The 44810-nt window shown below is 69.6% G+C and carries 35 protein-coding genes, 2 tRNA genes and 1 pseudogene; 12 read left to right on the top strand and 26 right to left on the bottom strand.

Annotation, left to right across the window (positions count from 1 at the left end; translation table 11 throughout):
- From ACFZCP_RS32135 to ACFZCP_RS32125, 3 genes and pseudogenes are all read left to right on the top strand, one after another.
- Positions 1-153: pseudogene (locus ACFZCP_RS32135) on the top strand (DNA-directed RNA polymerase subunit alpha); the annotation flags it as partial.
- Between the two features lie 929 nt (positions 154-1082).
- Positions 1083-1256 carry a hypothetical protein gene (locus tag ACFZCP_RS32130; RefSeq protein ID WP_362700442.1) on the top strand — a complete coding sequence of 58 codons (174 nt, stop codon included), beginning with the start codon at positions 1083-1085 and terminating at the stop codon, positions 1254-1256.
- 500 nt (positions 1257-1756) lie between these two features.
- Complete coding sequence (locus tag ACFZCP_RS32125) at positions 1757-2719, top strand: alpha/beta hydrolase fold domain-containing protein (RefSeq protein WP_391433965.1); 963 nt, start codon at positions 1757-1759, stop codon at positions 2717-2719.
- 515 nt (positions 2720-3234) lie between these two features.
- Here the strand turns inward: ACFZCP_RS32125 and ACFZCP_RS32120 are convergent.
- Positions 3235-3714 (bottom strand): ArsI/CadI family heavy metal resistance metalloenzyme, encoded by a 480-nt coding sequence (locus ACFZCP_RS32120; protein ID WP_391433959.1) that lies wholly within the window; start codon positions 3712-3714, stop codon positions 3235-3237.
- Between the two features lie 80 nt (positions 3715-3794).
- Here ACFZCP_RS32120 and ACFZCP_RS32115 point away from each other — a divergent pair, with 80 nt between their 5' ends.
- Genes ACFZCP_RS32115 through ACFZCP_RS32105 form a run of 3 tightly spaced genes read left to right on the top strand, consistent with a single transcriptional unit; the run spans position 3795 to position 5365 of the window.
- A complete protein-coding gene (locus ACFZCP_RS32115; RefSeq protein WP_391433956.1) occupies positions 3795-4175 on the top strand; it encodes a metalloregulator ArsR/SmtB family transcription factor in 381 nt (126 codons plus the stop codon).
- Positions 4172-4915 carry an aquaporin gene (locus ACFZCP_RS32110; protein ID WP_391433954.1) on the top strand — a complete coding sequence of 248 codons (744 nt, stop codon included), beginning with the start codon at positions 4172-4174 and terminating at the stop codon, positions 4913-4915. Before ACFZCP_RS32115 ends, ACFZCP_RS32110 begins: the two co-directional genes overlap by 4 nt.
- 27 nt (positions 4916-4942) lie before the next feature.
- The gene (locus ACFZCP_RS32105) at positions 4943-5365 is read left to right on the top strand and encodes an arsenate reductase ArsC (RefSeq protein WP_391433951.1); all 423 of its coding nucleotides are present in this window, start codon (positions 4943-4945) and stop codon (positions 5363-5365) included.
- Between the two features lie 161 nt (positions 5366-5526).
- Here ACFZCP_RS32105 and ACFZCP_RS32100 read toward each other — a convergent pair whose 3' ends face one another.
- The 12 genes from ACFZCP_RS32100 to ACFZCP_RS32045 all read right to left on the bottom strand — a co-directional run bounded on the left by ACFZCP_RS32100 (position 5527) and on the right by ACFZCP_RS32045 (position 22021).
- Positions 5527-5958 (bottom strand): hypothetical protein, encoded by a 432-nt coding sequence (locus ACFZCP_RS32100; protein WP_391433946.1) that lies wholly within the window; start codon positions 5956-5958, stop codon positions 5527-5529.
- A gap of 472 nt (positions 5959-6430) precedes the next feature.
- Positions 6431-8392 carry a TIGR03960 family B12-binding radical SAM protein gene (locus tag ACFZCP_RS32095; protein WP_391433943.1) on the bottom strand — a complete coding sequence of 654 codons (1962 nt, stop codon included), beginning with the start codon at positions 8390-8392 and terminating at the stop codon, positions 6431-6433.
- 70 nt (positions 8393-8462) lie between these two features.
- Positions 8463-9962 carry a CHAD domain-containing protein gene (locus tag ACFZCP_RS32090; protein WP_391433940.1) on the bottom strand — a complete coding sequence of 500 codons (1500 nt, stop codon included), beginning with the start codon at positions 9960-9962 and terminating at the stop codon, positions 8463-8465.
- Positions 9963-10052: 90 nt separating this feature from the next.
- Positions 10053-11249, bottom strand: a complete 1197-nt coding sequence (gene rodA / locus ACFZCP_RS32085; protein ID WP_362700418.1) for a rod shape-determining protein RodA — start codon at positions 11247-11249, stop codon at positions 10053-10055.
- The gene (mrdA, locus tag ACFZCP_RS32080) at positions 11246-13495 is read right to left on the bottom strand and encodes a penicillin-binding protein 2 (protein WP_391433935.1); all 2250 of its coding nucleotides are present in this window, start codon (positions 13493-13495) and stop codon (positions 11246-11248) included. Before mrdA ends, rodA begins: the two co-directional genes overlap by 4 nt.
- 116 nt (positions 13496-13611) lie before the next feature.
- A complete protein-coding gene (gene mreD / locus ACFZCP_RS32075) occupies positions 13612-14289 on the bottom strand; it encodes a rod shape-determining protein MreD (protein WP_391433932.1) in 678 nt (225 codons plus the stop codon).
- 14 nt (positions 14290-14303) lie between these two features.
- Entirely contained in the window at positions 14304-15254 is a 951-nt protein-coding gene (mreC, locus tag ACFZCP_RS32070; protein ID WP_391433929.1) for a rod shape-determining protein MreC, read from the bottom strand.
- Between the two features lie 164 nt (positions 15255-15418).
- Positions 15419-16438, bottom strand: a complete 1020-nt coding sequence (locus ACFZCP_RS32065; protein WP_116151120.1) for a rod shape-determining protein — start codon at positions 16436-16438, stop codon at positions 15419-15421.
- Between the two features lie 321 nt (positions 16439-16759).
- Complete coding sequence (ndk, locus tag ACFZCP_RS32060; RefSeq protein WP_391433925.1) at positions 16760-17173, bottom strand: nucleoside-diphosphate kinase; 414 nt, start codon at positions 17171-17173, stop codon at positions 16760-16762.
- 63 nt (positions 17174-17236) lie between these two features.
- Entirely contained in the window at positions 17237-17599 is a 363-nt protein-coding gene (locus ACFZCP_RS32055; protein ID WP_362700408.1) for a DUF4233 domain-containing protein, read from the bottom strand.
- A gap of 9 nt (positions 17600-17608) precedes the next feature.
- Positions 17609-19123 (bottom strand): glutamate ligase domain-containing protein, encoded by a 1515-nt coding sequence (locus ACFZCP_RS32050; protein WP_391433922.1) that lies wholly within the window; start codon positions 19121-19123, stop codon positions 17609-17611.
- Positions 19124-19396: 273 nt separating this feature from the next.
- The gene (locus tag ACFZCP_RS32045) at positions 19397-22021 is read right to left on the bottom strand and encodes a valine--tRNA ligase (RefSeq protein ID WP_391433918.1); all 2625 of its coding nucleotides are present in this window, start codon (positions 22019-22021) and stop codon (positions 19397-19399) included.
- A 137-nt stretch (positions 22022-22158) separates the two neighbouring features.
- On the opposite strand from ACFZCP_RS32045, the gene ACFZCP_RS32040 reads away from it, so the two are divergent.
- Complete coding sequence (locus ACFZCP_RS32040; protein ID WP_391433914.1) at positions 22159-23142, top strand: hypothetical protein; 984 nt, start codon at positions 22159-22161, stop codon at positions 23140-23142.
- Between the two features lie 768 nt (positions 23143-23910).
- Here ACFZCP_RS32040 and clpX read toward each other — a convergent pair.
- From clpX to ACFZCP_RS32015, 5 genes are all read right to left on the bottom strand, one after another.
- A complete protein-coding gene (gene clpX, locus ACFZCP_RS32035; RefSeq protein WP_391433910.1) occupies positions 23911-25197 on the bottom strand; it encodes an ATP-dependent Clp protease ATP-binding subunit ClpX in 1287 nt (428 codons plus the stop codon).
- Between the two features lie 170 nt (positions 25198-25367).
- Entirely contained in the window at positions 25368-26033 is a 666-nt protein-coding gene (locus ACFZCP_RS32030; protein WP_362700447.1) for an ATP-dependent Clp protease proteolytic subunit, read from the bottom strand.
- A gap of 70 nt (positions 26034-26103) precedes the next feature.
- Positions 26104-26709: an ATP-dependent Clp protease proteolytic subunit gene (locus ACFZCP_RS32025; RefSeq protein ID WP_362700445.1), complete on the bottom strand. Its 606-nt coding sequence runs from the start codon at positions 26707-26709 to the stop codon at positions 26104-26106.
- Between the two features lie 386 nt (positions 26710-27095).
- The gene (gene tig / locus ACFZCP_RS32020; protein WP_362700397.1) at positions 27096-28490 is read right to left on the bottom strand and encodes a trigger factor; all 1395 of its coding nucleotides are present in this window, start codon (positions 28488-28490) and stop codon (positions 27096-27098) included.
- 179 nt (positions 28491-28669) lie between these two features.
- Positions 28670-28746 (bottom strand) — tRNA-Pro (locus tag ACFZCP_RS32015).
- A 160-nt stretch (positions 28747-28906) separates the two neighbouring features.
- On the opposite strand from ACFZCP_RS32015, the gene ACFZCP_RS32010 reads away from it, so the two are divergent.
- Positions 28907-28977, top strand: a tRNA-Gly gene (locus tag ACFZCP_RS32010).
- Between the two features lie 215 nt (positions 28978-29192).
- Here ACFZCP_RS32010 and ACFZCP_RS32005 read toward each other — a convergent pair.
- Together ACFZCP_RS32005 and ACFZCP_RS32000 are read right to left on the bottom strand one after the other, a co-directional pair.
- Positions 29193-31367 (bottom strand): protein kinase, encoded by a 2175-nt coding sequence (locus ACFZCP_RS32005; protein ID WP_391433906.1) that lies wholly within the window; start codon positions 31365-31367, stop codon positions 29193-29195.
- Between the two features lie 57 nt (positions 31368-31424).
- A complete protein-coding gene (locus ACFZCP_RS32000; protein ID WP_362700393.1) occupies positions 31425-31619 on the bottom strand; it encodes a hypothetical protein in 195 nt (64 codons plus the stop codon).
- A gap of 533 nt (positions 31620-32152) precedes the next feature.
- Between ACFZCP_RS32000 and ACFZCP_RS31995 the strand changes: the two genes are divergently transcribed.
- Positions 32153-33247, top strand: coding sequence for an acyltransferase family protein (locus ACFZCP_RS31995; RefSeq protein WP_391433901.1), 1095 nt, complete (start codon positions 32153-32155; stop codon positions 33245-33247).
- Between the two features lie 6 nt (positions 33248-33253).
- On the opposite strand, the gene ACFZCP_RS31990 is transcribed toward ACFZCP_RS31995, so the two are convergent.
- Complete coding sequence (locus ACFZCP_RS31990; RefSeq protein ID WP_391433897.1) at positions 33254-33745, bottom strand: HD domain-containing protein; 492 nt, start codon at positions 33743-33745, stop codon at positions 33254-33256.
- Positions 33746-34064: 319 nt separating this feature from the next.
- Positions 34065-35237, bottom strand: a complete 1173-nt coding sequence (locus ACFZCP_RS31985) for a SpoIIE family protein phosphatase (RefSeq protein ID WP_391433894.1) — start codon at positions 35235-35237, stop codon at positions 34065-34067.
- A 174-nt stretch (positions 35238-35411) separates the two neighbouring features.
- On the opposite strand from ACFZCP_RS31985, the gene ACFZCP_RS31980 reads away from it, so the two are divergent.
- Positions 35412-36668, top strand: coding sequence for a GNAT family N-acetyltransferase (locus ACFZCP_RS31980; RefSeq protein ID WP_391433891.1), 1257 nt, complete (start codon positions 35412-35414; stop codon positions 36666-36668).
- Positions 36669-36837: 169 nt separating this feature from the next.
- Here ACFZCP_RS31980 and ACFZCP_RS31975 read toward each other — a convergent pair whose 3' ends face one another.
- A complete protein-coding gene (locus ACFZCP_RS31975; protein ID WP_391433888.1) occupies positions 36838-37647 on the bottom strand; it encodes a DNA-formamidopyrimidine glycosylase family protein in 810 nt (269 codons plus the stop codon).
- Positions 37648-38362: 715 nt separating this feature from the next.
- Positions 38363-38848 (bottom strand): ribose-5-phosphate isomerase, encoded by a 486-nt coding sequence (locus ACFZCP_RS31970; protein WP_391433885.1) that lies wholly within the window; start codon positions 38846-38848, stop codon positions 38363-38365.
- Between the two features lie 247 nt (positions 38849-39095).
- Here ACFZCP_RS31970 and ACFZCP_RS31965 point away from each other — a divergent pair, with 247 nt between their 5' ends.
- The gene (locus ACFZCP_RS31965; protein WP_391433881.1) at positions 39096-40523 is read left to right on the top strand and encodes an amino acid permease; all 1428 of its coding nucleotides are present in this window, start codon (positions 39096-39098) and stop codon (positions 40521-40523) included.
- A 65-nt stretch (positions 40524-40588) separates the two neighbouring features.
- On the opposite strand, the gene ACFZCP_RS31960 is transcribed toward ACFZCP_RS31965, so the two are convergent.
- Positions 40589-42586, bottom strand: a complete 1998-nt coding sequence (locus ACFZCP_RS31960; RefSeq protein ID WP_391433878.1) for a protein kinase — start codon at positions 42584-42586, stop codon at positions 40589-40591.
- A 159-nt stretch (positions 42587-42745) separates the two neighbouring features.
- Between ACFZCP_RS31960 and ACFZCP_RS31955 the strand changes: the two genes are divergently transcribed.
- Positions 42746-43465 carry an LPXTG cell wall anchor domain-containing protein gene (locus ACFZCP_RS31955; RefSeq protein ID WP_391433875.1) on the top strand — a complete coding sequence of 240 codons (720 nt, stop codon included), beginning with the start codon at positions 42746-42748 and terminating at the stop codon, positions 43463-43465.
- A gap of 133 nt (positions 43466-43598) precedes the next feature.
- On the opposite strand, the gene ACFZCP_RS31950 is transcribed toward ACFZCP_RS31955, so the two are convergent.
- The gene (locus ACFZCP_RS31950) at positions 43599-44180 is read right to left on the bottom strand and encodes a biotin transporter BioY (protein WP_362691778.1); all 582 of its coding nucleotides are present in this window, start codon (positions 44178-44180) and stop codon (positions 43599-43601) included.
- Positions 44181-44810 lie beyond the last annotated feature (630 nt).

Raw genomic sequence — 44810 nt, 5'->3', positions numbered from 1 at the left:
TTCGGTGCGAAGTCGATCGACGAGGTCAAGGCGAAGCTGGCCGGCATGGGCCTGGCCCTCAAGGACAGCCCGCCCGGATTCGACCCCACCGCCGCCGCCTTCGACGCGGACGACAACGGGGGTACGGGTTTCATGGAGACCGAGCAGTACTGATCGTCGCCCGGGTCGGCCCCGGTACGGCCGGGAACCCCGCCTCACACACCGTCTTCGTCGGTGCCGTGAGGCACCAGGAACGGCCCCCTCGGAGATCACTCCGAGGGGGCCGTTCGGTTACCTGTTGCCTGGCACTGCCTGGTCACACATGGCGCCCCGGGAAGAACGCGCGACTGCTGGCGCCAGCGCCGAGCGAAGTGCTTGGCGAACGCCTGATAGCGACAGCTACGCCCCAGGCCCTCCAGCCGGCCATCCGAAACACGATGAGGATGACCACGGCGACCACCGGCCGAGTTGCCTGGCGCAAAATTCCTGACACGGTATCGCCATTGATCGCGCAGCCCAGAACGGGATCCCGAGGTGACGCCATACGCTCTCGATGGTTCACACAGTGGGGTGCCCGATTTTCTTGACAGGTAAGCGGGCACCCGAGTCGCTCTTATGCGGCAGCAACGTTGGCGTACGGCGTCAACGGCCGTGATGTGCACGGGAGTTGCCCGAGCAGCACGGCAGGCTGTCACTCGCGTCGCTTCACCACTGTCCACAGCGCCGCAACTCTTCCTGGGGAAAGCGTCGCGCCAGCCGAAGAACGGTTCGACAGCCCCGAGCAATGTCGTGGTCCCCTGCCATTCCGGCGTCGGCCGATCCCCCGCGGGTGCATGGTTCTGACCGTGGCTTTGCCCGTCCAGGTCTCACATCAGGCGCCGGGGCAGAGGCCGGTCCATCGGCGCGCGCTCGGTTCACTCCCCCCCCAGCCACTCACAGCTGTTCGACGCTACGGATGGCCACCTGAGAGACGATCCACGAGCCGTTTCCCCGCCTCCAGAGCCGCGGGCCTCGGCCATCCACGCTTGGCGCATCCCACAGCGTGTGGTTTTGCCACCTGCTGCAAGGGCACACGGCTGGTGAGATTCCGCGGAGGTGCTGAGATGAGTGCCGGAGAACGGGCCAAGGCAAAGGCCGAACAGGTCGTCGGAAAGACCGTACGAAAGGCGGCCCACGCGATGCACAAAGAAACTCTCGCAGCAAAAGGCGCCGCTCTCGAAGCACGGGGCATGATGCGCGGCGCGAAGGAACAGACCAAGGGCTCCTTCAAGCGCTGACAGGTCTCGCCTTTGATGCACCGTGGCCGTGTTGCGATGAGAACCGGCCGCTTCGGGCCACCGCATGGTCAAGGCCCTCGTACGCGCTGACCTGTGCGAACCCAGCCACACCGGCCCGGAGCGGCTTGCGGCTCCTCCACCCACCTGTACCGACGACGGAACCCGGCACTCGTGGGCTACGGCTTCTCAGAGGCGTTCCGGCCCAGGCCACTTGACATACTTATTCGTCGCCTGCCGAACCTGATGCCGACATCTGAGTCTTCAAGAAGCCCCACCGACACGACGACGGTAGCGTCGGCCGGCATTCCGAGCTTCGCCGGCCGACGTCCCAAGTCGAGGGTGTCAGGGCGCGCGACTACGATGGCGGTACTGCGCCATCCAGAGCCTGATCATGAGATCGGCCCAGAGTCCAGGCGTGCGGCAGCGCCGACGCCCCCAAGGCGGGATCACTCGCCCGCCTTTCCTCAGCATGCTTCTCAGCCCTGCCAGGGAGCATTGTCATGGCCGCTCAATTTCCCTCACTCATCCTGGAGCGCCCGGCACAGGAACTGGCCGACGCGACCTCGAACCCACCGTTCCTGTACGAGCTGAAGCCGACCGAAGCGCGCAAGGTCCTCGACGATCTCCAGGCCGCACCGATCGACAAGCTGCCCATCTCCGAGGAGTGGATCACCGTACGGGCCGCCGTGGGCGATGTGCGGGTGCGCCTGGTCAAACCGAAGGGCGCCACCGGAGAACTGCCCGTCATCCTGTACATGCACGGCGGCGGCTGGGTGCTGGGCAACGCCGACACCCATGACCGCCTGGTGCGGGAGTTGGCGGTCGGAGTGCAGGCGGCGGTGGCCTTCGTCGAATACACACCCTCACCGGAGGCCCACTACCCCGTGGCCATCGAGCAGGGCTACGCCACGGCGCAGTGGATCACGCGCGAGGGAGCGTCCAAGGGCCTGGACGCCCGGCGCATGGCGGTGGCCGGCGACTCGGTCGGCGGGAACATGACCGCCGCACTCGCCCTGCTGGCCAAAGAACGCGGTGACGTCACCTTCGTGCAGCAGTCGATGTACTACCCGGTCACGGACGCGAACATGGACACCAAGTCCTACGACCAGTTCGACACCGGCTACTACCTCAGCCGCAAGGCGATGGAGTGGTTCTGGGACTCCTACACCACCGACCCGAAGCAGCGCGCGGAGATCACCGCCTCTCCCAACCACGCCACCACCGAGCAGCTCACCGACCTGCCACCGGCCCTGCTGATCGTCGACGAGGCCGACGTGCTGCGCGACGAGGGCGAGGCGTACGCCGCCAAGCTACGGGCGGCCGACGTCCCGGTCACCACGGTGCGCTACGACGGCATCGTGCACGACTTCATGATGATCAACTCGCTCCGCCAGTCCAAGGCCACCCGTGCAGCCGTCGACCAGGCCATCTCGGTCCTGCGTGACGCCCTCGGAACCGGCTAGCGCCACGTCCGGCCGACAACGAGCAGAGCAACAGCAACTGTCCGAAGTCCTCTTCGGGTCAGCCTTCAGGAGCCTCCGGGACGTCCGGTGAGGCGGCTTCTCGTCTCATGCGAACCACGACGCGGGGCCGAAGGGTTCGTCGGTCCCGTCATCCGCGTCGGTCCCGCCATCGGCCGGGTGGCCCAGCAACCGCCGGGCATCTCAGGGGAGTCGAGCACTCCCCAACCTTCCTCGTCGCGCCGCCCACGAACAGTCGCAGGCACCCTGCGAGGAACCTTACGGATTCCGTCTGCGCCGGCCGCATCGAGAACCTCAGCCTGGGAAGCAAAGGCCATCCACGGCTCGTCACGGGGCTCGGGAGGCTGTCGACGCCTGGTGGCGGGTCCATTGATTCCCCGGTGTTCCCCGTGTTCCCGGTGGTTCCCCGCACGATCTGGCACGCGTGTGGCGCGACCGCGTTGTCCCGAAGTACTGGCCTGCAAGGCCATTGCGGTCGACGGCGCCGGCTGTGCCACTCATGGGACGTCGTGAGCGCCGAGGGCCGGCGCGGAGGCCGTTTCGGCGGTCCGGGTAGTGCTGCAGCAGCCGTCGCCGGCGGTGTTGGGAGCGGCGCTCTTGCCGAGGGTGTCGGCGGCGGCCTTCACGACGTACACCTCCCACGGCTCCTTGCCGGGACCGTGCACCCAGACCTTGTCCTGGAGGGCGTAGCAGCAGGAGGTGTCGTTCTCCTCGAAGGTGGCCAGGCCGGCCTCCTTCAGCCGGCTGGTGGCGGCGTCGACCTGGTCGGTGGACTCGACCTCGACGCCGAGGTGGTCCAGACGGGTTTCCTCGCCGGGCTCGCCCTCGATGAGGACGAGCTTGAGCGGGGGCTCGGTGATGGCGAAGTTGGCGTAGCCCTCACGCCGCTTGGCCGGTTCGGTGCCGAACAGCTTCGAGTAGAAGGTGATCGACGCTTCGAGGTCGCTGACGCGCAGGGCGAGCTGGGCGCGGGACATGACGTGACTCCCATCTGCTTGCATTGACGCATGTCGATACAGAGCTTGCGACTTGGATTGACAATCGTCAACATAGAAGTATGTCGAAGCAAGAACTTGTGGTGCTCGGGCAGGACGATCGGTCCGCCGGCTGCTGCCCGGGACTGCTGGCCGCCCCTCTGGACGAGGACCAGGCGGCCGAGCTGGCGAAGATGTTCAAGGCGCTGGGTGACCCGGTCCGGCTGCGCCTGCTGTCCATGATCGCTTCGCGGGCGGGTGGCGAGGTCTGCGTGTGCGACCTGACCCCGGCCTTCGACTTGTCCCAGCCGACGATCTCGCACCACCTCAAGCTGCTCCGGCAGGCCGGCCTGATCGACTGCGAGCGCAGGGGCACGTGGGTCTACTACTGGGTGCTGCCCGGCACTCTCGGCCGGCTGTCCGGGTTCCTGTCGACCGCACAGAAGACGGAGACAACGGCGTGAGCGCGTCGCTCGGGCGACGTGCCCTCGCGGAAGCCGTGGGGTCGGCCGCCCTGGTCGCCGTGGTGGTCGGTTCCGGCATCCAGGCCACCGAACTGAGCCATGACGTCGGCGTGCAACTGCTGGCCAACTCGCTGGCCACCGTGTTCGGCCTGGGAGTGCTCATCGCGCTGCTCGGACCGGTCTCCGGCGCGCACTTCAACCCCGTCGTCACGCTTGCGGCCTGGTTCACCGACCGACGTACACCAGGCGGGCTGCCCCTTCGGGACGTGGCCGCCTATGTCCCCGCGCAGACGGCCGGAGCGATCGGCGGCGCCGTCCTCGCCGATGCCATGTTCGCCAAGCCCTTGGTGCAGTGGTCCACCCATGACCGCTCCGCCGGTCACCTGTGGCTCGGCGAACTGGTCGCGACCGCAGGACTCGTCCTGCTGATCTTCGGGCTGGGACGCACCGCCCGCGCCCACCTCGCGCCGGTGGCCGTGGCGTCCTACATCGGTGCCGCGTACTGGTTCACGTCCTCCACGTCGTTCGCCAACCCGGCCGTCACCATCGGCCGCGCCTTCACCGACACGTTCGCCGGCATCGCGCCCGCCTCGGTCGGCCCGTTCATCGTGGCGCAGATCGCCGGTGCCGCACTCGGCCTCGGCCTGGTGGCCGCCGTCTTCGCCCACCCCGCGCCGGCACGGACCGGCACCGTCCCCGCGCAGAGCGAACCCGAACTCGCCACCCCCTCCGCCTCCTGACCCGCCACGCCCGGAAAGACACCCGCCATGAGCACTCCCCCCGAGCACCCGTCCGTCCTGTTCGTCTGCGTCCACAACGCCGGACGCTCACAGATGGCCGCCGCCTTCCTCACCCACCTGGCAGGCGACCGCGTCCAGGTGCGCTCCGCCGGCTCCGCCCCGGCCGACAGCGTGAACTCCGCTGTCGTCGAAGCCATGGCAGAGACAGGCATCGACATCTCGGCCGAGGTGCCCAAGGTGCTCACCGTCGAAGCCGTCCAGGCCTCGGACATCGTCATCACCATGGGCTGCGGCGACACCTGCCCCGTCTTCCCCGGCAAGCGCTACCTCGACTGGGAGCTCGCCGACCCGGCCGGACAGGGCATCGACGCTGTCCGCCCCATCCGTGACGAGATCGAGAAGCGCATCCGCGGCCTGCTCGACGAGATCGCACCGGCGGCACGCCGATAGGCGTCGGCGCGCGTGACCGCTCGCAGCCGGTGTCGGAGGTGCGTTCTTGACCGTCAGAGGCAGCAACTTCTTGCCCGTCGGGCCGATCTGGATGTGGGTGTCCCTCTGCGGACGAAAGGCTCAACGCGCTCGTTCGCGGTCCCCTCGATGCCATATCCGTTCTACAAGGCAGGTAGGACCTGGGGGAGCGCCTTGGAAAACATCTCGTACGCACCCAACAGCCCTCGTCGCTGATCATGCCAACGCTGAGTCAAGGGCGATTCGGGAATCGTGATCTGGGCAGGGTTCCTCCGGAGGGCGTCTGCGGCAAAAAGAGCCTGTTCAAGCCATCGAAGGGCTGTGCCTGATATGCGCTCAAGCTCTGCTACTTCGCACACCACCACAAGATCGTAGTGTCCTCGAAGTACCGCCCCCTCCGCTGTACGCAACTTGCCGCGTGCCTCGCTCAGAGGCTCTCCATCTCGAAGGACGTACATCAGCTCATCAAGCGCATCTACCGCCTCCCCAAGCTTCGTTTGGAAGGCGAGGCAGTTTTCACGGCGCCAGTCGTGATGTAGACGACGGCGCTCTTCCTTCTTGTTCTGCTTGTCCAACTCGCTCGCGTGGAGCGCTTGGACACGAGCTCCACGAGCGGCTACCCCTGCTCCCACTGCCGCCCCTGCCGCACTCGCAAACCCTGCTAAGCCAGCAGCCCAGACCGCAGCGACCCCCTGATCCATATACGAGATTTTGCCGTGTCCATTGCAGACTGGGTAGAGCGGCGCATCAGGACCGTCCTGCTCTCTGCCCCATCACACGCCAATGAGCCCCCGCCCAAGTGGGGCAGGGGGCTCAACCGACATCGATGGGTTACATGCCAGTTCGTAACTGGCACTCAGACCCACTCCACCTCGGACACAATCTGCGAGGTCTCGCTAGGGCCCGGCAAAGGCGTCCTCCGGGAAGTGCCCGACGGCGCCAGCGAGCGACCACGTGAAGTGCCGGCCGCCGCAAGCACAGCGGGCCACCTCCTCCTCGCTCACTCCCGCCAGCGCCTCAACCACCCGATCGAGCGCCTCGCCCACCTCAGTGCGCGTGACCGCTCGAAGCCGGCGTCGGACCTGCGTTCTTGACCGTCAGAGGAAGCAACTTCTTGCCGGTCGGGCCGATCTGGATGTGGGTGTCCATCTGCGGACACACGCCGCAGTCGAAGCACGGGGTCCAGCGGCAGTCCTCGACCTCCGTCTCGTCGAGGGCGTCCTGCCAGTCCTCCCAGAGCCAGTCCTTGTCGAGGCCGGAGTCCAGGTGGTCCCAGGGCAGGACTTCCTCGTACGTGCGCTCGCGCGTCGTGTACCAGTCGACGTCCACGCCGAACGCGGCCAGCGCCTTGTCGGCGCACTGCATCCAGCGGTCGTAGGAGAAGTGCTCGCGCCAGCCGTCGAAGCGGCCGCCGTCGTCGTAGACCGCGCGGATGACGGCGCCGATGCGGCGGTCGCCGCGGGACAGCAGGCCCTCGACGATGCCGGGCTTGCCGTCGTGGTAGCGGAAACCGATCGAGCGGCCGTACTTCTTGTCGCCGCGGATCTTGTCGCGGAGCTTCTCGAGGCGGGCGTCCGTCTCCTCGGCCGAGAGCTGCGGGGCCCACTGGAAGGGGGTGTGGGGCTTCGGGACGAAGCCGCCGATGGAGACCGTGCAGCGGATGTCGTTGGACTTCGACACCTCGCGGCCCTTCTGGATGACGTGCGTCGCCATGTCGGCGATCTGGAGGACGTCCTCGTCCGTCTCCGTCGGGAGGCCGCACATGAAGTACAGCTTCACCTGGCGCCAGCCGTTGCCGTAGGCCGTGGACACCGTACGGATGAGGTCTTCCTCCGAGACCATCTTGTTGATGACCTTGCGGATGCGTTCGGAGCCGCCCTCCGGGGCGAAGGTCAGGCCCGAGCGCCGGCCGTTGCGTGTCAGTTCGTTCGCCAGGTCGATGTTGAACGCGTCCACGCGGGTGGAGGGGAGGGAGAGGCCGATCTTGTCCTCCGCGTAGCGGTCGGCCAGGCCCTTGGCGACGTCGCCGATCTCCGAGTGGTCCGCGGAGGAGAGGGAGAGCAGGCCGACCTCCTCGAAGCCGGTCGCCTTGAGGCCCTTGTCGACCATGTCGCCGATGCCCGTGATCGAGCGCTCGCGCACCGGGCGGGTGATCATGCCCGCCTGGCAGAAGCGGCAGCCGCGGGTGCAGCCGCGGAAGATCTCCACCGACATGCGCTCATGGACCGTCTCGGCCAGGGGGACGAGCGGCTGCTTGGGGTAGGGCCACTCGTCCAGGTCCATCACCGTGTGCTTGGAGACGCGCCACGGGACGCCGGACCGGTTGGGGACGACGCGGGCGATACGGCCGTCGGGGAGGTACTCGACGTCGTAGAACGCCGGGATGTACACCCCGCCGGTCTTGGCCAGGCGGAGGAGGACCTCCTCGCGGCCGCCGGGGCAGCCCTCCGCCTTCCAGGCGCGGATGATCTTCGTCATGTCGAGGACGGCCTGCTCGCCGTCGCCGACGATCGCCGCGTCGATGAAGTCCGCGACCGGCTCGGGGTTGAAGGCCGCGTGGCCGCCCGCCAGCACGATCGGGTCGTCGACGGTGCGGTCCTTGGACTCCAGCGGGATACCCGCCAGGTCCAGGGCCGTCAGCATGTTGGTGTAGCCCAGCTCCGTGGAGAAGGACAGGCCGAACACGTCGAAGGCCTTCACCGGGCGGTGGCTGTCCACCGTGAACTGCGGGACGGCGTGCTCGCGCATCAGCGCCTCGAGGTCCGGCCACACGCTGTAGGTGCGCTCGGCGAGGACGCCCTCCTGCTCGTTGAGGACCTCGTAGAGGATCATGACGCCCTGGTTGGGCAGACCGACCTCGTACGCGTCCGGGTACATGAGCGCCCAGCGGACGTCGCACTCGTCCCAGTTCTTGACGGTGGAGTTGAGTTCACCGCCGACGTACTGGATCGGCTTCTGCACGTGCGGGAGCAGAGCTTCGAGCTGCGGAAAAACCGACTCGACAGGCATCTCGCGAACCTTCATGAGCTGACAGGGGTGACCATCAAGCGTAACCCGGCCCGAGGACTGTCTCGTACGCTCAGACGGACGCCCCGGACGTGACCTCCTTCCACAGCCCGGGCAGCTCCTCCTCCACGGACGCCGCCCGCTGCTCCTCGCGGCCGTACAGCAGCCCGTAGGTGAAGGCGTTCTCCCCTTCCCCGTGGGCCGCCTCGGACAGATCGTGCAGGGTGCGGCGGGCCATGACGCTGTCCTGGTGGTCGCCGAGCAGGCTGGTCAGGGACTTCATGGCCTTGGCCAGGGAGCGTGCGGGGCCGCCGAGGGCGGGTACGGCCGCCTCGCCCGCGTACCGGGTCCGCTTGGCCTTCTTGCGGGCCTCGTGCACGGCGACGTCGCGTTCCCCGCCGGGCGGCAGGCCGAGCGCCTCGGTGATCAGGCGGGAGACCTTCGCGAAATCCTTCCGTACGGCTTTGGCGAGCGCCTTCTCCGGTTTTCCGGCGGCCTTCTTCAGCAGCGGCGGGTCGGCGAGGACGGCGTCCAGGGTGTCGAGCAGCGCCAGGTAGCGGGCGGAGTCCAGGACGGCGATGAGCTGGTCGCGGGCGCTGCCGTGCCCGGCGTTCGACCAGGTGGTGAGCCGTTCGCGGACGGGGCCGAGGACCAGGTCGGGCGGGAGGCCGTCCAGGGCGGTCGTCAGGCGCTCGGCGAGGACCTCCTGGTCGCGGTCCACGCCCAGCTCGCCCGCCAGCCATTTCAGCTCGGCGGCGATCGGGTCGGTGACGGCGGGGTCGAGGACGGCGCCGAAGGTGCGGAAGGTGCTGCGCATGCGGCGGGTGGCCACCCGCATCTGGTGGACGGAGTCCGGTACGTCCCGGCGTACGCCCGGGTCGTACGCGAGGATCGCCTCGCGCTGCTCGCGGAGGTAGGCGAGGACGTGGTCGCCGGCGGTCACGGGCTTGGCGCGCCGCCCGGCGCCGGGCCGCCGGCCTCCGGTCTGCTCCAGTGCCCGAGCCAGTTTGGACGGCGACTTCGACGGGCGTACGCCCGCCTTGCGCAGGCGTTTGTCCACCTTGTCGAGGACGGCCGGATCCGCGTCGTCCGCCAGCTCCACCTCGATCTCGGTCCACTGGGTGCTGCCGCCCTTGCCGACGAGCCGTTCGGCGGTCACGGCGTCCACGCTCGCCTCGGCCAGCAGCGTGCCCTCCGCGTCCACGAGGTGGCGTACGTCGCGCCCGGAGCGGAGCCGGACGACGGGGACCAGTTCGGCGCAGCGGACCCGGGAGCGGACCAGTGCGGCGATCTCGTCGGGGACGGTCTCCGACAGGGGCGCTCTGATCTCGTCGCGGACCCCTGGGGCGACCGGGAACTTCAGGTGCCAGCCGGCGTCCGAGCCTCCGGTGCGGCGGCGCAGGGTGAGACCGGCGGCGGCCAGGCGCTGGTCGACGGTGTCGTAGTAGGTGGCGTCCAGCTCGACCAGGCCTTTGTCGAGGACGTCCGCCACTCCGCCGACGCCCGTGAGGTCGGGCAGCCCACTGTCGTCGGATTCGTACTTGCGCTCGATCTCGCGCTTCGTATCCGCCATGAACCGAATCTAGTGGCAGACCGGCGCGGAGGGCAGGGGCCACCTCGGGTGAATGGCGGGAAAACACCCGCCGTTCACCCGGTGAACACGTCACGCGGACATCGGTCGCTGGACCTTGATCGACTGGAGCAGCCCCACCGCGACCCACACCGCGAACATCGACGAGCCGCCGTACGACACGAACGGCAGCGGCAGGCCGGTGACCGGCATGATGCCGAGGGTCATGCCGATGTTCTCGAACGCCTGGAAGGCGAACCAGGCGACGATCCCGGCGGCGACGATCGTGCCGTACAGCTCGGTCGACTCGCGGGCGATGCGGCAGGCCCTCCACAGAACCACGCCCAGCAGGAAGATGATCAGGCCCGCGCCGAGGAAGCCCAGCTCCTCCCCCGCGACCGTGAACACGAAGTCCGTCTGCTGCTCGGGGACGAACTGGCCGGTGGTCTGCGAGCCGTGGAACAGGCCCGCGCCGGTCAGGCCGCCGGAGCCGATGGCGATACGGGCCTGGTTGGTGTTGTAGCCGACGCCCGCGGGGTCGAGGTCCGGGTTGGCGAAGGCGGCGAAGCGGTTGATCTGGTAGGTGTCCAGGATGTGCAGCTGCCAGACGGCGATCGCGCCGATGGCGCCCGCGGCGATCAGCCCGAAGACCCAGCGGTTGGAGGCCCCGGAGGCGAGCAGCACGCCCAGGATGATGACCACCATGACCATGACCGATCCGAGGTCGGGCATGAGCAGCACGATCAGGATGGGCAGGGAGGCCAGCGCCAGGGCCTGCACCACGGTGCGGTGGTCGGGGTGCTTCTTGTCGCCGGCGTCGACCCGGGTCGCGAGCAGTATCGCCATGCCCAGGATGATCGTGATCTTCACGAATTCGGAGGGCTGCAGCGAGAAGCCGCCGCCGAGCACGATCCAGGAGTGGGCGCCGTTGACGGTGGAGCCGAGCGGGGTGAGCACGGCGAGGATGCCGAAGACCGACAGGCCGTAGAGGATCGGCACCGCGTTGCGCAGGGCGCGGTGGCCGAGCCAGAGCGTGGCGATCATGAGGGCGAGCCCGATGCCGGTGTTCATGATGTGGCGGATCAGGAAGTAGTACGGGTCGCCCTGGTTGATCTCGGTGCGGTTGCGGGTCGCCGAGTACACCAGCAGGGAGCCGATCAGCGACAGCGCGATCGCCGCGAACAGCATCGGCCAGTCGAGCCGGCGGGCCAGGGAGTCACGGGCGAAGACCCTGGTCCAGCCGGCCCGCTCGGGGCCGTACCCGGAGACGGAGAAGCTGTTGCCGGTCATGTGAGCATCCTCCGGCTCCCCCTCCGGCGCGGCCGCCTGCGGGTGTTGCTGTTGCCCGTTCTGGGCGAGGGGCTGGTGGCGGGCTGCTGGTCGTCCCCGTTGGTCGGGTTGTCCTGCTGGGAGGCCTCGGCGTCCTTGCCCGGGTCACCGGTGATCTTCGGGGCGTCGATCGTGCCGTCCGTGCGGACCTTCGGCAGGCTCTTCTGCGGCTCGGGCAGAAGCGCCTTCTTGTCGTTGACGGAGCCGTCGCCCTGCACGCCGTAGAGCGCGCTGTAGATGTTGCGCACGGCTTCACCGGAGGCTCCGGAACCCGTACCGGCCTGGGCGATCGTCATGATCACCGTGTAGTCCTTGGAGTAGGTGGCCAGCCAGGAGGTGGTCTGCTTGCCGTAGACCTCGGCGGTACCGGTCTTGGCGTGCAGCGGGATCTTGTCCTGGGGCCAGCCGCCGAACTTCCAGGCGGCGGTACCGCGGGTGATGACGCCCGCGAAGGCGTCGTTCATGCCCTTGAGGGTGGCCTGGCTGACCGGCAGCCTGCCGGTCCTCGTCGGCTTGATCTCCCGCACGGTCCTGCCGTCCGCGCTGATGACCGCCTTGCCGATGGTCGGCCGGTACACGGTGCCGCCGTTGGCGACGGCTCCGTAGATCATGGCCTCCTGGATCGGGGTGACGAGGGTGTCGCCCTGCCCGATGGAGTAGTTGATCTCGTCACCCTCGCGCATCTTGTTGCCTTCGAGGCAGTTCTCGTACGCGATCTTCTCGACGTAGCTGCCGTCCTTCTTGCCGGACTTGCACCACGCGTCCTTGTTGGCCTTCCAGTAGTCCAGCTTCCACTGGCGGTCGGGGACCCGGCCGGTGACCTCGTTGGGCAGGTCGATGCCGGTCTCCTTGCCGAGGCCGAACTGGTGGGCGGTCTTGAAGAAGTAGTCCTTGGGTCGGCCCTTCTTGGGGTTGATCCCGCCGTCCTTCTTCCACTCCCTGTCGGCAAGGCCGTAGAAGACCGTGTCGCAGGAGACCTCCAGGGCGCGGCCGAGGGAGATCGGGCCGAAGTTCTCGCCCTCGAAGTTCTTGAAGACCTGGCCGCCCACCGAGTACGAGCTGGTGCACGGGTAGCCGCCGTCCCAGACGTAGCCGGCCTGGACCGCGGCGGCCGTGGAGACCACCTTGAAGGTCGAGCCGGGCGCCGCCTGACCCTGTGTGGCCCGGTTGAGCAGCGGGTAGTCGGAGTTCTTGCCGGTGAGGGCCTTGTAGTCCTTGGCGGAGATGCCGCCGACCCAGACGTTGGGGTCGTAGGTCGGTGCGGAGGCCATGGCGACGATCCGGCCGGTCTTGGCCTCCATCACGACGACGGCACCGGAGTCCGCCTTGTAGTTCTCACCGGTGATCTTGTCGAACTGCTCGCGGGCCTTCTTCATGGCCTTGTTCAGCTCGAACTCGGCGACGCGCTGCACCCGGGAGTCGATGCTGGTGACCAGGTTGGAGCCGGATTCGGCGGCGTCCGACTTGGCCTTGCCGATGACCCGGCCGAGGTTGTCCACCTCGTAGCGGGTCACGCCGGCCTTGCCGCGCAGCACCTTGTCGTACTGGCGCTCCAGGCCGGAGCGGCCGACCATGTCGGAGCGCAGGTAGGGCGAGTCGGTGTCCTTGGCCTTCTGGATCTCGTCGTCGGTGACGGGTGAGAGATAGCCCAGGACCTGGGCGGTGTTGGACTTGCCCGGGCCCGCGTAGCGGCGCACGGCCTCCGGCTCGGCGGTGATGCCGGGGAAGTCCTCGGAGCGCTCGCGGATCTGCAGGGCCTGCTTGGGGGTCGCCTCGTCGGTGATGGGGATCGGCTGGTACGGCGAGCCGTTCCAGCAGGGCTGGGGGGTCTTGGCGTCGCACAGCCGGACCTTCTGCCTGACGTCGTCGGGCTTCATGCCGAGGACGCCGGCCAGCTTGGTCAGGACGGCCTTGCCGTCGTCCTTCTGCTTGAGCAGGTCGGTGCGGGACGCGGAGACCACCAGGCGGGTCTCGTTGTCCGCGAGCGGCACACCCCGGGCGTCCAGGATGTCGCCGCGCACGGCCGGGTCCACGACCTGCTGGACGTGGTTGCCGGAGGCCTCCTTCTGGTACTCGGCTCCCTGGCGGATCTGGAGGTACCACAGGCGGCCGCCGAGCGTGCCGAGCAGGGAGAGGACGAGGATCTGGATCACGACGAGCCGAATCTGGACCCGTGGGGTCCGTCCGGTCTCGGGAATGTTGGTCACTGCGGCTGTCTCCCCCTCTCAGTGCGCGGATGCGTGTGCGCGTACGAATGATGAACGACCAGCCTGTGAGGCCTCGTTCCGCCGGGGCTTCCCCGTTCGGGTGAACTTGCCCGCGCTCACAGCCGCTTGACCCCCTTGATGCGGCCGACCCGGGCCGAGCGGGTGCGGGCCTTGGCCTTCAGGGCGCCGAGGCCGCCGCGCTGGCTGCCGATCCGCAGGCCGGTGCCCGAGGAGAGCCAGCCGGAGGAGATGTCGCCGGCCTTGGTGGCGGGGCCGGCATCGGCGAGCGGGTCGTTGTCGGAGCGGCGGGCCAGCCACATGATCCCCGGGACCACGAACGGCGCCAGCAGCAGGTCGTACAGGGCCGCCGAGAACAGCAGGCCGGTCAGGCCGACGTGGCGGGCTGCCGTGTCGCCGACCAGGGCGCCGACACCGGCGTACAGCAGGGTGGAGCCGACGGCGGCGGCGACCACGACGGCCATCGGGCCGGTCGCCGACTTCAGGCGGCCGTTCTCCGGCTTGATGAGTCCGGCGAAGTAGCCGGTGACGCACAGGACGAGGGCATAGCGGCCGGCCGCGTGGTCGGCGGGCGGGGCGAGGTCGGCGAGCAGGCCGGCGCCGAAGCCGACGAGTGCTCCGCCCACATGGCCGTACACCATGGCGAGGCCGAGGACGGTGAGCAGCATCAGGTCGGGGACGGCGCCCGGCAGGTGCAGCCGGGCGAGGGCGCTGACCTGGATGACCAGGGCGACGACGACCAGCGCGCTGGAGAGCAGGATCCGGTTGACACGCATGGGGAAGTCAGCTCCTACTGCTGCTGTTGCTGCTGCTGGCCGTCTGTGGACGCGTTGGCCGAGGGCGTGACCGTCACGGTCACCGTTGGCGTCGGCACCGGCTTGGGCTTGGTCGGCAGGACCTCGTCGCGCGGGTCCTTCTTCGGGGCCTCGACGACCACGCCGACGACGTCGAGCTTGGTGAAGCCGACGTACGGCGTGACGTACAGCGTGCGGGTGAGGCCGCCGCCGGAGGGGTCGACGCGGGAGACGACCCCGACCGGCACACCGGGCACGAACGGCTTGTCCGCCTGGGACCCGAAGGTGACGAGCCGGTCGCCCTTCTTCACCTCGGCCTTGCCGTTGAGGAGTTCCACGCGCAGCGGGCGGTCGCCCTGCCCGGAGGCGAAGCCGAGTTCGTCGCTGCCCTCCATGCGGGTGCCGACGGTGAAGTCGGGGTCGTTGGCGAGGAGGACCGTGGAGGTGTCCGGGCCGACCGTGGTGATCCGGCCGACCAGGCCGTCGCCGTTCAGCACGGTCATGTCCCGCTTGATGCCGTCGTTCGCGCCGGCGTCGATGGTGATGGTCCAGGAGAAGCCCTGCGCCGACCCTATGGCGATGACCTGGGCTCCCTTGATGCCGTACTGGCCCTCGCCGGCGATCTTCAGCATCTTGTCGAGCTGGGCCAGTCTGCTGCGGTTGCGGTCGTCGCTGCCGAGCTTGGCCTTGAGGGCCGCGTTCTCCTTCTCCAGCGTGGCGAGCCGGTCGTGGCGGCTGCCGGAGTCACGGATGGCGGAGACGGCGTTGCCGACCGGGTCGACCGCCGAGGACATCCCGTTCTCGATCGGGCCGAACACCGCTGCCGCGGCTTGTCGGGCGCCCTCGACCGGCGAGTTCCGGCCCCCGCGGATGTCCACCGTGATCAGCGCGAACGCGATGGCGATCAGCAGGACCAGGAGCAGCCGGCTCTCTTTCGTGTCCCTCACGTGCGGCGGCCGTGCCCTTCCTCAAGTAGGAATTCGGGGACCCCTCAAGGCACCACTCGCGAGACGCAAGTCCTGGGGGCCCGTTTGCGGGAGCTTATGCCTCTATATCAACGATCCGCCGTACGAGAGGAGATCATCCCGTACGGCGGAACCGAAGAGTTGTGTCATCTGCGCGGCTGGGCGTCCAGCACCTGCTGGAGTGCCTCGAACTCCTCGACGCACTTGCCGGAGCCGAGCGCCACGCTGTCCAGCGGGTCCTCGGCGATGTGGATCGGCATGCCGGTCTCCCGGCGCAGCCGCTCGTCCAGACCGCGCAGCAGTGCTCCGCCGCCGGTCAGAACGATTCCCCTGTCCATGATGTCGCCGGACAGCTCCGGCGGGCATTTGTCGAGGGTCGTCTTGACCGCGTCGACGATCGCGTTGACCGGCTCCTCGATCGCCTTGCGGACCTCGGCGGCCGAGATGACGACGGTCTTCGGCAGGCCGGAGACCAGGTCCCGGCCACGGACCTCGGTGTGCTCGTCGGCGTCGAGTTCGTAGGCGGAACCGATGGTGATCTTGATCTGTTCGGCGGTTCGCTCACCCAGCAGAAGGCTGTATTCCTTCTTGATGTACTGGATGATCGCGTTGTCCAGTTCGTCGCCCGCGACGCGGATGGACTGGGCGGTGACGATGCCGCCGAGCGAGATGACCGCGACCTCCGTGGTGCCGCCGCCGATGTCCACCACCATGTTGCCGGTGGCCTCGTGGACCGGCAGGCCGGAGCCGATGGCCGCGGCCATGGGCTCCTCGATGATGTGCACCTGGCGGGCGCCGGCCTGGGAGGACGCCTCGATGACCGCGCGGCGCTCGACGCCCGTGATGCCCGAGGGCACACAGACGACGACCCGCGGCCGGGCGAGGTACCGCCGCTTGTGGATCTTCAGGATGAAGTAGCGGAGCATCCGCTCGGTGATCTCGAAGTCGGCGATCACGCCGTCCTTCAGCGGACGCACCGCGACGATGTTGCCCGGCGTCCGGCCGATCATCTTCTTCGCCTCGGCACCGACCGCGAGGATGCCACCGGTGTTGGTGTTGATCGCGACGACGGAGGGCTCGTTGAGAACGATTCCGCGACCCCTGACGTACACCAGCGTGTTGGCGGTCCCGAGGTCGACAGCCATGTCACGGCCGATGAACGACATTGAGTTCCCCATCCGGATTCATCTGGCCTTCCCGAACGTTTGAGGGCATGTCAGGACGGCGAGGCGGGTGCTGTGACGTGAAGGCTTCCATCGTAAACGCGCCTGCACGAACACTGCGCGAGGGTCTTCGCCATTGTCATCAGATGGCGCGCCGCCTCGCTTCTGGAGACGGCCCATCGGGGGCACACGTTCCCCCGATCGGCAACGCATATGCCAAAGGACGGCCGAAAACGTACGGCCGTCCCAGGTCAGGGTCGCTCAGGGGGCCCGAGCAGGGTTGACGACCCGTCAGAAAATTTAGCGAAAATCTGTCCGCCGGACTCAGTCGCGACCCGGGAAGAAGATCTTCACCTCGCGCTCGGCGGACTCCTCCGAGTCGGACGCGTGGATCAGGTTCTCGCGGACGATCACGCCGAAGTCACCGCGGATGGAACCGGGGGCGGCCGCGATCGGGTCGGTCGGGCCGGCCAGGGCGCGCACGCCCTCGATGACCCGCTCGCCCTCGGCGATCAGGACGACCACCGGGCCCGAGGCCATGAACTCCACCAGCGGCTCGTAGAACGGCTTGCCGACGTGCTCGGCGTAGTGCTGCTCCAGCGTCCCCCGGTCCAGGCTGCGCAGCTCCAGCGCGGTGATCCGCCAGTCGGCCTTGCGCTCGATCCGGCTGATGATCTCGCCTGTCAGGCCACGACGGACGGCGTCGGGCTTGAGAATGACGAGGGTGCGCTGAGTCACGGGTGGCTCCTTACGACTGACGTGTGCGGTGGGACGAGGCTACAGGGCGGGTCCGTGCCCCTGTCACACAGCGTCAGGTGTGGTGGTGGGGGACTCCGCCTGGGCCGCGAACCGGGCCTTCGCCTCGTCCACCTTTCTCCCGAAGTGCACCGATGCCCACCACAGGGCCGCGAAGACCGCGCCCATGAAGTACATGGTCGGGACGAAGACGCCGGAGGCGATCAGGGCGAGCTGCAGGGCCCAGCCGAGGGCGACGCCGCCCGGCCGGGTCACCATGCCGCACAGCAGCAGGCACAGGACCATGGCGATGCCGCTGACCAGCCACACAGTCGACGTGGACAGATCCGGGTCCTTCATGGCCACGAGCCCGGCGAACCCGATGATGCAGAACTCACCGATCAGCGTCGATGAACAGAGCGTACGCACGACGGAATCTCAGCCCTTCCCCAGCAGCAGGCGGGCCTCGCCCACCGTGATGACCGAACCCGTGACCAGCACGCCGCCGCCCGCGTACTCGCCCTCCTCCTCGGCCAGCGTGATCGCGGCCTCCAGAGCGTCGGGCAGCCGCGGCTCGACCTGGACCCGGTCCTCACCGAACACCTCGACGGCGATGGCGGCCAGCTCGTCCGCGTCCATCGCCCGGTGCGAGGAGTTCTGCGTGACGACGACCTCGGCGAAGATCGGCTCGAAAGCCTCCAGCAGCCCCCGCACGTTCTTGTCGGCGCTCGCCCCGACCACACCGATCAGCCGGCTGAAGTCGAACGCCTCGCGCACGGCCTCGGCGGTGGCCTCGGCGCCCGCCGGGTTGTGCGCGGCGTCCAGGACGACCGTGGGAGACCGCCGTACGACCTCCAGCCGGCCCGGCGAGGACACGGCCGCGAAGGCCCTGCGCACGGCCTCGACGTCCAGCGGGTCCGCGCGCTGTGCGCCGACCCCGAAGAACGCCTCGACGGCGGCGAGCGCCACGGCCGCGTTGTGCGCCTGGTACGCGCCGTGCAGCGGCAGGTACACCTCGGGGTACTCGCCGCCCAGACCGCGCAGGGTGACCAGCTGCCCGCCGACCGCGACCTGCCGGGCCACGACGCCGAACTCCAGCCCCTCCCGGGCCACGGTCGCGTCCACCTCGACGGCCTTCTTCAGCAGCACCTGCGCCGCGTCCACCGGCTGCTGCGCCAGGATCACGGTCGCGTCCTGCTTGATGATGCCGCCCTTCTCGCCGGCGATCTCCCCCGTCGTCTCCCCCAGCCGGTCGGTGTGATCGAGACCGATGGGGGTGATCACGGCGACATCGCCGTCGATCACGTTCGTCGCGTCCCAGCTGCCGCCCATGCCGACCTCGACCACGGCGACGTCCACCGGCGCGTCCGCGAAGGCTGCGTACGCCATGCCGGTGAGCACCTCGAAGAAGGACAGCCGGTACTCCTGCTGCGCGTCGACCATCTCGATGTACGGCTTGATGTCGCCGTAGGTCTCGATGAACCGCTCGGCGGAGATCGGGGCGCCGTCCAGGCTGATCCGCTCGGTGACCGACTGCACGTGCGGGCTGGTGTACCGGCCGGTGCGCAGCTCGAAGGCGCCGAGCAGGGCCTCGATCATGCGGGCGGTGGAGGTCTTGCCGTTCGTCCCCGTGATGTGGATCGAGGGGTACGAGCGCTGCGGCTCGCCCAGCACGTCCATGAGCGCGCTGATCCGGCTGACGGAGGGCTCCAGCTTGGTCTCGCCCCAGCGGGTGGCCAGCTCCGTCTCGACCTCGCGCAGGGCCTTGTCGACCTCCGGGTCCTCCGGGCGCGCGGGTACGTCGGCCTGCCGCGGCCCTCCCTGCGTGCGCAGGGTGCGGCTGCCGGCCTCGATCACCGCGAGGTCGGGGTCGCGGTCGGTCTCTTCGGCGACGAGTTCGTCGAAGGCGTCGAGGGGGTCGGGAGTGTCACTGGTGCCGGGCGCTTCGCTCACGGGCTCAGTCTACGGAGCCGCAGTGACAAAAGGTGCGGTGGCCTGTCGGGCAGTGCGCTCAGGAGGTGGGGCGGCACGTGTTCGCGCGCGGGTGCGGGTCGTCCGTGGCCGACGGCGCCGTTCCCCGCGCCCCTGAGGGTCCGTGGCTGACCGCGCAGTCCCCCACTCCCCTGAGGGTCCGTGGCTGACCGCGCAGTCCCCCGCGCCCCTGAGGGTCGGCGAAGGCCCCCGGTGCCAGGTCGGCACGGGGGGCCTTCGTCTCCGTACGAGCGGCTACGCCTGCGGCAGCCGGTCCAGCTGGGCCTGGAGGCGGGCGATGTCCTCGTCGGCCTTGGACAGGCGCGTGCGGATCTTGTCCACCACGTTCTCCGGGGCCTTCGCCAGGAAGGCCTCGTTGCCGAGCTTGGCCGTGGCCTGGGCCTTTTCCTTCTCGGCGGCGGCCAGGTCCTTCGCGAGGCGCTTGCGCTCGGCCGCCACGTCGATCGTGCCGGAGAGGTCGAGGGCGACCGTGGCACCGGCCACCGGCAGGGTGGCGGTGGGGCTGAAGCCCTCCTCCTCAGGCTGCAGGCGCAGCAGCTGGCGGATGGCGCCCTCGTGGGCAGCCAGCTGCGTACCCGCCAGATCCAGGCGGGCCGGGACCTTCTGGCCCGGCTGCAGGCCCTGGTCGGCGCGGAAGCGGCGGACCTCGGTGACGACCCGCTGGAGGTTCTCGATCTCGGCCTCGGCGGCCTCGTCTCGGAAGCCCGAGTCCTTCGGCCAGTCGGCGACCACGATCGACTCGCGGCCGGTGAGGGTGGTCCACAGGGTCTCGGTGACGAACGGGACGACCGGGTGCAGCAGGCGCATCAGGACGTCCAGGACCTCGCCGAGGACGCGGCCGGAGGCCTCGGCCGCCGCGCCGCCCGCGAAGAACGTCGTCTTCGACAGCTCGACGTACCAGTCGAAGACCTCGTCCCACGCGAAGTGGTAGAGGGCCTCGCTGAGCTTGGCGAACTGGAAGTCCTCGTAGTACGCGTCGACCTGAGCGACCGTCTTGTTCAGGCGGGAGAGGATCCAGCGGTCGGTGGCCGAGAGCTGCTCGGCCGGCGGCAGCTCGCCCTCGATCGTGGCGCCGTTCATGAGCGCGAAGCGCGTGGCGTTCCAGATCTTGTTGGCGAAGTTCCGGGAGGCCTGGACCCAGTCCTCGCCGATCGGGACGTCGGTGCCGGGGTTGGCGCCCTTGGCCAGGGTGAAGCGGACGGCGTCGGAGCCGTACTTGTCCATCCAGTCCAGCGGGTCGACGACGTTGCCGAAGGACTTCGACATCTTCTTGCCGCGCTCGTCGCGGACCAGGCCGGTCAGGGCGATGGTCTTGAACGGGACCTCGCCGTCCATCGCGTACAGGCCGAACATCATCATCCGGGCGACCCAGAAGAAGATGATGTCGTGGCCGGTGAGCAGGACGTCGGTGGAGTAGAACTTCGCCAGGTCCGGGGTCTTCTCCGGCCAGCCGAGGGTGGAGAAGGGCCACAGGCCGGACGAGAACCAGGTGTCGAGGACGTCGGTGTCCTGGGTCCAGCCCTCGCCCGTCGGCGGCTGCTCGTCGGGGCCGACGCAGACGATCTCACCGTCCGGGCCGTACCAGATCGGGATCCGGTGGCCCCACCACAGCTGGCGCGAGATGCACCAGTCGTTCATGTTGTCGACCCAGTCGAAGTAGCGCTTCGACATGTCCGCGGGATGGATCGCGACGCGGCCGTCGCGGACCGCGTCGCCGGCGGCCTTGGCCAGCGGCTTGACGTTGACCCACCACTGCATCGACAGGCGCGGCTCGACGGTGGTCTTGCAGCGCGAGCAGTGGCCGACGGAGTGCATGTACGGGCGCTTCTCGGCGACGATCCGGCCCTGCTCGCGCAGGGCGCCGACGACCGCGGAGCGGGCCTCGAAGCGGTCCAGGCCGAGGAACGGGCCGTGGACGGTGATCACGCCGTGCTCGTCCATGATCGTCATGGCGGGCAGGTCGTGGCGCTGGCCGATGGCGAAGTCGTTCGGGTCGTGGGCCGGGGTGACCTTGACGGCGCCGGTGCCGAACTCCGGGTCGACGTGCGTGTCGGCGACGACCGGGATGGTCCGGTCGGTCAGCGGCAGCTTGATGTGCCGCCCGATGAGGTGCTGGTAGCGCTCGTCGTCCGGGTGGACGGCGACCGCCGTGTCACCGAGCATCGTCTCGGCGCGGGTGGTGGCGACGACCAGGGAGTCCTCGCCCTCGCCGTACCTGATCGAGACGAGTTCGCCCGCGTCGTCCTGGTACTCCACCTCGATGTCGGAGATGGCCGTCAGACAGCGCGGACACCAGTTGATGATGCGCTCGGCGCGGTAGATCAGCTCGTCGTCGTAGAGCTTCTTGAAGATGGTCTGGACGGCCTTGGACAGACCCTCGTCCATGGTGAAGCGCTCACGCGACCAGTCGACTCCGTCGCCGAGGCGGCGCATCTGGCCGAGGATCTTGCCGCCGTACTCTTCCTTCCACTGCCAGACCCGCTCGACGAACTCCTCGCGGCCCAGGTCGTGGCGGGACTTGCCCTCCTCGGCGAGCTGCTGCTCGACCTTGTTCTGGGTGGCGATACCGGCGTGGTCCATGCCCGGCAGCCACAGCGACTCGAAGCCCTGCATGCGCTTGCGGCGCGTGAGGGCGTCCATCAGCGTGTGCTGGAAGGCGTGGCCGAGGTGCAGCGAACCGGTGACGTTCGGCGGCGGGATGACGATCGTGTACGGGGGCTTCTCGCTCTTCGCATCCGCCTCGAAGTAACCACGCTCTACCCAGCGCTCGTACAGCGGGCCCTCTACATCGGCCGGCGCGTACTGGGTCGGCAGTTCGGAGTCGGGCGCTGATGGCTGCTGATGAGCGTTCTCGGTCACGGGGGTCAGTTTAGAGGTGTCACGGGGTGGTCCCGAAACGCGTTTGTTCTGTAACGGTGCCGCCCCCGGTGCCGCGTGGTTTCCGGCCCTGGTCCAGGATGTCAGGGACACATAAGCGTCCAAGGGGGAACCCCGAAATGAGCAACAACCAGCCGGGCCCGTACGGCCAGCAGCCGCCCTACGGTCAGCCGGGGCAGCCGGGCCCGTACGGTCAGCCGGGGCCCTACGGTCAGCCGCCGCAGGCACCCCAGCCCGGCTACGGCTACCCCCAGCAGGCTCCCCCGGCCCCGCCGCAGCCCGGCTACGGCTACCCCCAGCAGGGCGCCCCGCAGCAGCCGAACCCGTACGGCCAGCAGCAGGCCCCCTACGGCCAGCCCGCCCCCTACGGCCAGCAGCCCTACGGAGCGCCGCAGCCGCCGCAGCCGGGCGGCGGCAACAAGAAGACGGGCCTGATCATCGGTGCCGTGGCCGTGGTGGCGGCCGTGGCGGTGGCCGTGTACTTCGTGGTCAGCGGAGGCAGCAGCGGCTCCGACGTCGCGGACGACGGCCCGCACAAGCTTTCGACTCCGGCGGCCGTGATCAACGGGACGTACACGAAGCAGCCGGACTCCGATTCCGCGGACCCCAGCGACGCCGACAAGTCGGACTACGCGAAGTGGGGGGTGAAGAACCCCACCGAGGTGAACGCCAAGTACCAGAGCGGCAAGGCCCTGACCATGAAGGGTCTCGCCTTCAGCGGCGTGTACGGAACGATCGACGACCCGGAGGCGGTCGTCGACGCCTTGTTCGCCAAGGCCAAGACGGAGTCCGAGAAGGACCAGAGCGGTTCCGACACCAAGGGCAAGCTGGTCGGCAGCCCCGAGGCCGTCCACCCGGCGGGCTTCTCCAACGGCATCATGAAGTGCCAGATGGCCCAGATCGACACCAGCGGCTCATCGTCCTCGGAGTCGGGGGTGCCGAAGACCATGCAGGTCCCGATCTGCGTCTGGGGCGACCACAGCACCGTCGCCATCGTCACGTCGTTCAGCGTCGCCTCCATCGCCTCCGGCCAGGGCGGCTCGATCGACGACGCCGCTGAGCTCACGGCCAAGCTGCGCAACGACGTGCGCGTCAAGGCCTGAACCCGTCAGGAGCTTCAGGAGAGGGCCCCGGTCGAACGACCGGGGCCCTCTCTCGCGTCTCGCCCACGCCACGCGGTCGCAGGCATCACCAGAAGGCAGCACGAGGAAGGACGCGTCGCACGACGGCCTCACACGGCAAGGAAAGTCGGCCATGTTGGCGCACCCGGAGCAAGCGCTCACCCTGCGCGCCCGACGGTCCGCGAGAGCGCTCTGGGCAGCGGATGCCGGCTCACCGGGTTTCCGCCTGCCTTGATGAACACACGTCGCACGGCGGAACATTCCAGCCAAGCACCGACCATTTCACTCGCACGCGTGATCGATTCGTGTGTGCCTTGTCCGCCTTGCACGAGGCTCCGCGAAAGAGAGGACTTGAGATGAGATCACTGCGGGTCGGCCAGACGCTGGCAGCGGCGGGCATCACGGCGGCCGCCATCCTCACACCGATCGCAACGGCTACGCCGGCGGCAGCAGCCGGCTACTACTCCGGCTGCACCAACTTCGTCCGGGCTCACGGCTATGTCGTGGGCCCCAAGGTGAAGGCCGCCTGTTCCAACAAGGCGCTTCATGTGGTGGGCTGGTCCCCGAACCCCTTCTGCTGGAAGGGGCTCGTCGAGATCGGGGTCGAGAACGGGGTCGCCCAGGGAGCCTGCATCGCACTGAGCCCTGTGCCACCGAACGGGCCCGCGCAGACCAGGAACGACGCAGGGATGACCGCCACTTCTCACGAGGTGGCGGTCTTGCCGTGTCAGGAGGCGATACCCCTGGCCCTTACGCCGTCTTCTGCTCGCCCGAGCCCCGCCCCCGCGCGTCCCGCGGGATCAGGGTCGGGTTGACGTTGGAGTGGACGACGTCCGCCGTGATGACGACCCGGGCCACGTCCTTGCGGGACGGGACCTCGTACATCACGGACATGAGGACTTCCTCCATGATGGCGCGCAGGCCGCGGGCGCCGGTCTGGCGGAGGATGGCCTGGTCGGCGATGGCCTCCAGGGCCTCGCGTTCGAAGTCCAGCTCCACGCCGTCGAGTTCGAAGAGGCGCTGGTACTGCTTGACGAGCGCGTTGCGGGGCTCGACGAGGATCTGGAGCAGGGCCTCGCGGTCCAGGTTGTGGACGCTCGTGATCACGGGCAGGCGGCCGATGAACTCCGGGATCATGCCGAACTTGACCAGGTCCTCCGGCATGACGTCCTCGAAGACGTCCTTGGACTGCAGCTCGCGCTTGGAGCGGATGGTGGCGCCGAAGCCGATGCCCTTCGCACCCGCCCGAGCCTCGATGATCTTCTCCAGGCCCGAGAAGGCGCCGCCCACGATGAACAGCACGTTCGTCGTGTCGATCTGGATGAACTCCTGGTGGGGGTGCTTGCGGCCGCCCTGGGGCGGCACGGAGGCCGTGGTGCCCTCCAGGATCTTCAGCAGGGCCTGCTGGACGCCCTCGCCCGAGACGTCCCGGGTGATGGAAGGGTTTTCACTCTTCCTCGCGACCTTGTCGATCTCGTCGATGTAGATGATCCCGGTCTCGGCCTTCTTGACGTCGTAGTCGGCCGCCTGGATCAGCTTCAGCAGGATGTTCTCGACGTCCTCGCCCACGTAGCCCGCCTCCGTCAGCGCGGTGGCGTCGGCGATCGCGAAGGGGACGTTCAGCATGCGGGCCAGGGTCTGCGCGAGCAGGGTCTTGCCGGAGCCCGTGGGGCCGAGGAGCAGGATGTTGGACTTCGCCAACTCGATGGCGTCGTCGCGGCCTTGGGCCCCGCCGTTCTCGCCTGCCTGGACCCGCTTGTAGTGGTTGTACACCGCCACCGAGAGGGCCTTCTTGGCGGCCTCCTGGCCGACCACGTAGCCCTCCAGGAACTCGTAGATCTCGCGGGGTTTCGGGAGCTCCTCCCAACGCACCTCGCTCGTCTCGGCGAGTTCCTCCTCGATGATCTCGTTGCAGAGATCGATGCACTCGTCGCAGATGTACACACCGGGCCCTGCGATGAGCTTCTTGACCTGCTTCTGGCTCTTGCCGCAGAACGAGCACTTGAGCAGATCGCCGCCGTCACCGATGCGTGCCACGGTGTGCTTCCCCTTCGCCTGGGAGACGCCCGGACGCTTTCGAGTCCAGCCGCTCCTGGTGCTGCCTTATGTCCGACGGTACCTTGCCGGGCCCCGTGTTCGGGTCCCCCTTGGCAGGGTTCACTTTGACGTGCACCCTGCCAAGGGGTCCCGAGAGATGCCGCTCGGAGTCAGCGGACGGATTCGTTGTTCATCTTCCGGGTGGAGATGATCTGATCGACGATGCCGTACTCGAGCGCTTCCTCGGCCGTGAGGATCTTGTCGCGCTCGATGTCCTCGCGGACCTTCTCGATCGGCCGGTTGGAGTGCTTGGCCAGCATGTTCTCCAGCTGCTCACGCATCCGGGTGAACTCGTTGGCGATGATCTCCAGGTCGGAGAGCTGACCGCGGCCGGTGGAGCCGGCCGGCTGGTGGATGAGCACGCGCGAGTTCGGCAGCGCCATGCGCTTGCCCGGGGTGCCGGCGGCGAGCAGGATGGCCGCGGCGGAGGCCGCCTGGCCCATGCACACCGTCTGGATGTCGGGCTTCACGAACTGCATCGTGTCGTAGATCGCCGTGAGGGCGGTCATGTCGCCGCCGGGGCTGTTGATGTAGATCGAGATGTCCCGGTCGGGGTCCATCGACTCCAGGCACAGCAGCTGTGCCATGACGTCGTTGGCCGAGGCGTCGTCGATCTGGACGCCCAGGAAGATCACGCGCTCCTCGAAGAGCTTGGCGTACGGGTCGTACTCGCGGATGCCCTGGGAGGTGCGCTCGACGAAGCGCGGGATGACGTAACGGCTGTCGGGCCGGGGCCCTTCGTACATGCCGCTGGCGGCGCCGTGGAAGTTGCTCATGAGGGTGTTCACCGTCCTGGTGGCGTTCTGGGGGCTGGGGTCGTGGCGGTGCATGGCGTGGCCGGGCCGGTCAGGCACCGGTGCCGCCGCCTCCCGGAACACCCGAGGCGTGCGTGATGATCTCGTCAATGAGACCGTACTCCTTGGCCTCTTCCGGGGTGAACCAGCGGTCGCGGTCGCCGTCGCGGATGATCGTCTCGACGGTCTGGCCGGAGTGCAGCGCGGTCAGCTCGGACATGGTCTTCTTGGTGCGCAGCAGGTACTGGGCCTGGATCTTGATGTCCGAGACCGTACCGCCCAGGCCCGCGGAGCCCTGGTGCATCATGATGTCCGTGTGCGGCAGGGCGAAGCGCTTGCCGGTGGTACCACCGGTGAGCAGGAACTGGCCCATCGAGGCCGCCATGCCCATGCCGATCGTGACCACGTCGTTCGGGATGTACTGCATGGTGTCGTAGATCGCCATGCCGGCCGTCACCGAGCCGCCGGGGCTGTTGATGTAGAGGTAGATGTCCTTGTCCGGGTCGGCGGCAAGGAGCAGCAGCTGGGCGGTGATCTTGTTGGCGATGTCGTCGTCAACCTGCTGGCCGAGGAAGATGATCCGCTCGTTGAGCAGCCGGTTGTAGACCTGGTCGCCGAGGCCACCACCGATGGAAGGCTCGCCGGCGGCGGAGGGCATCAGATTCGTCACGTATCCACCTGCTCGTCTTGCGACGGCGCCGGGCCGTCTCACGTGTTCCCCGCGGGGTCCTGCGTGTTCCCCGCGAGGTCCTGCCGGGGGGCTTCAGGAGACTCCCCTGCCCCCGTATTCATGGACCCTAACGCGCGGGTCCCTTCGGGGAATCCCGGAGAAGCGGGTGTTCGCCGGGGGCGTAGAGGCTCCGCCCCCGGGACCGGGCCGGTTCCGTCGAGGGGTGGTGCGGCTGTCTGCGGGCTGCGGGTACGTGGGGGGCTTGTCGCGCAGTTCCCCGCGCCCCTTCAGGTTGGCCGATCCGGGCCGGTACGACAAACGGGCCCCGGGGAAGTCCCCGGGGCCCGTCCAGGTCGTCAGAGACGCCGCAGGGCTCAGCCCTCGGCCTTCTCCTCGTCGGAGCCCTCGGTGGCGCCCTCGGCGGCCTCGACCGTCTCGATGGCGGCCTCGGTCTCGTCCTCGTCCTCCAGGTCGACGACCTCGCCGTTGGTGTCCTTCACCGTGGCGGCCTCGACCACGACGGCCAGGGCCTTGCCGCGGGCGACCTCGCCGACCAGGAGCGGGACCTGGCCCTGCTCCACGACGGCCTGGGCGAACTGGTCGGGGGACATGCCGGAGGAGGCCGCACGACGCATGAGGTGCTCGGTGAGCTCCTCCTGGCTGACGTTGAGGTTCTCCTTCTTGACCAGCTCGTCGAGGACGAACTGGGTCTTGATGCCCTTGACCGCGGCGTCGCGGGTCTCGGTGTCGAACTCCTCGGCGGTCTTGCCCTGGATCTCCAGGTACTTGTCGAGGTCCAGACCCATCTGGCCGAGCTGGTGGTGCTCCAGGTTGTGCTTGCGGGTGTTGATCTCGTCCTCGAGCAGCTTCTCGGGGACCGGGACCTCGACCAGCTCGAGGAGCTTCTCCAGGACGCGCTCCTGGGCCTGGGTGGCCTGGTCGTACTGCTTCATGTTGGCCAGGCGCTTGCGGCTGTCGGCCTTCAGCTCGTCCAGGGTGTCGAACTCGGAGGCGAGCTGCGCGAACTCGTCGTCCAGCTCGGGCAGTTCGCGGGCGGCGACCTGGGTGACCTTGACGGAGACCTCGGCCTCCTTGCCCGCGGCGGAGCCGCCCTTCAGCTCGGAGGTGAAGGTGGCCTCGCCACCGGCCTCCAGACCCTTCACGGCGTCGTCGATGCCGTCCAGCAGCTCGCCGGAGCCGATGGTGTACGAGACACCGTTGGCGATGCCGTCCTCGAGGACCTCGCCGTCGACCTTGGCCTCCAGGTCGACGGTGACCACGTCGCCGTCCTCGGCGGCACGCTCGACCGGGGAGGTGGAGGCGAAGCGCTCACGGAGCTGCTCGACCGACTTCTCGATGTCCTCGTCGGTGACCTCGACGGCGTCGACCTCGACCTCGATGCCGGAGTAGTCCGGGATCTCGAGGGCGGGGCGGACGTCGACCTCGGCGGTGAAGTTCAGCGTCTCGCCGTCCTTCAGCTCCGTGATGTCGACGTCGGGCTGGCCCAGCGGGCTCAGCTCGGCCTCGTTGACCGCCTCGGTGTAGAACTTCGGCAGCGCGTCGTTGACGGCCTCCTCCAGCACCGCACCGCGGCCGAACCGCTGGTCGATGACGCGGGCCGGGATCTTGCCCTTGCGGAAGCCCTTCACCGTGACCTGCTGGTTGATCTTCTTGTACGCCGCGTCGAGGCTGTCCTTGAGCTCCTCGAAGGGCACCTCGACAGTGAGCCGAACCCGGGTCGGGTTCAGGGTCTCCACGGCGCTCTTCACGGTTCGGTCTCCTTGTGGCTGACTTCTTGGTTTCTGCCGGAGCCAGACTGGTCCGGCGGATTTCGCCGCCCGGAGGAGTTCGTAGGCCGAGTGGGCCGGGACACACGGGCGCGCAGCTTGCATAGTAGCCGCAGCCACTCAGCGCCCCAAAAGGCGATCATCACGGTGACGTGAGCCGGTGGTCGGGGTGGCGGGATTTGAACCCACGGCCTTCCGCTCCCAAAGCGGACGCGCTACCAAGCTGCGCCACACCCCGTCTGGTGCGAGACGTAGGGTACATGCCCGGGCCGGATCCGTCGGCCGCTTTGTTCACCGCCGCGCGCGACATCGCCGCAGTCCCACACGTTGGCCTCAGCGGCGGACGACCCGCTACGATGCTGTGCAGTGCCGCGGTCACCGACCTGCGGCGCGCTGTTGCGGGCGTAGCTCAATGGTAGAGCCCTAGTCTTCCAAACTAGCTACGCGGGTTCGATTCCCGTCGCCCGCTCTGCGGCCCAGGGGCCCGGGTTTCCGCTTCGGCGGAACCGGGCCCCTGGCTGTTTTCCGGGGCCCACGGAACCCGGGAACCCTCGCGCCCCGTGAGCCTTCGTGGGCCATGCGGCCTTGCGCCGCCAGGAGCCCCTCGCGAGCCATGAACCTTTGCGCCCCCATGCGCCCATGTGGGTGCAATCGACCCTCGCGCCCCCAGGAGTCTCGTGGATCTCACAGGTCCCGGGTGTTGACCGTGAACACGGAGCGGAGGCCGTAGGGCACGTAGAGGGCGTCGCCGACGCGGACCAGGGCGGCGCCGGCCGGGCCGGTCGAGTCGGCGGTGCCGCCGTCGTCACGGCCGGGGAGGGTGGCCAGGACCTTGCCCGTGGCGGCGTCGAGGGCTGCCAGACGGCCGGTCGGGGAGGCCAGGTAGAGGCGGGTGGACGTGGCCGTCGGCGGGCCGGGCTGCTCGACGGTGGAATTGCTCCGCCACAGCAGCCGGCCGGTGCGCGGCGAGAACGCGTGGACGCTGCCGCTGGTGAAGGTGAGGTAGACCGTCCCGCTCGCGAGGTAGACGCCGCTCATGGCGGACTCGGCGTGGGACAGCTTCACGGCCGTCAGGATGTGCGAGGAGACGTCGAGCAGGGTCAGGGTGCGCAGCGTGTCGGCGGCGTCGGTCAGCACGAGGTGGCCGTCGCTCTCGCCCAGGACGCTGAGGGCGCCCTTGGCCGTCACCGTCCACCGGGGCCGGCCGGTGGCCGGGTCGAGCTGGGCGATGCTCGTGCGGACGACGTGGTAGCCCTTGCCGAAGGATCCGCACAGGACGTAGACGCGCCCGGCGGCGCCGCTCAGCTGGCAGGCGCCCCTGTCGTCCGCGCCCGAGTACCGCAGGGGGTGCTTCCAGCGGACCTTGCCGTCGAGGGCGTCGAGCAGGGCGTACGACTCGCCCCGGTCGCCGAGGACCGTGACGACTCCCCGGGCCGTGGCCACGGCGTAGCTCCCGTCGCCGCCGTCGGCCTTGTCACCGTCGCCGGTCACCGTCCGCCACAACACCTTGCCGGTGTCCGCCCGGACCGCCTGGATCGAGTAGCGGGTCAGGGAGGTGCCCGCGTCGTTCTTGGGCGTGTGGTCGTCGGCGCCCCAGACGTAGGCGACGCCGCCGTGGGTGCCGATGACCGTGCCGCCGAAGCCGCCGCCGTTGTCGGACGGTGTGGGGTCGAGCGGGTAGGTCCAGGTGTTGCGGCCGTCGGCCAGGGCGAAACGGGTCGCCATGAGGGTGTCCCCGGCGCACACCAGGGAGGCGCCGGCGGCGGCGCAGCGGTTGAAGGCGCTGCCGCCGGTCCCGCTGTCGGAGTCGCCGGCGGTCGGGTCCTTCGACTGCCGGTGCCAGGCGTGCCACCCGGCCGGCAGGTTGCCGGGGGCGCCGTCGCCGCCGCGCGTGACGGCGACCGTCGTACCGGCGAGCGCGGCCAGGACGGCGGTGACGGCCCCGGCCAGGAGCCACCCCCTGCGGCCGCGCCGGCGCGGCCGGACCTGCGCGGTGGCGTCCGGCGACGCGGAGCCGGGCGACGCGGGGTCCGGCCTCGGCCCGGGCAGCCGTCCCTCGCGGAGCAGGGTCAGGAGCTCGTCGGGGGATGGGCGGGACTTCGGGTGCTTTTCCAGGCAGAGGCGGACGAAAGGGAGGAGGTCGTCGGGAAGGCCGTCGAGTTCGGGGGCGCCTTCGACGACCTTCGTCGCCGTCTCCCAGGGGTTCGCGCTGTCGAACGGACCGCGCCGGGTGGCCGCGTACACCAGGACGGCGCCCAGGGAGAAGATGTCGGTCGCGGGGCCGACCTCGTTCGGCGAGGTGAACTGCTCGGGGGACATGAAGGGCGGGGTGCCCATCACGCGGCCGGTCTGGGTGAGGGCGTCGGCGGGGGCGAGGTCGGCGGCGCGGGAGACGCCGAAGTCGATGACCCGGGGGCCGTCCTCGGCGAGCATCACGTTGGCCGGCTTCAGGTCCCGGTGGACCACGCCGGCGCGGTGGATGTCGCGCAGGGCCTCGGCGAGACCGGCGGCGAGTTCACGCAGGGGGTGGGGTGACAGCGGGCCGTGGCGGCGGACATGCGTGCCGAGGTCCTCGCCGGGGATGTAGAGCGTGGCCATCCAGGGGTGGGGCGCGTCGGCGTCGGCGTCCACCACGGGCGCGGTGAAGGCGCCGCTGACCTGGCGGGCGGCGGACACCTCGCGGCTGAAGCGGGCGCGGAACTCGTCGTCGTCGGCGTACTGGGCGTGGACGACCTTCAGGGCGAGCCGACGGCCGGACGCCGAGCGGGCGAGATAGACCACGCCCATGCCGCCGGTGCCGAGGCGGTCCTCGATCCGGTAGCCGCCCACGTCCGCCGGGTCCGAGTCGCGCAGCGCCATCCCGGTACGTCACCCCGCAGTTTCAGTTGTCCAACTCCGCCGGTCCGCCCCACCGGGTCAGAAGTTGATCTGGTTGATGGTCTCCGCTATCGAGTTCATGAACCGGGTGATGGACGGCGCCATGCCGGTCGAGGCGAGGAAGAACCCGAAGAGCACGGCGACGATGGCCGGGCCCGTCTTGATGTTTCCCCCTCGGATCAACACCACAAGGATGATCGCCAACAGCAGCACCACAGACAGTGAAATGGCCACAACTGATCACACCCTCGGTCGGTCCGCTCTCCCGGCCCGGAGGTACCCCGCGCACCCCCGCCGTGAACCATGGTGCCACCAACCCGACCGCCCCATGCGGCTCGTGACACAACGTTGAACAACGTCCCGGGGACGGACGAGAGGCCGCACAGTAATTGGACGGGGCACCTGCGCATCGCACCACGGGCAATTGCGCGAGTTCGTTGCCGTGTCCACACATCTTGTGCGCAGGTAATTCGAATTGATGACACAGAGGCGTCGTATGCCCCATTTAGTCGGGATGAATTGGGACATCACGGCTGAACGGTGGGGTTCGCTGTGCCCACCATCACGTGGACAGGGGTGGCAAGTTATGTAAATCAGCGGGTATCCGGAGGCGATAACCAGGAAGGACCACGGGTGTTTTACGAAATCCCACAGTCGACGCTAGGGTGCCTGAGATGTTTGACGCCGCCTCGTCCCCCGGCCAGAACCGCAGTCCTCTCCCCCCGGCACAGTCGCCGGCGGACGGAGTGCCCAGTCCGCGCACCCCGATGAGTACGCAGGGGCGGCAGCCGGCGACGGACAGACCGGGCAAACAGCGCGACTCGTTCTTCGACAACGCCAAGTACCTGGCGATCGTGCTCGTCGCGATGGGCCACGTCTGGGAGCCGTTGAAGGGGGACAGCCGGATCCTGGAGGGCGTGTACACCGTCGTGTACACCTTCCACATGCCGGCGTTCATCATCATCTCCGGCTTCTTCTCCCGCAGTTTCGACATGCGCCCGGACCGGCTGAAGCGGCTGATCACCGGCGTCGCCGTGCCGTACGTCCTCTTCGAGACGGCCTACCCGCTCTTCAAGAACGCCGTCGTGGGCTCCCACGAGGAGATCAGCCTCCTCGATCCCTGGTACCTGACCTGGTTCCTGGTGGCCCTGCTGGTCTGGCGGCTCACCACCCCCATCTGGAAACTGGTGCGCTGGCCGCTCCCGGTCGCCCTCGGCGTGGCCATGCTGGCCACCGTCACCCCGAGCATCGGTGACGACCTCGACCTCCAGCGGGTCCTGCAGTTCCTGCCCTACTTCGTGCTGGGCCTGACCATGAAGCCCGAGCACTTCCAGCTGGTGCGCCGCCGCTGGGTGCGGATCGCCTCGGTGCCGGTGTTCGCCGCCGCCCTCGCGGTCGGCTGGTGGGCGGTGCCGCGCATGAACACCGCGTGGTTCTACCACCGCGACTCCGCGCAGGAACTGGGCGCCCCGTGGTGGTGCGGCCCGGTGATGGTCCTCGCGATGATGGGCTGCTCGCTGGTGCTGACGGCCTGCTTCTTCGCCTGGGTGCCGCGCCGCAGGATGTGGTTCACGGCGCTGGGCGCGGGCACCCTGTACGGCTATCTGCTGCACGGTTTCCTGGTGAAGTTCGGCGACTACCGCGGCTGGTTCGACCACGCCTGGCTGCACCGTCCGCTCGGCGAGATCCTGGTGACCGTCCTCGCGGCCGGGGCCGTCACACTGCTGTGCACCCGGCCGGTGCAGCGGGTGTTCCGCTTCGCGATGGAGCCGAAGATGGAGTGGGCCTTCCGGCAGGACGCGGCCGAACTGGCCCGCGAGCGCCAGAGGACGGAGCGCGAGCGGCAGAAGGTCGCCGTCTAGCCCCGTCTAGCCCGCGTCCGGCCCAAGCCCGTCCCGGGCCGGCCGAGGAAGCTCAAGACCGAGAAGTGCGCGCATCCGTCCGTACTTCTCGGTCAGTCGTTTCCGGGTCGGCCCGTCGAGGACGGCAAGGCGGTCCGGGTCGGCGTTGTGCGCCAGGTCCGCCTCCTTCACCAGCAGCGCGCCCGGGGTGGCGAGGATCCGCCGCGCGTACGCCTCCGGCTGTTCCCCGGGCCTCTTGGTGAGGGCCCGTACGACGGCCTTGGTGCGCGGGGACAGCGCGGCCGCCGTCAGCCATTCCTCGGACAGCGCCTCGTCCTCGACGGCGTCGTGGAGCCAGGCCGCCGCGATCTGCTCGGCGTCCCCGCCGCCGGCCCGTACGCCCTCGGCGACGGCCGCGAGGTGCTCGGCGTACGGCCGTCCTGCCTTGTCGGTCTGGCCCGCGTGGGCCGTGCGGGCGAGGTGCTCGACCTCTGCCAGGGTGAGGTGGGTCTCGGTCATCCCTCGAGTGTCTCCCGGCGCCCATCCGCGGATCCGGGCGGGGGGAGACCCCGACCGCGACAGCTCCGCCGGGCGGCCGGTCCGGGCGGGGCGGCGGGGTGGCCGGGCCTGGCGGGGTGGCCGGGTCCGCCGGAGTGGCCGAGCCCGCCGGAGTGGAAGAGCCCGCCGGGAGAGAAGGACCCGCCGGGGTGGTCAGGTCCGCCGGGATGGCAGAGTCCGCCGGAGTGGAAGAGCCCGCCGGGAGAGAAGGACCCGCCGGGGTGGTCAGGTCCGCCGGGATGGCAGAGTCCGCCGGGGTGGCCGGGTCCGCCGCGCCGGGTCAGCGGGCGGGCGCCGACGCCTCGCGGCAGATCAGCAGCAGTGCGCGATCGTCGTTGACGTCCTTCGCGACCGCCTCGATGAGATGCCAGGCGGCGCCGTGGAAGCCGCCGGCGACGTAGCGGTCGGCCTCGCCGGTGAGCCGGTCGATGCCCTCGACGATGTCCCGGTCGGAGGTCTCCACCAGACCGTCCGTGAACAGCATCAGCACGTCCCCGGGCCGCAGCGAGCCCTTCACGGAGTCGAACTGGGCGAGGTCGTACACGCCCAGCAGCGGACCGTCGGCGGCCTTCTCCTCCCAGCGGCCGCTGCCCGCGCTCAGCTGCAGCCCCGGCGGATGGCCCGCGGAGTACAGCTCGTAGTCGCCGGAGTCCAGGTCGAGGACCAGGTGGATGGAGGTGGCGAAGCCCTCCTCCCAGTCCTGGCGGAGCAGGTATCCGTTCGCGGCCGGGAGGAAGGTGTGCGGGGGAAGGGAGCCCAGCAGGCCGCCGAACGCCCCCGACAGCAGCAGGGCGCGCGACCCCGCGTCCATGCCCTTGCCGGACACGTCCGTGAGGACGACCTCCAGGGTGCGGCCGCCGTTGGTCCGGGCGGCGACGACGAAGTCGCCGGAGAAGGACTGCCCGCCCGCCGGCCGCAGGGCCATCTCGTGGTGCCAGCCCTGTGGCAGCTTCGGCAGCTTGCTCTGCACCCGGATGCGCTCGCGCAGGTCGAAGAGCATGGTGCCGCCGCGCCGCCAGGGCACACCGACCCGGCTGCGGAACTGCGCGGTCAGCAGCCCGAAGAAGCCGCACGCGGCGACCACCAGGACCACGCCCGGGGTGACCCGCGAAGGCCCTTCCGTGTACGGGCCGAGCCGCACCGACTCCACGATCAGCGCGGTGGCGCCCGCCGCGTACAGGCCGAGCAGGCTCGCCGGGCGCAGCACCAGGCCGCCCGCGACGATCGGCAGCACCAGGGTGGCCGGGGAGCACCACACCGAGTTGGCGAGGGTCATGGCCGCGAGAACGGGGATGGTGAGCAGCAGACCGGCGAACGCGATCCAGTCGGAGCCGTCACCGCGGAAGTAGTCGACGGCGCTTCTGCGCAGGCCGACGCGGACCCGGTGCCACTGCATCTTCCACCGGGCCGTGAACTTCTCGGCCTTCGCGCGCCGCCCTCGTCCTGCTGCCATTAGTTCGGGACCCTATCCATCGGACCCGCCGCTTGGCACGGGAGGTCCCACTTGTCCCCCGTGAGAGACCCAACTTCGCGGTTCCGCTTCACAGGGAACGGCACTGCGTGCCGTCGCGCCGCCGCCCGGGAGAATTCACTGGCTCGTCCCGCAATGCCCTGATAGGCATGCCTCATGGGGACTGAACGTGCGAGCGAGGCCCGAGCGACCGAGACGAACGTGCTGCGACCGGAGGAATGGGACGGCTGGTGGGACCACCTGATCCGCGCCTTCGGCGCCGGTCCCGCATCGGGCGAAGAGCGCGAACTGGATAAATCACTCACCGAGTTCGACCGCTCGCTGGTCGTCCGGGACGGGGACACCGTCGTCGGGACGGCCGGAGCGTTCAGCTTCCGCATGACCGTGCCCGGCGGGGAGTCGGTGCCCGCCGCCGGCGTCACCATGGTCAGCGTGGCGGCCACGCACCGGCGGCGCGGGGTGCTGACCTCGATGATGCGGCGCCAGCTGGACGATGTGCGCGCCCTGGGCGAGCCGCTGGCGGTGCTGACCGCGTCCGAGCCCGCGATCTACGGCCGCTTCGGCTACGGGGCCGGAACGTTCCAGCTGCACGCCGAGATCGACACGGGCCGGGTGACGCTGGCCCTGCCCGCCGGCACCGACGAGGTGCGGCTGCGGTACGCGGAGCCGGCCGACGTCCTCGATGCGTGCGAGGCGGTGTACGCGGCGCTGGTGCCGCTGCGGCCCGGCATGCTGGCCCGGCAGCCCGGCTGGGAGCGTGCGGGGCTGCTCGATCCCGAGAGCGAGCGGGACGGGGCGTCGGCGCTGCAGTGCGTGGTCGCCGAACGGGACGGCCGGGTCACCGGGTACGCCCGCTTCCGCACCAAGCTCGGCTGGGGGACGAGCGGGCACGACGGCACGGTGACGCTGGAGGACCTCGCCGCGCTGGACCCCGCGACCGACGCGGCGCTGTGGCGCTTCCTGTTCGACATCGACCTGATGACGACCCTGACCGTGCGGGGACGTCCGCTCGACGACTCCTGGCAGTACCTGGTCTCCGACATCCGGCGCTGCCGGCCGCGCCTGCGGGACTCCTGCTACGTCCGCCTCGTCGACGTCGGTACGGCGCTGGCGGCGCGCACCTACCAGACGCCGGTGGACGTCGTGTTCGACGTCGAGGACGCCTTCTGCCCCTGGAACACCGGGCGCTGGCGGCTGACCGGCGACTCGAAGGGGGCTTCCTGCGAGCGCACCACCGACCGGGCCGATCTGTCGCTGTCCGTACGGGAGTTGGGGGCGGCCTACCTCGGCGGCGTGACCCTGCTGTCGCTGTCCGCGGCCGGGCGGGTGCGGGAGCTGCGGCGGGGCGCGCTGACGGAGGCGTCGGTCGCGTTCGGCTCACCGGTGGTGCCGTGGCTGCCGCACGGCTTCTAGCATCCGCTCACGCCTGCTGACGTCCGGCCGAGTCTTCTGATGTCCGGTCACGCCTGCTGACGCCGACCTCGGCTGCTGACGTCGGTCACGGCTGCCGACAGATCCGGCCGGGGCTCCTGACGTCCGGTCACGGCTTCCTGCGGGTCCGGTCGAGGCTCGCGATGTCCGGTCACGGCTTCTGGCAGGCCGGGCACCAGAAGAGGTTGCGGGCGGCGAGGTCGGCGGTGCGGATCCCGGTGCCGCAGATGTGGCAGGGCAGGGTGGCCCGGCGGTAGACGTACACCTCGCCGCCGTGGTCGTCCACGCGGGGCGGGCGGCCCATGGCCTCGGGGGTGTGCTCGGGGCGGACGGTGTCGATGCGGTTGTGGCGCACGCCCTCGCGCATGAGCGCGACGAGGTCGGCCCAGAGGGCGTCCCACTCGGCCGGGGTGGTGTCCTTCCCGGCGCGGTACGGGTCGATGCCGTGCCGGAAGAGGACCTCGGCGCGGTAGACGTTGCCGACGCCGGCGATGACCTTCTGGTCCATGAGGAGCGCGGCGATCGTCGTGCGGCTGCGGCGGATGCGGGCGTAGGCGGCCGCGGGGTCGGCGTCCTCGCGCAGGGGGTCGGGGCCGAGGCGGTCGTGTATCGCGCGCTTCTCGTCGTCCGTGATGAGGGCGCACGTCGTGGGGCCGCGCAGGTCGACGTAGGAGGTGTCGTTCGCGAGGCGCAGGCGGACGGTGTCGGTCGGCGGGGGTGCGGGGGTCCCGCCGAAGCCGACCTTGCCGAAGAGGCCTAGGTGGATGTGGATCCAGTCGGAGTCCCGGAACCGCAGGAAGAGGTGTTTGCCGTGGGCCTCGGTACGGGTGAGGGGGGCGCCGTTCAGCAGGTCGGCGGCGTCGGAGAACTTGCCCTGGGGGCTGGTCACCCGCGGGGCGGTGCCCTGGAAGCGGCGGGCGTAGTCCTGGGCCAGCCGGTGGATCGTGTGCCCTTCTGGCAAGGCTGAGGCTTCCTTTCCAACCGATGCGCCGGCCCACCCACCCACCCGACTCGGTCGGCAGAGGGGCGGGCGAATGAGAGAAAGACCGACACAGGGGGACGCAGGGACGGGAGGGACGGAGAGGCGGGAGGAACGCAGGGACGGGAGGAACGGAGAGGCGGGGGCAGAGGGCCGGAGGCGGAGAGAGGGAGAGGCGGAAGGACGGGAGGGGCAGAGGGCCGGAGGGGCGGAGGCGGAAGGGCAGAGGCTGAAGGGCAGAGGCTGAAGGGCGGAGATCTTAGGCCCGAGCCCCGCACTGCCCACGTCCAGGATCCACCCGCGCCCGTCCTCGCCCACCGAACAAGTCGATCGGGCGAGCAGGCGGACCGGAGGCGCGAAGGAACGCGCGGGCTCGGGAGCCGACGCGCACTTCGTCCGAGGGGCGCCCGCGCGCACAATCCGAGGGACGCCCGCGCGCACAAATCGGACGGTCGAGCGAGCGGACCGGAGGTGCGAGGGGACGCTCGGGAGCCGACGCTCAGCCCGGGCGGCAGGGACGGCCGCGCCCGCCCCTGCTGGCCGGGGGGGGCCGGGCCGGCGGACGGACGGGAGGAACCGCCGGGGGCGGCGGCGCTGTGCGATCCGCCCCGGATCCGGCTGTGCCCGCCCTTGCCGGTCGGGCGAGGGCGGGCGCGGGTGGGCGCGGTGGGAGGGGGCGGTGCCCCGAGAGGTGGCGCTACTGCTGCGGGTGGTGCGCCGGAATCGGCGGAAGCTCGCCGGTGGTCTCGTAGTCCGACAGCATGTCGATGCGGCGGATGTGGCGCTCGTCACCCGAGAACGGCGTGCTCAGGAAGACCTCGACGAACTTGGTCGCCTCCTCCTGGCTGTGCATCCGCGCACCCACGGCCACCACGTTGGCGTTGTTGTGCTGGCGGCCCAGCGAAGCCGTCTCCTCGCTCCAGGCCAGCGCCGCCCGCACCCCCTTCACCTTGTTCGCGGCGATCTGCTCCCCATTGCCGGACCCGCCGATCACGATGCCGAGCGCGTCGGGGTCCGCCGCCGCCTTCTCCGCGGCACGCAGGCAGAAGGGCGGGTAGTCGTCCTGGGCGTCGTAGATGTGGGGCCCGCAGTCGACGGGCTCGTGCCCCGCCGCCTTGAGCCATTCGACGAGGTGGTTCTTGAGTTCGTAGCCCGCATGGTCGGAGCCGAGATACACGCGCATGGGACGAGTGTGACACGCCCCTTTCAGGGCAGCAGCTCCGGGTCTCGGCGCGGAAAAATGTGAGCCAGACCATTGAACCTCAAGGAAACCTCAAGTAACAATCCGGATTCGGAGGTTCCCGAATCCGTTCGCCTCCGATTCACTGGACCGGCTCGTACACCGCTCGTGCGAGACCCCGTACATCGCCCCACAACGGCACCCCTGCACATACGGGAATCGCTCCACCGGCGCAAAGGAATTCCGTCCCATGACCCCTGGTTCCGGACTTCAAGCAGGCCTCAAGAACCGTCACCTTTCGATGATCGCCATCGGCGGCGTGATCGGTGCCGGACTCTTTGTCGGCTCCAGCTCGGGCATCGCGACTGCGGGCCCCGGCATCCTGCTGTCCTACGCCCTCGTCGGCACCCTCGTCGTCCTCGTGATGCGGATGCTCGGCGAGATGTCCGCCGCCAACCCGACCTCCGGCTCCTTCTCCGCGCACGCCGACCGTGCCCTCGGCCGCTGGGCCGGGTTCTCCATCGGCTGGCTGTACTGGTTCTTCTGGGTCGTCGTGCTCGCCGTCGAGGCGACCGCCGGCGCCAAGATCCTGGAAGGCTGGATACCGGCCGTCCCGCAGTGGGGCTGGGCCCTCATCGTGATGGCCGTCCTGACCGCGACCAACCTGGTCTCGGTCGGCTCCTACGGCGAGTTCGAGTTCTGGTTCGCCGGCATCAAGGTCGTCGCGATCGGCGCGTTCATCGTCGTCGGCCTGCTCGCCATCTTCGGCGTCCTGCCCGGCGCCCACGCCGACAAGGCCACCTTCTCCAACCTGACCTCCCACGGCGGCTTCCTGCCAAACGGGCCCGGCGCGATCCTCACGGGTGTGCTGCTGGTCGTCTTCTCCTTCATGGGCAGCGAGATCGCGACCCTGGCGGCCGGCGAGTCGGAGGACCCGCAGCGCGCGGTGACCAAGTCGACCAACAGCATCATCTGGCGTATCGGCGTCTTCTACCTGGGCTCGATCCTGGTCGTCGTCTCCCTGCTGCCGTGGAACGACCCCTCGATCGCGAAGGACGGCTCGTACGTCGCCGCCCTGAACTCCCTCGGCATCGCGCACGCCGGCGAGATCATGAACTTCATCGTTCTCACCTCGGTGCTGTCCTGCCTCAACTCGGGTCTGTACACGGCCTCCCGCATGGCCTTCTCGCTGGGCCAGCGCGGTGACGCACCCAAGGCCTTCGCCCGCACCACCTCCCGGGGCGTCCCGATGGCGGCCATCCTCGCGTCCGTCGTCTTCGGCTTCGTGGCCGTCTTCTTCAACTACGAGTACCCGAAGACGATCTTCCTCTTCCTCGTCAACTCCTCCGGTGCGGTCGCCCTGTTCGTGTGGCTGGCCATCTGCGCCTCGCAGCTGCGCATGCGGAAGATCATCCAGCGTGAGGCGCCGGAGAAGCTCGTCGTGAAGATGTGGCTGTACCCGTACCTGACCTGGGCGACGATCGGTCTGATCGTGTTCGTCCTCGGCTACATGCTGACCGACACCAAGGGCGAGAGCAGCGGCCGTACGACCGTGCTGCTGTCCCTGCTGGTCGCGGCGATCGTGCTGGTGATCGCCTTCGTGAAGCAGAAGGTGACGGCGGGCCGCCCCACCGAGGCACCCGCGGTCGAGGTGAACGACAAGGTCCCCACGGCCTGACCCGTCCCCCTTCCTGCCTCTCCCTCCCCCTTCCTCCTCATCTCCTTTCTCTCCCTCTCTTCGACTCACAGCACGGTGAAGGTCTCCTTCACCGTGCTGTACGTCTTTTGGGCCTGCGGTTCGATGTCCGGCTGGTACCAGGTGTTGACCTGGTACGACGTCCCGTCCGCGTCGAAGCCGAGCAGACGGGCGTGCCAGGCGGTGCCCTTGAGGGTGAAGGTGTACTCCCAGACGACCGCGGGGTGCCCTTGGAAGGTGGTCCGCGCCAGCCGGATCTTGACGTAGTCCCGGCCCTGGCGGGCGTTCTGCTCCGAGCGTCGCCAGGTGTCCATGAGATCGCCCCGGGCCAGCGCGGACTTGCCCACGAGTTCCTGGCGGCCGTCGGGCGAGGTGTAGTGCACCTCGGCGGCCGTCTTCACGTCCCGCCGCCACCCCCGCGGCGGCACCCAGGCGAACCCGCCCGCCTCCGTCCGGGCACCCGCGGGCAGGGTCCGCGGCCGGGAGGTGCCCTCCACGGACGGGGAAACACCCGCGGGAGAGGAGCCGGTGGTCGCGGCGGTCGACGAGGGGGAGGCGGTGGCCGAGGTGGCAGTGGTGGCGGGGTCGGCCCCGGCGCGGTTGCCTCTCCCCCGGCCGCCCCCGCCCGGGGCGGCGAGCAGTACGGCGACCACGACGGCGACGGCGACGACTCCGAGCGCGGCCGTCAGCGCGGTGCGACGGGAGCCGCCGGAGGTCACGGGAACCACCGTTCCGGGCGAGGTGACGCGGCGCCGCTCGGTCACCGTCCGGGCCCGCGCGGCAAAGACACCGCCCGGACCGGAAACACAGGAAACACCGGAAACACCGGAAACACCGGAACGATCGGACGGACCGGACGGACCGAGCGGACCGGACGGACCGAGCGCACCCGCCGGATCAGAAGGACCCGAAGGACCTGAAGGACCCGAAGGACCAGACGGGCTGCTCTGACCGGCCGGACTGGTCCGACCGGCCGGACCCGACGGACCTACCGGACCCGGCGGACCGGTGGCCGGATGCGGTGTGCCGGTCGCGTGGCCGCCTGCCGTCGGAGCGGGAGCGGACCGGTCGGCACCGACTGGACACGCCACCTGCCGCAAGGCCTGTTCCACCTCCGCGAGGGCGGGGCGGGACGCCGGGTCCTTCGCCAGCAGGGCGGTGAGGAGGGGGTGCAACGGGCCTGCCGACGACGGGAGTCGGGGTTCCTCGTAGAGGACGGCGTGCAGGGTCGCCAGGGTGGTGTCGCGGGAGAACGGGGAGCGGCCCGCCAGGGCCGCGCAGAGGGTCGCGCCCAGGGACCACAAGTCGGACGGCGGGCCCTGCCGGCGCCCCGAGATGCGCTCGGGTGCCATGTAGTCGGGGGAGCCGACGAGCATGCCGACCATGGTGAGGGCCTTGGCGTCCTGGATCGCGGCGATACCGAAGTCCGTGAGGACCACCCGGCCCGTGCCGCCCCCGGGGACGGAACCGGCACCGTCCCCCCTCCCCCTGGCACCCGCGCCGTCCGCACCATCCGCACGGCCCGCGCCATCCACGCGGCCCACACTGCCCGCACCGCCTGCGCCGCCCCGTCCCTCCTCGACCAGGACGTTGCCCGGTTTGATGTCCCGGTGCAGTACGCCCCCGGCGTGGACCTGGCCGAGGGCCGCCACCAGGCCCAGTCCGATGCGCGCGGTCTCCTGCGGGCTCAGCGGCCCTTCCTCCGTCATCATGCGCTCCAGTGAGCGCCCGGACACCAACTCCATGACGATCCACAGGCGTTCGCCCTCGTCCACCACGTCGTAGACGCGCACGACGTTGGGATGGTCGATCCGGGCGGTCGCACGGCCCTCGCGGAGGGTGCGTTCCCGGCGGGTGCGGATGTCCTCCGCGTCCGATCCGCCGATGCGGATTTCCTTCACCGCGACCAGCCTGTCGAGTATTTCGTCGACGGCCCGCCACACCCGCCCCATTCCCCCCTGCCCGATGCTTTCGACCAGCCGATAGCGCGCGTTCACCAGCAGCCCCGGAATCCCGCCGGCTCCCGCCTCTCCCGATTCCCCCATATTTCCCGGCAATGCGCCGCACCCCCCTCAACGACCGTCTCTGCTGAACCACGGCGTCACACTTCAGGCCGTACCAGCATAGTGCGGGGAAATCTTGTGGTACCTCTTCAAGTACTGCGAATTCAGGCGCAGTCCAGGGGCTTGCAAGGGGGGACGAACATGAGTTCTCGTCGCAGGGCGGGCATCATGGGATCGCTGGTCACGGCATCTTTCTCGGCCGTGCTGATCCTTTCCTGCCCGGCCGTCGCCGATGGCCATGGACCGGGCAGCGACAAGGGAGGAAAGGAGCTGGACCCGGCACCGGCGGGCGTGCGGTTGCGCACACTGCTGCCGGAGAGGATCTCGGTCGACAACAGTTCGAAGAAAACGACACTCACCGCCACCGTGAAGAACGAGGGATCCAAGGACAGCGGCGCCATCAAGCTGTGGGTCACCGGATTCGACGCACTCAGGATCACTGGTGTCCAGGGCTGTTCACCGATCGCCGAAAAGGACCTGCCGAAAGGCTCGAACAGCGGTTTCAGTTGCCCGGTCGGTTCGCTTGCGGCGGGGAAGTCCAAGTCGTACGCGGTGCAGGCCACATACGACCTGAGCAAAGCCGGGAAGATCTGTCTGCCCGTGAAGAGCGAGGACGGGAAGGCGACCTTCTGGCAGCAGGGCCCGGTGCCCTTCGGCACGACGAACCCGTCGCCGAACGCCCCGGCCACGCCGCTGCTGCTGGGGACCGACAACAAGCCGGTCGCGCCGGGCGGCGACGAGTTGCCGAAGACCGGTGTGGGACGTGAGGTGCTGCCGCTGGGCGCGGCGGGCGTCGCGCTGATCGCGGTCGGCGCCGCGGGAGTGTGGTGGTCGCAGCGCAGGCGGCGGCAGGAGGCCTGAACGCGAAGGCCGGGAGCACCCCTTCGGGGCCGGGGACCGGAGTGCGGGGTGGACGACCGGGGAAAACGGAAGAGGCTCGCCGGGCCGAAGGAGCAGTACGGCCCGGCGAACCTCTTCCGCGGGAACTACGGCGTCAGCGCTTGCTGACGAACTTCCAGGCGGCGGGCAGCACGCCCATCGCCAGGGCGGCCTTGAGGGCATCGCCGACGAGGAACGGGGTGAGGCCGTTCGCGATCGCCTGGGACGCGGACATGTGGGCGGCCAGGGCCAGGTAGGGGACGCCCACGGCGTAGATGACGGCCTCGCCGACGAGCATCGCGCCCGCCATGCGCAGCGGGGAGCGGTCGGCGCCGCGGCGGGCCAGCGCGCCCACGGCCGCGGAGGCGAGCAGCATGCCGAGGACGTAGCCGAAGGAGACGGCGCCCGCACCGGAGCCACCACCCGCGAACCACGGCAGGCCGGCCACACCGGCGAGCGCGTACAGGGCGAGCGAGAGGAAGCCGCGGCGGGCACCGAGCGCGGTGCCGACGAGCAGCGCGGCGAAGGTCTGGCCGGTCACCGGAACGGGAGAGCCGGGCACCGGGACCGACAACTGGGCCGCGAGACCGGTGAGAACGGCACCGCCGAGCACGAGGGCGGCGTCGCGCACGCGGGAGGCGGGAAGCAGGTCGGCGAGGACTGCGCCGGGGCGAGCGGTGACGGTGGCGGTGCTCATGGGGACTCCGCGGTTGGTGTGGGCACGGGGGAACACCGCGACGCTATACCGGTGCCCGTGCGGTGATCACCGTCAGCGCTCGACAAAGGCGGGAACGGGCTCTTGGTGGGCTCCGTACAAAGGGTGTGGGTTACACCCGGTACGACGTGATGCCGGTCACTGAGGTGGGGTGGTCCGTCGTACGCGAGGACGGGGTGGGCCCGTCTGTAGGGTTCCGCCAAGCGCGCGCCAACCGCCGATCGCCCACCGGTCGCACGCCAACCGCACCCCGACCGCACCCGACCGCCCGTCGGCCGCCCGCCAACCGCACACCCATCGTCCGTCGGCCACCCGCCCACCCCCCGTCGACCGCACTCGACCGCCCGTCGGTCACCCGTCGGCCGTCTCGGCCACCCTCTCGCCCGCCGTCTCGCACGCCGTCTCGCACGCCGGTCACCGTCTGGGCAGTGCGGGGACGTTTTGCTAGCTTCGGGCGCATGGTTGCCCAGGCCCGGTACTTCACGTCGCGTCGCCATGTCGACCTGCGACGCCAGGGCACGGCCACCTGTCGCCGCCCCGGGTAGGGGCGGCCTTCGGGGCGTCTCTCCCTTCCGGCTTCCGAGTCGTGTCGGCCCCGTTCCCGAGGACGGT

Origin of the sequence: Streptomyces sp. NPDC007971, assembly GCF_042958635.1 — a bacterium.
Taxonomy (GTDB): domain Bacteria; phylum Actinomycetota; class Actinomycetes; order Streptomycetales; family Streptomycetaceae; genus Streptomyces.
This window is presented reverse-complemented; position numbering and strand designations above follow the sequence as displayed.

Bases quoted from the DNA above. Each gene is read 5' to 3' on its own strand.
- ACFZCP_RS32130 (WP_362700442.1), top strand. From the start codon at position 1,083: ATGAGTGCCGGAGAACGGGCCAAGGCAAAGGCCGAACAGGTCGTCGGA.
- ACFZCP_RS32125 (WP_391433965.1), top strand. From the start codon at position 1,757: ATGGCCGCTCAATTTCCCTCACTCATCCTGGAGCGCCCGGCACAGGAA.
- ACFZCP_RS32120 (WP_391433959.1), bottom strand. From the start codon at position 3,714: ATGTCCCGCGCCCAGCTCGCCCTGCGCGTCAGCGACCTCGAAGCGTCG.
- ACFZCP_RS32115 (WP_391433956.1), top strand. From the start codon at position 3,795: ATGTCGAAGCAAGAACTTGTGGTGCTCGGGCAGGACGATCGGTCCGCC.
- ACFZCP_RS32105 (WP_391433951.1), top strand. From the start codon at position 4,943: ATGAGCACTCCCCCCGAGCACCCGTCCGTCCTGTTCGTCTGCGTCCAC.
- ACFZCP_RS32095 (WP_391433943.1), bottom strand. From the start codon at position 8,392: ATGCCTGTCGAGTCGGTTTTTCCGCAGCTCGAAGCTCTGCTCCCGCAC.
- ACFZCP_RS32090 (WP_391433940.1), bottom strand. From the start codon at position 9,962: ATGGCGGATACGAAGCGCGAGATCGAGCGCAAGTACGAATCCGACGAC.
- rodA (WP_362700418.1), bottom strand. From the start codon at position 11,249: ATGACCGGCAACAGCTTCTCCGTCTCCGGGTACGGCCCCGAGCGGGCC.
- mreD (WP_391433932.1), bottom strand. From the start codon at position 14,289: ATGCGTGTCAACCGGATCCTGCTCTCCAGCGCGCTGGTCGTCGTCGCC.
- ACFZCP_RS32065 (WP_116151120.1), bottom strand. From the start codon at position 16,438: ATGTCGTTCATCGGCCGTGACATGGCTGTCGACCTCGGGACCGCCAAC.
- ACFZCP_RS32040 (WP_391433914.1), top strand. From the start codon at position 22,159: ATGAGCAACAACCAGCCGGGCCCGTACGGCCAGCAGCCGCCCTACGGT.
- ACFZCP_RS32030 (WP_362700447.1), bottom strand. From the start codon at position 26,033: ATGAGCAACTTCCACGGCGCCGCCAGCGGCATGTACGAAGGGCCCCGG.
- ACFZCP_RS32025 (WP_362700445.1), bottom strand. From the start codon at position 26,709: ATGCCCTCCGCCGCCGGCGAGCCTTCCATCGGTGGTGGCCTCGGCGAC.
- ACFZCP_RS32005 (WP_391433906.1), bottom strand. From the start codon at position 31,367: ATGGCGCTGCGCGACTCGGACCCGGCGGACGTGGGCGGCTACCGGATC.
- ACFZCP_RS31995 (WP_391433901.1), top strand. From the start codon at position 32,153: ATGAGTACGCAGGGGCGGCAGCCGGCGACGGACAGACCGGGCAAACAG.
- ACFZCP_RS31990 (WP_391433897.1), bottom strand. From the start codon at position 33,745: ATGACCGAGACCCACCTCACCCTGGCAGAGGTCGAGCACCTCGCCCGC.
- ACFZCP_RS31985 (WP_391433894.1), bottom strand. From the start codon at position 35,237: ATGGCAGCAGGACGAGGGCGGCGCGCGAAGGCCGAGAAGTTCACGGCC.
- ACFZCP_RS31980 (WP_391433891.1), top strand. From the start codon at position 35,412: ATGGGGACTGAACGTGCGAGCGAGGCCCGAGCGACCGAGACGAACGTG.
- ACFZCP_RS31970 (WP_391433885.1), bottom strand. From the start codon at position 38,848: ATGCGCGTGTATCTCGGCTCCGACCATGCGGGCTACGAACTCAAGAAC.
- ACFZCP_RS31965 (WP_391433881.1), top strand. From the start codon at position 39,096: ATGACCCCTGGTTCCGGACTTCAAGCAGGCCTCAAGAACCGTCACCTT.
- ACFZCP_RS31960 (WP_391433878.1), bottom strand. From the start codon at position 42,586: ATGGGGGAATCGGGAGAGGCGGGAGCCGGCGGGATTCCGGGGCTGCTG.
- ACFZCP_RS31955 (WP_391433875.1), top strand. From the start codon at position 42,746: ATGAGTTCTCGTCGCAGGGCGGGCATCATGGGATCGCTGGTCACGGCA.
- ACFZCP_RS31950 (WP_362691778.1), bottom strand. From the start codon at position 44,180: ATGAGCACCGCCACCGTCACCGCTCGCCCCGGCGCAGTCCTCGCCGAC.